This window comes from Trichocoleus desertorum AS-A10 (assembly GCF_039962155.1).
Taxonomy (GTDB): Bacteria; Cyanobacteriota; Cyanobacteriia; order FACHB-46; family FACHB-46; genus Trichocoleus.
In genome coordinates this window covers 1-57502 of sequence record NZ_JAMPKN010000012.1, presented here as the reverse complement: position 1 = coordinate 57502, position 57502 = coordinate 1, and the positions used below count along the sequence as shown (strand labels likewise).

Sequence of the window (57502 nt, the reverse complement as noted above, 5' to 3'; positions counted from 1 at the left end):
CCAAGACTCACAGCATGTCTCGTTGGTTCCAATTCTGGCTCTCTCTCAGTGTCCTCACGATCACCATTGCCGAAAATCTTGCGCTCCCTAGTTACCAAGCGATCGCTCAACTGCCTCCAGTCGCAGCCTGCAATTTGGCATCGCCACAGGACAATGAAGTCTTAACCCTTCTGGATCAAGCCCGTATTGAGTTAGATAACAGAAATACAGAAGCTGCAACTCGCTACTTGCAAGCAGCCTTCCCTAATGCCCTCCAACTGAGCAATGCTGGTAAAGCAGAACTAATTCAGCAATGGCTTTTAGATCCCTACGAAGGACATTCGGTTTCACGGTTACAGCGGTTGATGCAGCAAGCGGAGACCCAAAAGTCATCGGCTTCCATGCGACCTCTGCTAGACCAGCTCTTGCAGCTCACCAATCGCCTCACCGCCAGCCATAGTTTTGTCAAAACCAGAGGCCTAGCCGCGATCGCCCATCATTATGTAAACCTGGGTCAGCCTCAACAGGCAAAATTGGCACTCAGCCAAGCACAGCAGGCAGCTCGCTCGATTCAAGGTCCCATTTTTACAGCCCAAGCCCTTACGGATGTGGCAGCAGGCTATGCGGCGCTGAGTTCGAGCAGTGCTGCCAGTAAAAACCAAGCCCAAACGGCTCAGGCAGTCTTAGCTCAAGTTGAGCAAGCGATAAAGCAGATTCCACCCAACACGTCTGAGTCTCTGCAAGCCGCACTTTGGCCTCGGTTAGCTGCTATCTACGCTCAGATCGGCGACTATGCGAAAGCCAATCAAACCGTTGCTAGATTGCCTAAGAATTCTGAGTCCCAATCCTTTGCTCAGCGTGGCGTGGTAGAAGCTTACATTGCCGCTCAAAACCTCAGCACCGCCGAACAACTGACTCAAGCGATCGCCACGCCTGTTCAGAAAGGATTGGCTTTGGGAAAACTCGCTGTTGGTTATAGCCAAGCGAAGCAACCTCAAAAAGCCACTCAACTGCTACGCCAAGCGGTGCAACTCGCACAATCTCCCACGGCAGGACTTGATGCCATTACTCAAGACGCTCTGCTAAAAGCGATCGTGGAATCCTATTTGCAAGTAGGACAGCGAGATGAAGCTTTCCAGTTAGCCAAAACTGCGCTGAAAGGGTCTCAGACTGAAGCTATTAGAGCGGTGGCGATCGCCTATGCTCAGGCTGGGCAAAACAATTCAGTGCGCCAATTGTTATCTGAGCGACTCCGCACCATTGAAGCGATGCCACCAAGCTGGGATCGGCAGTTGGTGTCACCGAGCTTGCTGCAACTGGTGATGGATACACAACAGTTTGAATGGGTTCGTCAGGAATGGCCTCGCCTTGCCGCCCTGGATTACGGTCTACAAGATGATCGGGTAGTAAAAATGGCCACTGCTTACGCCCAGTCAGGACAGCACCATCAAGCGCTTCAGTGGGCGAAGGAGCTTCCCATCAGCGATCGCCCTTTATTACAGGTTAAGCTGATGACCGCGATCGCCCGTGAGGCTCACCGTCAAGGTGAAACCCAATGGGCGAATGAATTGCTCCAGCAAACTTTACAAAGCCTCGACCCATTGCTGCGAGCTTATGACGAGCGAATTAAACGCGAAGGAGGCGATCTCCTCGAACGCGATCGCTTTAAACCCCAATCTTTGGCCCTCGTGGCCCTTGTCTATGCTCAGAGCAACCAAGCAGAACCCACTCGCAGATTGCTCCAGCAAGTCAGCCAACTGGATGTTAATATGAGCGATCCAGCGATCGCACCTCCAGACCCCAATCCCTTCGCCCTCTTTATGGCAACCGAGCAATATGTCGGCGCTTTACAATTGGCTCAAGCGACTAAAAACCCAGAAATTCGGATTGCCCGATTACAAAGCAGCGCTACCGCCTTACTGAAGCAGAATCGGTTTGATTTGGTGTTGCCAGTGGTAGATCAAATCACCGCTGCCGATCGCAAAACTCAAATGCTGCTGGCGATCGCCCAACGCTACGGTGAACTTCAACAAGTAGACAAAGCCTTGCCGATTCTGGCGCAAGCCTTCCGTGTCGCCCAAAGCATTTCTGGAGAGGAATCTCGGGTGGATCGCTTCGGAACCGATGGTGCAACTGTCATGGAGGCATCCGATGACCGGGGCAGCCTGATAGAAGCGATCGCAGTGCAGTATGCTCGCTTCCAGCAACCCACCCAAGCCCTGAAAGTTGCCAACACTTTGCAAGCCAAAGAAACTCGTGAGCAAGCCCTTCAAGCCGTAAAGTGTGCTTTTAGTCTCAAGGTTTGATCCAACTTGTAACCATCGTGCTGTATCAACTTTGCCCCACAACTGCTTAGAAATCGAGTTAGAGCGATCGCGAAGCTACAAACAGCAGAGTGCGCTCAAATTCCAGTGCTGCGCCTCAGACCAGAAGTTGATATTGCCCAGACTGCCTAATCTCAGCAATCAGTCGTTAGCTGGAAAATTGATGGACTTAAGAATTGCTTAAATCTCCCTATGTATCAATACTTTCATCCGTTTAAGTGTTCACAATAAAGGTGAAGTAATGGGACGAAGGGATCTACGTGAACGGGGACGAGTTTATTGAACAGATTCACGATGTGCAGCAACGAGTAGCAGAACTCCAAGAGGATGCGACCCAACTGCCATCGCTGCAAAAAAGCCGATTGACAGAATCCCTGGAGAGGCTGACCGCAGCTTTAAGAGATTTACAAGTTGCTGAGGAAGCCATTCGGCTGCTACTGTCTGCTGTACAGCAATCGCGCGACTCCATCATCATTACCACGGCCCATGTCGATCCGCCAGGGCCAGAAATCGTTTACGTTAATCCCGCCTTCAGTGAGATGACTGGTTATGCGAGCGAGGAAGTGCTTGGCAAAACTCCCCGGTTACTCCAAGGCCCTGATACCGATCGTCAGCTGCTTCAAGACTTACGCCAGCATTTGATTGATGGAGAACCTTTTCACGGTGAGGCAATCAACTACCGAAAGGATGGAACCGAATATTATGTGGAGTGGAACCTCACGCCGATTCGGGATGTGCAGCAAACCATTACCCACTTCGTCGCAATTCAACGAGATATTAGCGATCGCAAACGCTTAGAGCAAGAACGAGAGCATTTATTACAGCAAGAGCAAGCTGCGCGGAATGAAGCAGAAGCAGCGAATCGGACCAAGGATGAATTTTTGGCGATGCTCTCTCATGAACTGAGAACTCCCCTGACACCCATTTTGGGTTGGGCTAAGATGTTGAGAACTAAGCAGCTGTCAGAAGCCAAGCGACAAGAGGCGTTAGATGCGATCGAGCAAAGTGCGAAACGCCAATCTCAAGTCGTAGACGACCTGCTCGATCTCTCTCGGATTGTCCAAGGTAAATTAACTCTCAATCTCACTTCAGTATCATTGGCAACCCCCATTACTGCGGCGTTAGAAACGGTGCGTTTGTCTGCGGAAGCAAAATCTATTCGAGTAGAGACAAAGCTAGACCCAACGGTTGAGCCAGCCATTGGTGATACGGGCAGACTGCAACAAGTGTTTTGGAATCTGCTTTCAAATGCCATTAAATTCACCCCTTACAAAGGTCACATTCAGTTAGAACTGAAGCAAGTTGAGCAATATGCTCAAATCACGATTACCGATAGTGGGCAGGGAATTCATCCAGAGTTCTTACCGTTCGTATTTAATCGGTTTCGTCAGCAAGACAGTTCAATTACACGGCAATTTGGTGGCTTGGGGCTGGGCTTGTCCATCTCGCGGCAGTTGGTAGAAGCGCATGGGGGCACCATTACAGTCAACAGCGCTGGAGAAGGCAAAGGGGCAACTTTTACAGTGCGGCTTCCCCTCATACCGCACACTTCCCCAACGGAGGCTCCTAACTCATCACCCGACCGATCGCCGAGTTTGGCAGGCACCCAGGTTTTGGTTATAGATGACGAACCTTTTACGCTAAAGTTCATCACTTTTGCCCTAGAAGAGGCAGGTGCAGCCGTTACTGCTGTCACTTCTGGGCAAGCAGCGCTGCAAGCTCTGAGCCAATCTAATTTTGATGTATTACTGAGTGATATTGGGATGCAGGAGATGGATGGCTATGCTTTAATTCGGCAGATTCGTTCTTCTCGGCCAAATCGAGATCTGCCAGCGATCGCCCTCACTGCTTATGCGACTGAAGACAACTGCCAAAAAGTATTGTCGGCTGGCTTTCAACAACATTTAGCTAAACCCGTTGAGCCAGAAGCTTTAATTGCAGCGATCGCACTAGCCTTAGAACAAACGTCAACTCTATCGCGGAATAGTTAAGACTGTCTTGAGAATATCTTTGGAGGGAATCTCGAAGCGATCGCCTGAGGTAGGATACTTGGCGACTGAAGAAGTATGATCTCCCAAGGTTAGAATTAGCAGTAGACGGTTAACACCATGAGAAGTACCTATGTTCGGCCATGACATCATTGTGATTGGTACATCGGCGGGTGGGCTGAAGGCACTAAGCAAAATTGTGGGTAACCTACCTGCTGACCTCAATGCTGTCATCTTTATTGTTCAACATATTGCCCCAGATAAGCCTAGTTTGCTGCCAAGCATCCTAGAAGATGTTTGTGATTTTCCAGTTACGCATCCCCAAGATGGGGAGAAGTTTCAAAAAGGGCGAATTTATATTGCCCCACCTGATCATCATTTGTTGGTGTATCAAGGGCAAATGCGAGTGGTGCGAGGGCCGCAAGAGAATCGATTTAGACCCGCGATCGATGCCTTATTCCGCTCAGCCGCACGTGCCTATGGCCCTAGAGTTGTAGGTGTGGTGCTCACAGGCTATCTGGATGATGGCACTGTAGGTCTCCAAGCAGTTAAAAAGCGGGGCGGAGTTGCTATAGTGCAAGATCCTCACGAGGCACAGTATTCTAGCATGCCTAACAGCGCCTTGAGGTATGCCTCAGTAGACCACTGCCTATGCTTGGCGGAGATTGCAGAGTTATTGGTGTCTTTGACGAAGGAACCCGCAGCGGAGGAGAAAACGTACCCAATCACTCAAGAAATAGAGTTTGAATCTAATATTGCTGAACAGCAGATGAATACGCAGCAGTTTCTAGAGAATGTTGAGAAGATTGGCCAGCGTACAACCTATAGCTGTCCTGAGTGTAACGGCAGTATTTGGCAAATTGGTGATGGGGATTTACTGCGGTTTCGCTGCCATATAGGGCATGCTTTTACAGCGAATATCTTTCTGTCTGAGCAGACTAAGAATATAGAGAATACTTTATGGTCGGCTGTGCGAGCTTTGGAGGAGAAAGTGACGCTCTCACGCCAAATGGCTCAACGGATGAAAAATATCAATCTGTCTACCGTAGCAACAAAATACGAAAATAACGCGCAAAAAATAGATGAAGAGGTGTCAGCGCTGCGGAACTTGATTCTTACGGGCTTTGCCACAAAACAAAATATATTCTTCAAAGATGAGGAGTTAGAGGAGGGGCTGTAACCTTGCGATCGCCCTCTATCCTTCAGGCCTCTCCCTAAATCCCTCTCCGTTTGGAAAGGGGTTATGAATTCTTATCTAACCCTCGCGCTAGAGATACTTTGTTGGTTGGAGATGTCTAATAGGAGAGCATAAAAGGAAAGTTGACGATCGCCAAGCTAGCCGAATCGATTGAAACTTATGTTGTTAATTGGCACCAGTGGTTGGGTCTATAAACATTGGATGGGATTGTTCTACCCAGCGCAGATGCCTGGTGAGCAGCAGTTACCTTTCTATGCAGAGCAATTTCCTAGCGTAGAAGTCAATTTCTCCTTTTATCGCTTACCAGAGCGATCGGTGTTTGAGCATTGGCGGGTGCAAACTCCGGATAAGTTTCTATTTGCCGTTAAAGGTAGCCGCTATCTCACTCACATGAAGAAGCTGAAAGATCCTGAAGAGCCCTTAGAGCGACTAATGGAGCGAGCTAGCGGTCTGCAAGAAAAGCTGGGGCCGATTTTGTTCCAGTTTCCTCACACTTGGCATCTCAATCTCGATCGCCTGCAACCATTTTTAGACTTGCTCCAGAATTATCCGCAACAGCATTACACATTAGAGTTTCGCCATACTAGTTGGCTGATTCCAGAAGTTTACCAACGATTAGAGAAGGCAGGAGTAGCGCTGTGTCTCCCTGTTAGCCCCGCCGTTCCCTTAGACATTTGCCTCACCGCTCCCTGGACCTACATTCGGATGCACTCTGGTCAGGAAGGTACAGGCTACAGCGATGCGGAATTGCTAACTTGGGCGGCCCAAATTCGTTCGTTCTTGGCGCAGGACATTAATGTCTATGTCTATTTCAATAATGATCCAGAAGGCCACGCCATCCGCGATGCCCTACGTCTCAAAACATTGATTGATTCCGATGCCAAACAATAAGCGATCGCCCTACGTACCTAGTCCCCTTTCTGCGCGGGAAGGGGACTAGGGGGTTAGGTTTATGTTCTCTGGCAAAGATACCGATCAATCGCGTCATCTAGAGATGGCAGCAAGATTCCCCGTTCGCTACTGAGGGCGCTGTAAACGGGTCGAGAAGCAGCCCAGCCTAAATCTTTGGTAGGCCGAGCCTCAATCACTGCGGTATCCAATCCAGCGAGATTTGCCACAGTTTGGGCTAACTCGGACCAAGCGATCGCCCCTGAGTTCGCCAAGTGCCAGATGCCACATTCCCCATCAATCAGGAGATCCAGCGTGTTATTGACGAGATCGGGGACATAGGTGGGGGATACTACTGCATCTTCCGCTGCGATAAAGGGCTGACCGGAGGCCAGAGTTCGCAGGGCGATCGCGAGAAAGTTATGTTCATCCCAAGGACCGAAAAAGGCGCTGGTACGAATCACTAAGGAACAGGGATGGTTAGCAAGTACCCGTTGTTCGGCGATCGCTTTGCTGTGTCCATATACATTTAGAGGTGCCACTTCACAGCTTTCGACATAAGGTTCCGCTCGGTTGCCGTCGAACACCAAATCCGAAGAGAAGGTGACGAAGGCAGCTCCATGATTCGCACAAGTCTCCGCTAAAATTGCCGCTCCATCTGTATTAATGAACCGACATAGGTCTGGTTCTCGCTCCGCATCATCAACTCGGACGTAGCCTGCCGTATTCACCACCGCCCAAGGTTTTAGCTCTGCGATGACGTGATCAACAGAATCTGGATTGGTGATGTCCATATCCTGACGAGACAGCAACTGGTAAGGAATGCCACGGACTTCACAAAGGCGGGCAAAAGCCTTGCCTAGCGTTCCAGTTGCACCCGTGATCAAAAGCGGTGGCGTTGAGGCAGCAGAAGTTTGGGCACCTCCCAACGCTTGGCTTCTAGTACTTGGCTTCCAATGCTTGGCTTCTGACTCGTGCCTATTGGTTTTTGATTCCTGATTTTTACCTTCTAGCTGCTGATCTCCTGGTTCTCCTGTGTAGTTCACAGGTGGATACAGCAACCGTTCTGGGCGTTGCCACCAACCGGGAACAGTGAGCAAAGGATGATGGAATTCGTTGCCTTCAGCTAACTGACGTAGCATCTGAGCTAAGGCAGTAGGCCGAGGCTGAGGCGATCTGAGGTCAAATACACCGGGTTCGTAGTAGCCGTCTGATCGCGTTAGCAGGCTATTCCAGTCATAAGCCCCTAGCAGCGACCAGGCGGTAACGGCTCGAATATCTACACCGTCAATTCGAAGTTGTTGAGCTGCTTCCCAGATTTCCTTGAGCCAGCGCAACTGTTCTTCTCTGGTGCAACCCAAATGTACCTCTGTCACCGCGATCGGTAACTGGTAGCGCTCCCAAACCTCTTTGAGTAGGGTCTGGGCATCGCAAATTCCTTCTACGCAGACCCGGACCGCTTCTACATCGGCATACTGATGCTTGCCGTTGCCTCCGTGGGTATGACCAGGATAACGCTCTAGCCGCTCATCTAAAAAGCGATCGCTCGTGAGATAGCGGTTAATGCCCATAATGTCCGGTGGGCAAGGATGGTCCAAAAACCAAGTGAGTTCGGCTTCGCCAATCCCAACTAGCTCTCGCAGATACTCCCAAAGGGGATGCTCGCGATCGACTCGACCGCAGAGTAGATCAAGACTGAGCCAGCGACGATTGTTCTCGAATTCTGCCTGGTAAGCCAGCAAAGGAGTGCTGAATATCTTGCCTAAATCTTCGGTTTGTACCAGTTGGGCGCTCGGATTAATTTGCCGAATCGCTTGCATCGAAAGCACAACAGCGCGGCATTGATTGAGTAATGCCTGGATAAAAGCCAACCCATCCCGCTTGTGAGGATACCAGTGGCCGTAGAGAGCACTGAAGCGAGCTGTGGTCAGAGGTTCATTAACCGGAGTGTAATGAGTAATCCAGGGATAGCGAGTTGCTACCGCATGAGCAAATTCCGCTAGCTTTTCCGGAAAAGCGGGATCAAGCAAGTTGGTATCTCTGGGACCGCTACCATGATGCACAAGCCCCAGAATGGGTCGAATGCCCAAATCATCCAATCGTTCTAATCGCTGGTCTAACCAAGACCAATCTGCTTGCGCTAATCCATTGGGAGCAATTCGTTCCCAGAGGGCAGGATAGCGGATGGCTGTAATGCCTAAAGAATCGAATAGATCTAGATCTTCGATACGATTAAGGTGACCGTTACGTTCTAGTTGATCAAAGTATTGGTCGCCGATACGATTTACGGTGCATTCAATACCAGCCCACAATTCCAGGTTAGCGGCTGAATTTGCGCTATTGGCTACTGAGTTACTAGACGCAACATTAACTGGAGAAGACTGCTCCTCACTCCTCGTATTGGCTATCATGCTTGTTTATTCTGGGTCATGCTAAAAAGTGCATTAAAGGTCAATTAGCAGGTGGATCTTTCGTTGATGACTGATGAAAGATCCACCGCTAAAGTAGGCGTTCTAGTCTGCCTTAGTAGATAAGGATTTGCTGGAACCATTCTTCTCTATGTTTTTAGCAGGAGATGAATTGGCAGCATGGGTAAGAGAAGTTTGATCCAAGTTGATTTCGGATCTGCGATCGCTGCTAGGAGATTTAGCCGATACGCGAGCGGCAACGCTTGCCTCTTCGGGGTGCCAACTGGGTCGCTCTGTGATTTTGGCGTAGACGGATAGGGCTTGAGCGACTACTTGATCCATGTTGTAGTACTTGTAGGTAGCCAATCGTCCGACAAAATGTACTCCAGGTGTTGAGTCGGCTAGTGCTTTGTACTGCTTGTAAAGTTCAGCATTCTCAGGGCGAGGCACGGGGTAGTAAGGATCTCCCTCAGCCTTGGGATATTCATACACTAGGCTGGTCTTGGTATGCTCCTGACCCGTGAGATATTTGAACTCAGTAACACGGGTGTAGAGATGTTCGTTGGGATAGTTAACCACTGCTGCGGGCTGATGCACGGATTCATTCAGCGTTTCATGCTTGAAGTCGAGCGATCGGTAAGGTAGCTTCCCGTAGCGATAATCGAAGAACTCATCCACGGGGCCAGAGTAGATCATTTCCTTGAAAGGAATCATCTTTTGGATTTCTCGGTAGTCCACATTCAACATCACTTTGATGTTGGGGTGAGACAGCATGTTTTCAAACATGCGAGTGAAGCCGTGCAATGGCATCGCTTGGTAGGTATCGGTAAAGTAGCGATCGTCTCTATTGGTACGAGTCGGAACGCGAGCTGTGACCGACTTATCGAGTTCCGAGGGATCGATGCCCCATTGCTTGATCGTGTAGTTGCGGAAGAACTTCTCGTACAGTTCCCGTCCTACTTTGCTAACTACTACATCTTCGGAGGTGCGGATAGATTCTTTAGGTTCCGCAACTGAGGCAAAGAAATCATTCAGTTCAAAGGAAGTGAGATTTAAGCCATACAGCTTATTGATAGTGTCCAAGTTAATGGGCATGGGCACCAATTGACCATCGACACTAGCTAGAACTCGGTGTTCGTAACGCCGCCACTCGGTGAAGTTGGACAGATACTCAAAGACATCACGCGAGTTGGTGTGAAAGATGTGAGGGCCATACTTGTGTACTAAAATGCCCGCATCGTTGTAATGGTCGTAAGCATTGCCACCAATATGATTGCGGCGATCGCAAACCAATACCTTTTTGCCTAACTGGCTTGCCAAGCGCTCCGCCAGAACGCTACCTGAGAATCCTGCACCCACAATTAGGTAGTCGAACATTGAAATACCTCTCTTTTAGTAAATGGTTGGAGCTTTCGTTGCCATCTTTGGCATCGCTGAAAGCTCTAGTTTCGGTGTCTGAGCCATTCGTCTTCACAGTGCCTGTGGGCACCTATGACTCATCACCGCAGGTTTGTAAATGTCTGTATTTGTCTTATGTCTTAAATCGCTGGCATCTAGTCATCTAAAGCTTGAAGACTAGTGACGAACTGGGTTGGCTAGACACTCGAAACAGATTCTGAGAGAACGGCTGTCGGCTTGGGCGTTGACTCGACCTGCTTACTCGCGATCGCCGACTCAATCAGTTGCAACATCGCCGCCCAAGTTTTATCCCAAGAAGTCTGGGCCAAGAAGGCGTCCACTTGATGCCGCCATTCTATATCTTGCTGAGCCTGTTGCATGGCTGCTTCGGCGGCTGTCACGAACTCAGATGCCGTATCAGCGATATGAACTAAGCCTTGCTCTGCGTAAGGCCGCACCACATCTCGAATTGAGGTGGAAACCACAGGCTTGCCAGCAGCGAGATATTCTGGAGTTTTGGTCGGGCTGATGAAGCGCGTCGATTCATTCAGCGCAAAAGGCAACAAGGCGACATCCCATCCTGCCAGATATTGCGGTAGCTCTGGATAGGATTTGCCACCTAGATAGTGAATGTTCGGGTGGCGGGGCAGAGTCTCTGGGTCGATTTTGACCACAGGACCAATAATCACCAAATGCCAATCAGGTCTGGCTTGAGCAATGCCATCTATTAGGTCCAGGTTCATCCGTTCGTCTATAACACCATAGAAACCTAGACGAGGATGAGGAATAGCTGCTTGGTCGGCTGGATCTGTGGCGATCGCTCTGGCTTGGGCAAAGTGTTCTGCTTCAATGCTGCTAGGGAAGGCGTAGGCATGAGGATGCTGATGGCGTTTCGCTTCGTACAGGCTTTGGCCACCTGTAAATACCAAATCAGCTCGTTGGAATAGTTGGTCTTCAAACTCTCTGAGTTCCGGGGGGGCTCCCTTAAAGGCAGCTAGTTCATCCATACAGTCATAAACGACTGCTGCGGCCTGCAAATGACTGGTGAACGCCAAGGCCATCGGCGTGTAGTACCAGAGAATCGGGTTGGCGATCGCATACTCAGCAAACAGATCATCTATCAAGCTCTGTTGCATGGCAGTGACCATCTCTGCTTTCAAGCCACTGGGGAGATGGGGCACAACTACTGACACGCCACATTCCCGTTTGCCGACTTCCAGCCACCAATCATCTCCTGCTTCAAAGATGGGTTCCTCAACAAAAAAGACTCTACGTCCCTGAGCACAACGACTTAAAAGATGTTGCGGTCGCTGATAAACAAAATCCCACCGTAAGTGGGACAAACAAACCAAATCAGATGTACCTGGGAAGAACCATTCAACATCTGAAAGAGAAAAGCTAGCAGTCTGCGATTCTGATGTTGATGTATCTTGCAAAGATAACTTTCTTATAGGTCTCATCTTAGTACTATTACTGATTGATGCGGGGTCAGGTGGAGTCATGATTCAACCTAGTTTTATTTAGGTGGAAAGCTCTAATCTTAATTCACAATAATTCCTTATTACTTTTAAAAGCTTCTATTCAACGGTAGATGTGAAATCTATCTTCAGACAGAGATAAGTATTAAAATAACTTGTAGCTTCGAGGCTTTGTAGGCGCTAAAGTGATTTAATATCAGTGTTTTTGGCTTTTTATCTAGTTTTGTTGCAATATCTACAATTAGGGACACCCAGATTTACGTCATTAGTAGGATATGAAGCTTTTGAGAAATCTGAGTTAATTGCCAAATTGGATGCCAAGTTAAATGTCAATTACTAGATTGATGCAAGTAATTAGATTTGGCTTTGAATTTTATATTGACTCATCTTCAATCTAAGGATTTGCATGTTATTGATTGATATAAAAATTTTATTTTAGAATTAAGACAAATTAAGTTTTTAATTCTGAAGCATTTCTTAAATAGAAATACCCAAAGAAATCCACATCCTATCTATCAAGGCACACCAATCTCATGATTTTAGTAACCGGGGGAGCAGGGTATATTGGCTCCCATGCTGTTATGGAATTACAACGAGCAGGTTATGAGGTGATGGTTTTAGATAACCTCTCTTATGGCCATCGGGAAATTGTTGAGGAAGTCTTACGAGTAAAACTAGTCGTAGGGGATATTAGCGATCGCGCCCTACTCGATCAACTATTCTCTACCTATCCTATTACCGCAGTTATGCACTTTGCGGCCTACATTGCTGTAGGTGAGTCTGTTACAGATCCCGCTAAGTATTACCGCAACAACGTTACAGGCACTCTAACGCTCTTGGAAGCGATGACCGCAGCGTCTATAAAGCAGTTTGTGTTTTCTTCAACTTGTGCGCTGTATGGCATTCCTAAGTTTGTGCCAATCACAGAAGAGCATCCGCAAGACCCGATCAGCCCCTATGCCACTACAAAGCAGACCGTGGAGCACATTCTGTCGGATTTTGATGTAGCTTATGGTCTGAAGTCAGTTCGCTTCCGCTATTTCAACGCAGCTGGAGCGCATCCCAATGGTCAACTCGGTGAGGACCATGCGCCTGAAACCCACTTAATTCCTCTTGTGTTGATGGCTGCCTTAGGTAAATTACCCGCCATCCAGATTCTAGGGACCGATTACCCTACACCAGATGGCACTTGCGTCCGTGACTACATTCACGTCAGCGACCTGGCTCAAGCTCACGTTCAAGGATTGCAGTATCTGGAAAACGGTGGGGCCAGTGACGTGTTCAACTTGGGTAATGGCCTAGGATTCTCAGTCCGCGAAGTGATTGAAGCCGCTCGCGAAGTCACTGGCCGAGAAATTCCTGTAGTAGAGCGCGATCGCCGCCCTGGAGACCCTCCGGTTTTAGTGGGTAGCAGCGACAAAGCCAGAAATGTGTTGGGTTGGAAACCCGAATACGCTGACTTGAAACAAATTTTGACTCACGCTTGGCAATGGCACCAACAACGGCATGGTCAGCATACGCCTGTGCCACAGTAGCCACAATGTGAAGCTTATGAAGCTTTGAAAGCAAGCTCAAGTCCTAGCAAGGCCTAACCCCCAGCCCCTCTCCGATGTGGAGAGGGGCTGGGGGTTATATAGGGCTCCCCTGCCCTATCAGGGAAGAGGCTGGGGGTTAGGTCTCACAGTTTTTAAGATTCTGGAACAGAAGGATATCTCACAGTCAGCACTGTAGAGTCTTCCTCTGCCAGCCAACCATGAGAGAGACCGGGCAACCACAGGGCGTAATCCCCTTCTTGAGCCAGCACTACCTCGCGATCGGGGAACTGCAAGCGAAAGCGACCCTTGATCAAAATTGAAAGCGTCGTCGCTTGGTGATTGACCCCCCATTCTTGCCTACTGTCCCCAGCGGAGTGAGTCCCCCACTTAACCTCCACAGCCGACGTAGCGCGGGGATCATCGGCTGGCGTCACAAAGTACCCCATAAACCAACCGCGACGGGTTTTTCCTTCGGTGTAACTATTGCCAACAATAATTTGTGGTGAATCAGCCATTTTTTTAAGAATTTTCAATAACAATTTGGTGAATTATAGCTTTGAGAATCGTCAAGTTTTGTGTTGATAGTTAGTAGTGATTGTCACACTATTTATTCAGATTCAATTCAAAAACGTACTATAAGTATTCTTAATTTCTTGCTAGAAGGATTTTCGTTTGGTAATCAAAGGTAGTTTTGAACCTGAATTCAGGCTTCTATCTCAGGAATGATTGTAATTAGGTATGATTTAAATAGGTAGTTTGACTAGACCTTGATAAAAGCGGTTTATGTCAGGGAATGCAGTAATTCGCTCGGACACAAGAGTAGGGTTACTGTTGATGGATTTTCACTGCTCTGAAGTTCCCCTAATTAAAAATTCCTTTCCGAAGAAATAAAGGCTCGAAAAATTTTTAGTTTCGAAGCTGATAAATAGATAAATCAGGGGTAGCAAAGGGCATTCTTCGTTAAGTAGCTAGGGTTCAAGTTTGATGAAATTACTCGGCAGAAGCCTCGAAATCAATGCCCCCTCTGATTCCAGCGCGATCGCGATGTTTCGCCAGCTTGAAACGGGGTATCCTCGTCCACAGTTACAGCGAGCTAACTGGCTCAACCTCAATGGAGCCTGGAAATTTGCCTTCAATAATGAAAGCAACTGGGTCCAGCCCACCGATGTCGCCGAGTGGACCCACACAATTGAAGTTCCCTTCGCGCCAGAATCACAACGCAGTGGTATCGGTGACACAGGGTTTCATCCCAACTGCTGGTACGAGCGCGACTTTGAATTAAGCCCAACTCAAAGCGCTCATCCTGCTCGTGTGTTGCTACATTTTGGTGCGGTTGATTACCACGCTCGCGTTTGGGTCAACGGTCAGTTCATTGGAGAACACGAAGGGGGGCACACTTCCTTCAGTTTTGATATCACCCCAGCTTTGCGCCCTGAAGGCCCTCAGCGAGTCACCGTTTGGGCACAAGATGACCCCCAAGACCTCGCCAAGCCCAGAGGTAAGCAAGATTGGTTGCTAGAGGCTCACAGCATTTGGTATCCCCGTACCAGTGGCATTTGGCAGACTGTCTGGATCGAGACGGTACCAGAAACCTACTTAGAAAAGATTCGCTGGACTCCTCACTTTGAGCGCTGGGAAATTGGGTTTGAAGCGCTGATTGCTGGCAACACCTGCGATGATTTGCGCCTCAGTGTCCGGTTGACAGTAGATAGCCGCTTACTCGTGAACGATGTTTACGAAGTGATCAATGGTGAAATTCATCGGCGGATTGCCCTGTCTGACCCTGGCATTGATGATTACCGCAACGCTCTACTTTGGAGCCCCGAAAAACCAACTCTGATTGATGCTCAGGTACAGCTCTGGCGTCACGGTGAGTTGTTAGATGAAGTCAAGTCCTACACGGCGATGCGGACTGTCTCAATTCAGCGCGATCGCTTTATGCTCAACGGGCATCCTTACTATCTCCGTCTGGTGCTAGATCAGGGCTACTGGACTGATACACTCATGACGCCGCCCTCCGATGAAGCATTGCGTCAAGACATTGAGCTGACCAAGCTCATGGGCTTTAACGGCGTCCGCAAGCACCAAAAAGTTGAAGATCCTCGCTTCCTTTACTGGGCCGATGCGATGGGCTTACTAGTTTGGGAAGAAATGCCTAGTGCCTATCGCTTTACGCCCAAAGCTGTGGAGCGGATCACTAAAGAGTGGACAGAAGTGATTGAGCGGGATGCTAGCCACCCTTGCATTGTGGCTTGGGTTCCTTTCAACGAATCTTGGGGTGTGCCTAACCTCACTGAAACTCGGGCGCATCAGCACTATGTCCAGGCACTTTATTACTTGACCAAAACCTTAGACCCCAGTCGCCCGGTGATTGGCAATGATGGCTGGGAAAGCACTACCACTGATATTCTGGCGATTCACGATTACGACAACAACCCGCAAAGATTAGCCAAGCGCTATGGCCCAGAAATCAAGATTTCTGATTTGCTGCACAATCAGCGACCCGGAGGACGTGTCTTAACGCTGGACTGCTATCCTCATCAAGGCCAGCCGATTATGCTGACCGAGTTTGGTGGCATTGCTTATACCCGTCCCGCTGATACGGAAGCTTACAAAGCTTGGGGTTATGCCCGCTCATCAGACACCTCGGAACTGCAACAGCAATACAGCGCTTTGCTTTCAACTGTGAATCGGGTTCAGATGTTTAGTGGCTTCTGCTATACCCAGTTGACAGATACATTCCAGGAAGCCAATGGTCTTCTGTACGCCGATCGCACACCGAAGTTTCCGCTAGAGGCGATCGCATCTGCAACTCTAGGTAGGGACAATCCAGAAGTGGAGAGATCTATACTGCCACCATCAGTTACAACCCCGTGGTCCAGTGCAGAAAATGTACCTCCAGGAACTCCTCAAGCCGGATGGTCGCAAGCTCACCCTGTACAGCAGATGCCCCATTGCAGCGGGCATCCAGGCTCCCAGTCCTGGTAACGAGCCGATTCAGGCAAATCCTCACCTCCGTTGGCATCCGTTGCGGGGTGAGTGGGTGGCTTATGCCAGCCATCGCCAGGGGCGAACTTTTATGCCACCCCCTGAGTACAACCCACTCGCCCCCACAACAAATCCTGAATTCCCCACAGAACTTCCGCAAGGCCAGTACGACATTGCGGTGTTTGAAAATCGTTTTCCATCACTGGCAGTCCAGGCCCACGATCCACCGCATCTTATTGTGGATACCCTGCCTGCTAATGGCGCTTGTGAAGTGGTGGTCTTTACCCAAGACCCCAGTAAATCACTTTCTAATTTAGAACTAGATCACCTCGATTTGCTGCTGCAAGTTTGGGGCGATCGCACACGAGCTTTGGGCGATCAAGCTCAAATTCAATACGTGCTCCCCTTCGAGAATAAAGGGGTTGAAGTTGGCGTGACGCTGCACCACCCACACGGGCAGATCTACGCTTATCCTTTTGTGCCCCCGGTGCCCGCTCGGATGCTAGAACAGCAGCAAGCTTATTACCAGCAGCATCAGCGGGGCCTCCTACAAGATTTAATTCAGCAAGAGATTACCGACGATCAGCGGATTCTTTATCGAGACGAGTGGGCGATCGCCTTTGTGCCGATCTGTGCCCGCTATCCCTATGAGGTGTGGGTGGCTCCAATTCAACCTGTGCCGACTTTGGGCGAGCTGACTCAGGAACAACGGAGAAGTTTAGCGAAGGCGCTGAAGACCGTTACTCTAAAATTCGACGGTTTGTGGAATCGACCTTTTCCTTACTTAATGGCTTGGTACCAAGCTCCCACTGACGGTCAACCCCACCCAGAATCGCATCTACACGCGGAGTTTTATCCTCCTTACCGCACTGCTGATCGGCTTAAATATCTGGCGGGTACAGAACTGGCGGCTGGGATGTTTGCCAATGATGCCCTTCCAGAGGAAAAGGCTAAAGATCTCCAAGCCGTGGTGGTGAATTTGGCAGAGTCAGCCTACGCCTAGACTGACAGTGTTGGGTAATTTGCCTTAGTCCTGCCAAGGGCTGATGTTGTAGATGCAAGTTGCAGCTATCTCAGTAATTAAAGAACCTCAATAACCCATCAACCATGGTCATGCAACCAGGAACGGAAATTTCTGAGAAGCTTACGAGCATTCGAGATACTTTAGAGGAAACTGGAGCGGCTGGAGTTCGCTTACGTGGCACGGATTGGTTTGCTTGGGCAACGGGAGGTGCGTCTAACACCGTGTTGTTAGCGGCTGAGTCTGGGGTGGCCGAAGTTTTGGTGACTCCCGATGGGGCTTGGGTGCTCACGGATGAAATTGAAGCCCAGCGTTTTCGAGATGAGGAGTTAACAGGCGATCGCGGTGAATTTTATCAGTTACAGGTCAACCCTTGGTCAGAATCGACCAAGCGCGAAGCTTTTGTAGCGGAGGTGACTGGAGAGGGGAAAGTTCTGAGCGATCGGCCTGTGAGTCTATTGCCTCATAACCCTGAAGTGCTTTTACCTACTGCTTTGGTGCAGCAGAAACGCACTCTTCTACCTAGTGAACTCGATCGCTACCGTCAAGTAGGACGTTTAGCTAGCGAAGCGATGACCGAGGCACTTACTCAAGCCAAACCTGACTGGACTGAACACCAACTGGCAGGAGTAGGAGCCGCCGCCCTATGGAAGCGAGGGTTACATCCCGCTCTAACTTTGGCTGCTGGAGAACGCCGTCTGCCGCTCTATCGCCATCCTACTGCTAGCGCCGCACCGATTGGTCAAGTGGCAATGATGGTCTTTTGTGCTCGTGGTTTTGGACTCTATGCCAACCTGACTCGGTTTATTTGCTTCGGTTCTCTAGCAGCCGAGCAAAAGGAAGTGCATCGGCAGGTTCGAGAGATTGAGGCGGCTGCTTTAGAGCAGTGCCGTAGAGGTACGCCCCTCAATCAGGTTTATACCAGCTTGCAACAGGCTTACGAACAGCAAGGGTATCCTCAAGCGATTTACGAGCATCATCAAGGGGGAACGACGGGTTATCTGGCGCGTGAGGTGGTGGCTAATCCATCTACCACTGATTGTCTCATGGCCAATATGGCGATCGCTTGGAATCCCAGTCTGCGGGGAGCCAAAATTGAAGATACTTTTGTGCTGCACCCAGATGGCAGTTTAGAGGATCTTACCTTTGACCCGAACTGGCCTAGTGTTGAGGTAGAAGGGCGATCGCGACCTGTTCCGTTAGAACTTTAAATTCTCAACTATAAGCTTTCATATGGACTTTCAACAGATCTTTAATGCTGTGCCCAAAGTTGAAGCGAGTGCGCCGGGACGAGTTAACCTGCTGGGCGAACATACCGACTACAACGATGGCTTTGTATTGCCAACCGCTATCCCGCAAAAAACCACTGTTTATCTTGGCCTGAGCCCTGACGATCAACATCACTTCTATTCGCAGGAGCTAGAAGAACAGATCGATGTGAAAGCCTCAGACTCTATTCCAGAGAGCTTTGCGAGTTATATCTTTGGCTGCATTGGTGTACTGGAGAAACAGGAAATCACGGTACCACCGCTCAATGTCTATGTCACCTCGTCTGTGCCAATGGGGTCAGGACTTTCGAGCAGTGCAGCTTTAGAAGTGGCGATGTTGCGGGGCTTGCGATCGCTGCTAGAGCTTGATCTTGATGATGTTCGCATTGCTCAACTAGGACAGAAAGCCGAGCGACAGTATGCAGGTGAGCAGTGCGGCATTATGGATCAGATGGCCTCTAGTCTCGCGGATACAGATCATCTCCTGTTTCTGGATACTCGCACCCTCGATCGCCAACTTCTCCCTTTTCCATCAGGGGCCGAGATTTTAGTGATCGACAGTGGTATCCCTCGCACCTTGGCAGGTAGTGGCTATAACCAACGTCGAGCAGAATGCGAAGAAGCGGCGAAACAGTTGGGAGTTAAGGCACTGAGGGATATCAGTGATGTCGAGGCGATCGCCCATCTCCCTGAACTCCTCAAGCGGCGATCGCGTCATGTGATTACAGAGGATAACCGAGTGCTAGAAGCTCGGGAGGGTGTATCAGCCGAGCGCTTTGGCGAACTGATGAACGATTCCCACGCGAGCTTAAGGGATGACTACGAAGTTTCGATCGCAGGGTTAGATCATCTAGTTGAAATTTTGCAGAAAACCCCTGGTGTATTTGGTGCCAGGCTGACAGGAGCAGGGTTTGGGGGCGCTTGTGTTGCCTTGACGGTGGCAGGGAAAGCTGGGGCGATCGCGCAACAAGTTTTGGAACAATATAATCGCGCAGAACAAATAGGTCGTGTTTTAGTTCCCTAGCCTGAATGGCTCTCAATCATTACATTAAGAATGGTACAAGGGCTTTCTTTAAGGCAAGCAGTGTGATAGTGAATACAGCATCCTGTAAAAGAGATCCTATCTTTGTCTAGACGACATTTGGGGAGGAGTACAGCATACTTTATAACAACAGCATTCGTGGTGTGAGGTGTATCGCTGATGAGAGCCTATGGATGATTGCCAACCCAGACTATTAAGATCAATCGTTTGATCAAATCTTTTAGTAAGAACTCAGAACTACAAACATAAATAAGTTGGTAAAACATTATGCAGCTCCAAATTGAACCGAATAAGTTTCCCTCCAAAAGCAGTCTTTGTCAGCTCTGCGGGCAATCGTTTGCCATGAAAGAAGCGCAAGTGATTGTCTGTAACGAACAAGGCAAGAGTCAAGGCCAGGTTTGTTCAAGTTGTATTGGCAGGGGATTTAACTGGATTCAGCAACAATTTGAACTGCTACAGTAAGCTTCAAATACAGAACTTTAACTTTTTCAGAACAGTATCCCAACTTAACTGAATACCATGCCGTTCAGCATGATGTTTACTCGGTTGGCGAATTCACATCCTACAATTTCCCTTTAGATCCTTTCAAATTAGGATTTAAGGGGAAATTGCTATGTGGATTGACTTAAGCCATTGCCACGCTTTTCCAAAGTTTGGATCCTTTGAAAATAGCTGTAAGCTAGTCGGTGAAAAGAGATCAGTCGTGGAGCCGAGAAAAATGGTAGAAGCAACAACCACAATCACTGGATTCCACGCTCACATCTACTATGGTCCTAAAACTCGTGATGTTGCAGCGCGGGTACGGGAGGGACTGGCTGCTTTTGAGGTGCGTTTGGGACGGTGGCACGATCGCCCGATTGGCCCTCATCCTCAAGCGATGTACCAGATAGCTTTCCTACCCGATCAGTTCGTAAGGGTTGTTCCTTGGCTGATGCTACATCGCGAGGGGTTGGATGTTTTGGTGCATCCGGAGACAGGCGATGATGTCTTGGACCACACAAACCATGCTCTATGGCTAGGCAATAAATTAGAACTGAATATTGAAATTCTGCGTCAAACTAGCAGCGCCTAAGCGCAGCCTCCAACTTCTAGATTGCTCAATTCCTGTAAAAACATAATTTCTATAGAAGCAACCGCTACCTTTGATCTACCTTTGGATAGGCGACTATAGCTTAATGGGCCAAAAACCTCAGTGTTTACATTGAATTATTAATTAAATAATCGCTTGGCGCTACACATTTGGTTAGTCAACTGTATTTAGACAGAGAATCCAATCAATTAAATTTATCAACTCAAGAACTATATATATTTGCTTCTATCTTCTTTAGAAACTAGCTTATAAATATAAACAATTCAGTATGACAAGTTGCTATGGATACACATCCTATCGCTAATGAGATTGATTGGAATCCGATTCTGCTACGCTTGCAAATGAAGGAATCACGGCCTACACCAGCTTACCCAGGAGATTTGAAGGCGGCATTACTGAATCACGCAGGTCTCTTTAATCACCCCAAGGGTGAAGCAGCATACCAAATGGCAGTAGAAATTGCTCGGCTTACGACCTGCTGCGATCCAGAAGTCGTTTATTGGTTCTCACGCATTGTATCGTTGATGGATGCTTAGGCAGTTAGCCTAACTGGTGACCCCATCTGTGTCTCATCAAGTTTAGAGATACAGATAGGGCAACGCTTACGATGATTGATGCCTCGTCTCAGGCTTGCTGATTAACGATAGGCGAGTTAATCAGGCCACAGCAGCGAATTCAGCTTTGACAGCGACGTAGGCCCAGTCAAGCCAGGGTAGGAGAGCTTCGATGTCGGAAGTTTCTACCGTGGCTCCGCCCCAGATCCGCAGTCCTGGAGGTGCAGCCCGATAGGGAGCAACATCATAAGCAACACCTTGCTTTTCTAAAGTTTTCGCCCATTTCTTGGCAAAAGTCGCTTGGTCTTCCGCACTGAGATTTGTGAACCAAGGGTCAGCTACTTTTAGGCAGATCGAGGTGCAAGAGCGAGTTTCTGGTTTTTCAGCCAAGAAGTCTACCCAATCGCGTTGCTCTACCCAACGAGCGATCGCGCTGAGGTTGGCTTCACTGCGCTGAATCAAACCAGATAAGCCACCCACACTCTCGACCCAATTCAAACTGTCGATCGCGTCTTCCACGCACAACATTGAAGGTGTGTTGATGGTGTCACCTTTGAAGATGCCTTCAATCAATTTACCTTTTTGGCTGAGCCGGAAAATTTTCGGGATTGGCCAGGTGGGTTGATAGCTTTCCAGGCGCTCGACAGCACGAGGAGAAAGAACAATTACGCCATGTTGGGCTTCACCACCCAAGACTTTCTGCCAGGAGTAAGTCAGGACATCGATTTTGTCCCAGGGGATGTCCATTGCGAATACTGCGGAGGTGGCATCGCAAATGGTCAAGCCTTGGCGATCGCTGGGAATCCAGTCACCGTTGGGCACTCTCACGCCTGAGGTGGTACCGTTCCAGAGGAACACTACATCGTGGCTAAAATCCACTTGGCCCAAGTCGGGCAGACTGCCGTAGGGAGCTTTGATTAGGTTGACATTTGGTAATTTCAGTTCATCTAAAACATCTTTTACCCATTCCTGACCAAAACTTTCCCACGCTAAAATATCGACAGGGCGCGGTCCTAGTAGTGACCATAGGGCCATTTCGACTGCACCTGTGTCGGAAGCAGGCACAATGCCCAACCGATAATCTGCGGGAACGCCCAAGATTTTTTTCGAGCGATCGATGACTTCTGCGAGTTTAGCTTTGCCGTCAGCAGAGCGATGGGAGCGACCCACACAAGCATTTTGCAAATTGGTCACACTCCAGCCAGGGCGCTTGGCACAAGGACCAGAGGAAAAATTGGGGGAGTTGGGTTTGGTGGTTGGAGGAGTAGGATGTTCTGACATGGGTGCTGAATGCAGCATTCATTAGGGTAGGTAGTCATTATATATATTTCTTTTGCACCTCCAACATCCGGTGTTGCACTGGCTTAGTCAAATCACAAAAACTTCTGACCTTCTACACTAGAAATCAGTGTTCAGTGAGGGGGATATAGGCTCAGTCATGAAAGAAATTACGCGGCGTCAGTTTATTACGACTGCTGCCTTGGCAACTGGCTTTGCCTTAGCAGTAGAACCTATTTCGGCCAAAGTTATTCGGACAGACGGCAAGGGATTGATTGCGGGTGCCGTAAAAATTCCGGTCAAAGACGGCAACATTCCCGCTTACAGAGCGATGCCTGCTAAAGGCCAAAATTTTCCTGTCGTTTTGGTAATCCAAGAAATCTTTGGCGTGCATGAGCATATTCAAGATGTCTGCCGTCGCTTTGCTCAGTTGGGATATGTGGCGATCGCTCCGGAATTATTTGTGCGGCAAGGCAATGTGCTGAAGCTAAGCAGTGTGGACGAGATCCGTAAGGTAGTGGCAAAAGTGCCAGATGCTCAAGTGCTGTCTGATCTCGATGCCACGGTGAATTGGGCAGTGAAGTCGGCTAAGGGCAATGGTAAGCGTTTGGGGATTACAGGCTTTTGCTGGGGCGGGCGCATGACTTGGCTGTATGCCGCACATAATCCGCAAGTGAAAGCAGGCGTGGCTTGGTATGGCCGCTTAGTCGGCGATCGCAGCCCTCTTACACCCAGACATGCGGTTGATATTGCGCCCCAACTGAAGACCCCAGTTTTAGGACTTTATGGTGGAGAGGATACAGGAATTTCTCTAGAGACAGTGGAGGAGATGCGCGATCGCCTGAAATTGGGTCGCAGCAAATCCCAAATCATTGTCTATCCTGATGCACCTCATGCCTTTTTTGCCGATTATCGCCCCTCTTATCGCGATAGAGACGCGGAGGATGGCTGGAAACGGCTTCAGGCTTGGTTTAAGCGATATGGTGTGTAATTTTCCCGAGCAATATTAGGAGACAGCATCATGATTGAGCTTTATTACTGGACGACTCCAAACGGACACAAAATCACTTTGTTTCTAGAGGAAACAAATCTGCCCTATGAGTTGGTACCGATTAACATTGGTGCAGGCGATCAGTTCAAGCCCGAATTTCTCCAGATTGCTCCCAACAACCGGATTCCCGCGATCGTCGATCGTGAACCTGTGGGAGGTGGTGATCCGATTTCTGTGTTTGAGTCTGGAGCCATCCTGCTGTATTTAGCAGAAAAAACTGGCCAGTTCCTTCCTGCCGATCTCCGAGGTCGGGTTGAGACCTTACAGTGGTTGTTTTGGCAAATGGGCGGGCTAGGGCCAATGGCAGGGCAGAACCACCACTTTAACCAATATGCGCCAGAGAAAATTCCCTATGCGATTAATCGCTATGTAAATGAAACTGCTCGTTTGTACGCGGTGTTAAACAAGCAGTTGAGCGATCGCGAATTTGTTGCAGGAGAATATTCGATCGCGGATATGGCGATTTATCCCTGGATCGTGCCCTACGAAATGCAAGGCCAAAAGCTGGAAGATTTTCCGCAGGTGCAACGCTGGTTTGAAGCGATTAAAGCGCGCCCAGCTACGATCCGAGCCTATGAAAAAGCGGCAGCTTTCAAAGACCAAGCACTCAATATTGAGCGATCGCGGGATCTATTGTTTAATCAGTCTGCCAATACAGTGCAATAGATTTTCTAGCCTGTGATCCCATAATCTTCATCTCCGCTCTTTAGACAGAGGGTTGCTTAGATAGCAGTCGTTACTCTGCTTATGGGGCGGTCGTTTTTTATGACTTTAGATTCAAACGGTCAAGCTGGTTCAATTTACTCTTCACATCTAGGTTTAAGCGCCATGAAAGGACTCAACTACTTTAATAAAGCTACTACTCTTGTGGGAGCAGCAGCCCTCACATCACTGATCGGTTTTCCAGTGCTGGCGCAGATGACTCCTCAGCCTAGCACCCCAGCTAATCGGCCTGCTCAAAGCACAACAAATCAACAACGGGGCGCTGCGACTGCACCCACCGCTTTAGACCGCGAATTTGTCCTGATGGCAGCTCGCGGGAATAATGCTGAGATTCAAACCTCTCAACTAGCCTTGCAAAAGTCATCTAATCAGATGGTGAGAACCTACGCGCAGCAGATGATCCGGGAGCATACTCAGGCAAACCAACGCCTGTCTCAAGTGGCAGCCCAACATCGGATCACGCTACCCACTGATCCTGGCCCCCTTAATGCGGCGATCGCCCAGCAACTGGCTCAGCTCTCTGACGCAAACTTCGATCGCGCCTATATGGGCACCCAAGAAAATCTGCACATGCAAGCGATCGCTTTGTACCGGACAGAAATTCAGCAAGGAAAAGCGGCTGATGTGAAACAGTATGCCTCAGCCCTGCTGCCCAACATCAACAATCACTATCAAATGGCCAGTCGTGCCATGACTGCAAATAGCCCGGGAAACACAGGACGACCTCTCCAGTAATCGACCCACCTACTTTTAACTGGGAGAAGCTGAGGAATGCCTTGGCTTCTCGTTTTTGTGTCACCTGATCTCGCTGTGTCATAGAGGCTTCCAACCAACTTTGCAATCCCGCAGACCCTTTCATTCCCTAGACAGAACGCGACAGTTCTAGAGCAAGCTCTTTAGCCAGAGGTCGGCAATCTTTTCGCTGCTTAGGATGAATGTAATCGTTAGCAGTTCGTCTGCGGGTAGGGCTTCAGCCATGCTAGAAAAATCGATCGCCGAACTAGCTGATGCAGTACGCCAATGCGCCCACCCTCTCACAGGTTCTCCTTCAGATTATGACCCGTTGATGGATCTAGTTGGGAATGCTCGGTTTGTCTTAATTGGCGAGGCGACACATGGCACCCATGAGTTCTATGAGCAGCGGGCTGAAATTACCAAGCGGTTGATTCAAGAAAAAAGCTTTGCAGCAGTTGCAGTAGAAGCTGACTGGCCTGATGCTTACCGAGTTAACCGCTTTGTCCAAGGCGCGAGTGAGGATGCCACCAGTAACGAAGCACTGGGTAACTTTCATCGCTTCCCGACTTGGATGTGGCGAAATACAGACGTGCTGAATTTCGTTAACTGGCTGCATCAATATAATGCAGCTTCGCCGCCAGAAAGAACTAAAGTTGGTTTCTATGGTCTCGATCTTTACAGCCTCTACAGTTCCATCGAAGCAGTACTGAAGTATCTTGACCAAATTGACCCAGAAGCAGGGCAGCGAGCGCGTTCTCGCTATGCTTGTTTCGAGCATTTCGAGGAGGATTCTCAGAGTTACGGATATGCGACTAGCTCTGGCATGGCAGAATCTTGTGAAGGTGGAGCGGTAGATCAACTTCTAGAGTTGCAAAGACAGGCGAGTGAGTATACGCGAAGAGATGGCCCCTTAGCAGAGGATGAATTCTTCTATGCGGAGCAGAATGCTCGACTGGTCAAGAATGCCGAGGAGTACTACCGCTCTATGTTCCGAGGGAGAGTGTCTTCTTGGAATTTGCGCGATCGCCATATGGCAGAAACGCTTGATCACTTATCGGCCCATCTAGAAAAACAGCAGCAACCCGCCAAGATCGTGGTTTGGGCACATAACTCTCATTTAGGCGATGCTAGAGCTACCGATATGGGGGAATCGGGTGAATGGAATGTCGGTCAACTGGTGAGAGAGCGTTACGGTGAAGATGCCGTGTTGGTTGGCTTCAGCACATATACTGGCACCGTCACAGCAGCGACCGATTGGGATGGCCCTGCTGAACTCAAGCAAGTGCGACCTGCACTGCCCAATAGCTACGAAGCGCTCTTCCACAAAACTGGACTACCCCGCTTTTGGTTGAATCTCCGCCAAGATAATCCGGCGATCGCTCAGCTACGAAAACCCCGCTTAGAGAGGGCAATCGGCGTGATTTACCGTCCTCACTCCGAGCGGCTAAGCCACTATTTCCACACCCAGTTACCCAGCCAGTTTGATGCCATCATTCATATTGATGACACCAGTGCGGTTGAACCGCTAGACCGCGATGAGCCTGTCGAGGATAATGAATTGCCCGACACTTATCCCTCAGCGCTCTAGTTCTAACCTTGACTTTGGAGAGCTTGCAGCTTGGCTCGAACTGTTTCAATTCGTTTGCGGTTCACACCTAAATCCGATTTGCCCAAGCGAGAGGCCGATCGCACGTGAATCACTTGCTGAACTTCATCCAGGTAAAATTCCACATCATCCACATACCCCATCAAAGCGCTTTTGAATTCTGCGTACAAGTAGTTAGGCCTTTCCGTAACAATGGTTGTACGCTCTAGATTTTGGATCACCGTTTTGAGGTCAGCGATCGCTTGGGTTGCTGTAGAGGTGTAGGTCAAAGGGGCAATCTGACAAGTTGGGCTTGTACTTTGGCTATTGACACAGTTGGGGGTATTTGGGCAGGGTGCTAAGCTACCATTTTGAACGCCAAGATTAGTGGGCCGTTTGCCAGCAAACACAGTTCTTCCTCCAATGCATTAACCAAGACCTTTGTGAGCTTACCATCCCTAGCCCTTGCCTCTGCTAAACTTCCCAACAGGTACCCATGATTTGCGCATAATTTGATGGAGGAGATTTGGTTATGGCTGATCCATTAACCCCTAGTATTAGCGATCGCATTTGCAAACATATGAACGAAGACCATGCCGAGGCGATCGTGCTTTACGCCAAAGCCTATGCTGGAGCGACCAGTGCCACTGCGGCGGAAATGGTTTCGATTGATGCCCAAGGAATGAACTTGATGGCTCAGGTTGAGGGAGCGGCAACCCCACTTCGAGTTGAGTTTGATCACGAACTGCAAGATTCGGAGGATGCTCACCAAACTTTGATTGCCATGGTGAGACAAGCTCGGACCCAGCCCCAGTAGCACGTCCGCCAGCCACCGCAGTCCTAAGCTGCAACACATTAAGATTGAAGAGAAGACTTTAGTACAGATGTACGTTTATGGTTCAGTATACGCTAGCGCAAAGCCCTGAAATTATTCTGACTGTCTCTGGCAAAGATTCTGCTAAAGCCCGTGAAAAGGCAATGGATCAGCTGATGGAGCTGATGGATTCAGGCAAGTTACCGACCGATTTGGCAGAAGGATTTGGCCCTCAACAATTTATTGAAGTGAAAGAACCAAGCTCAACGGTCTCTGCCGACGAAGATGCTGTCACCCAGGCAGTACAAATTCTCAGCAACTTGGCGACGCTCAAGCTGAAGGTGCAAGAATTGCGTTCTGAAGCAGTCAAAGTGCGAGAGCAGGTCGATATTCTGTTCACAGATGAGTCGGTGAGCGAGGAGGCGATCGCCAACCTCAAAGAAGGCTTCAAAACCTTGAAGACTTTTGCTCAAACCAACCTCCGTTACCGAGAAGCTAGAGCCCAAGCAGAAGAGGCGCGGACTGTACTGGACCAAGCACTCCAATCGCCGGACTCTAAAGCTTCACCGGACCCTAAAGCAGATAAACCAAGTGACGCCAAAGCGAGTGACAAAACTACTGACACCAAGGCCGAGAAATCTGGCAAATAGTGTGCTCAGATTGTTCCCTGCGCTTTAGCCGCTCCGGGTAGTTGCCACCAAGCTAGCTGCGGATACTCATGGTGCTCCTCGTGATAGCCAAAGTGATAGCAGGTAATGAAAGACCAGAAAACTGGAAGGGGGTTACTTTGAGCCCGATGGTGATTTTTGTATCCTCCTTCTGGTTCTCGGTGCGGCAGGTAGGTGCCAAAGAAAAACAGTTGTACCGAGCTGGAGATCGAAGGAATGACCCAGAACAGCGTCATGTTTTCTGCTGGCAAAGCCAGCGTTAAGCGAATGGTGTGAAAGAGCGCAATTAACGCTAATATTCTGACCCAGCTCCAGTGGGATTTCATGAACTGAAAGTACCAAGCAAAAAAATTCTGGTGCTTGCCATTGTGAGAGTCTGGGTCTCGTTCGCTCACTGGATGCTGATGGTGTTGCCAATGTTTTTGCTTTAGCTTCTCGAAAGAAAACAGGGCATAGCAAGATAAAGCGATCGCTCCCATCCCATCATTAATCTTGGAGTTTTTGGGATAGACCGCTCCATGCATCGCATCATGCGCGACGATGAATAACCCTGTGTAGAGAAACATTTGCCAAACCATCAGCGGCAGTTTCCACAACAAGGGCCACGCGGAGATATCTAAGCTCAACAAGCAAGCTAAACTCGTCGCCCAAAGGCTTAACATGCCTATTGCAGTGATCAGGCTACGGTTTGCTTCTTTCGCGGGGTCAGCGATCGTTACCTCTTCTTTTAATGGGACAGCGGGTGGGGATACTTGCTCAGAGGAAATCAAATCTTCAGCTCCAGATAACGATTGACTTAAGTAGGCAGATACAAAGCTAAGCAGCCACCGCTCAGCGTAGGTAAACAATTTCTATGAAGAATATTTACTTTAATCCCGTCTGCCTCCTAAACCAAGGTTTTCTGGCAGAACTAATGCAAAAAGTGGAGTTGGATGTGTCGATTTTCCAACTTAACCATTCCAAGACTCTAGATGAATAGGACATTGGGCCATAGCAAAACCTTGTGGTCAGACTGGCAACTTAAGCTGAGTTAAGGCCACCAGTCTAACGACAAGGTTGGATGCTTATGACTTATTCAATGATTAACAGTCAGTTACTAACGAGCCAGTTACTAACGAGCCAGTGACTAACGAGCGATGTACTGGGGTAAGAAGTGAAGCACGTCACGCAATACACTGTAACCGTTCAAATCCCACAACAGATATGCCAAGAAACCAATCATGGCTAGACGACCGTTCCATAGCTCGGCTTGGGGATTCCAACCAAACAAAAAGGCGTTCCGATCTTTGCCGTTATAAGCGTTAGCAACAGTGGGTAGATCAGCAGAAGGACGAGATTCCATATTTACATTCCTCAACGAACTTGTTAACAAACTTGTTATGTCCCTATAGTATCGAGTTGCCTCTAAGCCGCAGTCTGCCTAGGGTGCGAAACTATAGGCCCTCCTTCTGACCGATGTAAAGAAACTTTAAGCTAAAACGGCTCTAACTAAAGATGAGTACAGGCCAGTACAAGCCCAAACTCTACAATTCGACAGAGGCTGAGTCGGCAAGGGCAGGTGCGTTAAAATGGCTCAACTTTAAGGATTGGGGTTTAAGAATCGAGGGCTGATTTAGCCAAGATTTACTTTGCTGCACGCGATCGCTTGAGAGAGCCATGACAGAAAACACCACCGCAGAAGCTCAACGGCTAGAAGCAACTCGTCAAAGACAGGCGCATTGGCGCAGATGGGGGCCGTATCTCAGCGATCGCCAGTGGGGAACTGTGCGGGAAGACTATAGCGCTAGCGGGGCAGCCTGGGACTATTTCACCCATGACCAAGCGCGATCGCGGGCTTACCGTTGGGGAGAAGATGGCATCGCAGGCATTTCGGATAATCATCAACGGCTTTGTTTTGCGATCGCCCTCTGGAATGGCAATGCCGCAATTCTCAAAGAACGGCTGTTTGGCTTGACTGGGAAAGAAGGCAATCACGGTGAGGACGTTAAAGAATACTATTTCTACCTCGACAACACGCCGACGCACTCTTACATGAAATGCCTCTATAAATATCCACACCAGGCATTTCCTTACGAGCAATTGGTGGCCGAGAATGCTTGTCGAGGTCGCGATCAATTAGAGTTTGAGCTCTTGGAGACAGGCATTTTTGACGAAGAACGCTATTTTGATGTCTTGGTTGAATATGCTAAAGCGGCTCCAGAAGACATTCTGATTCGCATCACCATTACGAATCGCGGGCCAGAAGCTCAAACCTTACGTTTATTGCCGACGCTGTGGTTTCGTAACACTTGGTCTTGGAGTTGGGAAGGGAGGGACAAGCTTGCTTGTCCCTCCCTTCCCAACTCCGACAAGCCCTTACTGTCTAAAGCGAAATCTAAGGACAAGGACAATTACAGCGTCATTGCCGCCTCCCATTCCAGCTTGGGTGACTACTGGTTGTATTGCGACCCACCGACAGAGCTGCTATTTACCGAAAATGAAACCAATACAGAGCGTGTCTTTGGGACGCCTAACGTTTCGGCTTATCTCAAGGATGGCATCAACAACTATGTAGTTCAGGGTGAGCAAACTGCTGTCAATCCTGAATTGGTTGGCACCAAAGCCGCAGCACACTATATCTTGCAGGTACAGGCAGGCAAGACGCAAACTATTCAACTCAGATTAAATCAAGTGGCTCCAGCGCTTGTCACCGCTTCTCCCTTGGGAGCTGAGTTTGAGCGGGTTTTTAGCGATCGCCAGCGGGAAGCCAATGAATTTTACCAACGGGTTTGCTGTTTCACGCGATCGCCCGATTTGCAAAACATCCAGCGTCAAGCTTTTGCGGGCCTATTGTGGAGCAAGCAGTTTTACTACTACGTGGTAGATGAATGGTTGAAAAACGCGCCTGCTGAGCCATCCGTATCCCCGGAGCGGCTGAAAGGGAGAAATTCTGAGTGGATTCATTTATTTAATGATGACATTCTCTCGATGCCCGACAAGTGGGAGTATCCCTGGTTTGCGGCTTGGGATCTGGCCTTTCATGTGATTCCCATTGCCATGATTGATCCAGAACTGGCTAAATACCAGCTGGATCGCCTGACGCGAGAATGGTACATGCATCCCAATGGCCAACTGCCTGCTTATGAATGGGCGTTTGGGGATGTGAACCCTCCTGTTCATGCGTGGGCAGCGTGGCGAATCTACAAGATTGAACAGAAACTATACGGTCGGGCCGATAGTGTTTTTTTGGAGCGGGTATTCCAAAAGCTATTGCTCAACTTTACTTGGTGGGTGAACCGCAAAGATGCAGCGGGCAATAATGTTTTTCAAGGCGGCTTTCTAGGTCTGGATAATATCGGTGTGTTCGATCGCAGTTCCGAACTGCCTACCGGAGGTCGCATTGACCAATCCGATGGCACCAGTTGGATGGGCATGTATAGCTTGCATATGCTAGCGATCGCCTTAGAGCTATCAAAATCCAATCCCATTTACGAAGATATTGCCAGTAAGTTCTTTGAGCACTTCCTCTATATTGCGGAGGCTATGAACCGCATGGGCCGAGAAGAAGCCTCCCTCTGGGATGAGGCAGATGGCTTCTATTATGATGTGCTGCATTTTCCAGATGGACATCAAGTGCGCTTAAAAGTTCGCTCCGTTGTCGGCCTGATTCCTCTCTTTGCGGTAGAGCCGATCGAAGCAGAGCTTCTAGAACAATTTCCTGGCTTTTGGAAGCGCACAGAATGCTTCATTCGTAATCGTCCCGATCTGACTCAGAACATTGCTTGTATGAAACGCCAAGGGGTAGGCGATCGCAGGCTTTTGGCGATCGTTTATCGCGATAAACTGCGGCGGATTCTAGAGAAAATGCTAGACGAAAAGGAATTCCTCAGTCCCTATGGCATTCGGGCTCTGTCCCGTTATCACGCCGAGCATCCTTACATTTTTGAAGCGCAAGGTCAGGAACACCGCGTTGATTATGAGCCAGCGGAATCCACTAGTGCCTTGTTTGGGGGCAATTCTAACTGGCGTGGCCCGATTTGGTTTCCCATCAACTTCTTGCTAATCGAATCGCTGCAAAAGTTTCATCATTACTTAGGTGATGACTTTAAAGTGGAATGCCCGACAGGTTCTGGGCAATGGATGAACTTGTGGGAAGTCGCCAGCGAAATCTCCCAACGACTCATAAAGATTTTTACCCAAGATGCCGCCGGTCGTCGTCCCGTCTATGGAGACACAGAAAAATTTCAAACCCACCCACACTGGCAAGATTTGATTTTGTTCTACGAATACTTCCACGGCGACAATGGTGCTGGAATCGGTGCGAGTCACCAAACTGGCTGGACTGCTTTGATCGCTAAATTAATCCAGCAGGTGGAGGAGCACGAAGATAGGGCATAGCCTTCAAGCTAGAGGTGGTTCCTGCAACTCCGCCCGATACTCAGGCTTGAGCAATAAGCTCCACTGAGGATTGTAAGGATGCACTTTGGTCGTAGGCTGCTCGGCTTGCCAGAGCGGTCGCGCTTCGTTGGCCCACTGAAAAATGCTTCCTTCCAAGTCATAAACCTGCGTGAAGCCTGCTTGCGCCAACTGAGCCGCAACTTTTGCACTGCGATACCCGATCGAGCAGTAGACAACTAGGGGCGTATCCTGATCAATCTGGCCTAGAGCAGCGAAGTCAGGCGCGATCGGATCGATTTGCTGAGCAGTTGCCAAATGGCTGACAGCATACTCAGTTTTAGTTCGAGCATCTAATAGGAGCGGTTGCAATCGGACAGGATTGCTGAGCCATTGAGCGAGTTCTGCGGTCGTGATCCACCGAACCTGCGGAAATTGCATTGCAATCAAGCGCCTGATTAGCTTGAAGATGAGCGATCGCCCCATGCCCATGATTTAGATTCTGGCCTCTGGCAACACCAGCATGGCATCCCCAAATGAATAGAAACGATACTGTTCCGCGATCGCCTCTTGGTACAACGCCATCAAGCGCGGACGACTTACCAACGCACTCACCAGCATCAGCAAACTGGAGCAAGGCAAATGGAAATTGGTAATTAATCCCTCCACCACACGCCATTGATAACCAGGGTAAATAAATAGATTCACCTTGCCTTGGTAGGGCTGCAATTCACCAAACTGGTTGCCATTTTTCTCAGTTTGCTGCGCCACTCCTTCCAAAGTGCGGACGACCGTCGTACCCACAGCAATCACGCGCCCCCCTTGGGCTTTGGTCTGCTGAATTTTGGCGACTGTCTCGGCTGGAACTTCTACCCACTCACTATGCATGGCATGCTGGGTAATATCCTCCGCTTCGACGGGCCGAAAGGTGCCGACTCCCACATGTAAGGTAACGAAGGCTTGGTCAATGCCTTGAGCTTGTAACTTAGCCAACAACTCAGGGGTAAAGTGCAAGCCTGCGGTTGGGGCTGCCACAGCTCCAGGTTGCGCAGCATAAACCGTTTGGTAGCGTTCTGGCTCTGCTTCGGATTGGGTAATGTAGGGTGGCAAAGGTACTTGGCCGAGTTCCTGTAGTCGCGTCTGCAATAACTCCCCATCGGGCACCTCGAACTGCAAAATCCTCCCTCCCGTGGGCGCATCCGTCGCTAAGACCGTGGCTTTTAAGCTCGGTGGCTCAGTTGGGTCTGGACCAAACTCAATTGCCGCTCCGGGTTTCAGCCGCCGACCGGGTTTGACTAGAGCCAGCCAGCAATTAGGTTGGGGTTGGGGTTCTAGGAGCAAAACTTCGATCGCGGCACCCCCTGGCTTACGACCGTACAACCTGGCGGGAATCACACGGGTATTGTTGAGCACTAGTAAATCTCCCGATCGGAGGAGATCTGGCAAGTCCCGAAAGATGCGGTGGCTATGCTGAGTTGGGGAGTCGAGGACGAGCAACCGTGCCTGATCCCTTGGCTCTACGGGGTTTTGAGCAATCCTTTCTTCTGGTAGCTCGTAGTCATAGGCGCTCAGTAATTGGTCGGAGGTAGGCTCGGACGCGATCGCCGGAGTGACAGGCTGATCTGAGGAACTGAAATCGTGAGGTTTGGCCGTGAAGTTCATACCAGCGTAGGGCTGCGACAAGCAATGAAGTGCAAAACTTATAACAACATTGGGTGGAACCCCCCATAGGAGGTCGGGGGCTTCTCCCCTATTGGCTTCAGCAAATCCCCGTAAGAATAGAAATGTAGCATTCGCTGGGTCCGAAGAAACATGGAATATCTCTACTACCTTGGCAATGCCAGCCTCACCCTAAGAGTCGTCGAACACCTACATGGCACCACGCTAATGCCTGTTCGATTCATGACTGTAATTCATCAGATTGATGGCTGGGTCGTCAAGGTCAAGATGAATCGCTACTTGAGCCCCCAAGAAGATGGAGATTTCCGAGCTTTCTTGAATGAGCTAGGCATTCCTTACGAGCCAGAAATTCGTATTCAGATGGCTTTGTGGAGCCTGGAAACGGGTCAGTCTGCCATTGATGTGATGCGGCGCTATCAAGTAGCGGTGGTTTCTCACGGTAGCCCCGATCGCGGTGAAATTGAAGAATTCCGTAAGCAGTTTGTTCTAGGACTGGGCTATTGTCCTGAGACGCTAGCTTAGGCTGCAACGCTTGGCAAATTCTGGCTGGTTATCATCTTCCAGCAAGTGTTGAAGTAGCCTGACAACGGCAAATTAAGTGAAAGCTGCTTGGATATAATCTTTTAAGCTTAGTTGATAACCTCCGATCGCAATAGGCTGCCCTTGGGCGATCGCTGCTTGATTCTGGTTAATCACATAATTCATTGCTAACATCGCAGCCTGAACTTGATCGACACCAAGCTTTTCAGGTTGCGATCGCGCTTTTGAGGCAGGTTGCACTGCTACTAGGGCCACATCGAAGCGGCAAGGTAGTTCTGCAAGTTCTGGATAATTGGACAAAAATAATTCTGCTGTCTGCCAAAGTTTGGCTTGCTTTTGGGCCGTGATCGCTAGCAAGCCGTCCGCATCCCAATTGTTGCCGCTACGAGTTTTAACTTCCACAAATACAAGCGTGGCTGAGGGCGATCGCATCTGGTTAGGTGCTATAGGTCTAGGTGCTATAGCCCTAGGTACTATGGGCTGTTGGGCAATCAGGTCAATTTCGCCCCAACGACAATGCCAGCGTTGATGTAGCAGTCCCCAACCTTGAGCTTGCAACCATTCTGAAATAAAGGCTTCTCCTAGCAACCCGATTTCGCTCTTAGATTGAGACGGGCTGCGCGATCGCGAGGGTTCAGGCTTGCCAGAATTCATGCATTTTACTCAGATTTCCTCGCAGGACGAAATAGTCAGACTTTAACCTTCGTTACGAGTCTAGTGCTTTTTCCCCAAGGAGACCGACAGCTTCGGGTAGGATCAGGGATGGGACCGCTCAGGTCAGTCTAGGCTGCGCTTAGCGCTAGCCTATAGATTGATGTGGCTCCCAGACTCACTGATTCGTCACAGTCACTTAGTAAAGTACGCGAGATGGACAGAAGGTACGGTTTCCCATTGATTCAGCAGCCAATTCAGAAACCAGTGAAAACAGCCTGGTATCAACGCCTAGCCACTGCTTGTTTCAGCTTATGCTGGATGACTCTGGCGGGGTTGCTGGTTTGGGGGGCGATCGCGACTCCTGCTTTGGCTGAGGACTATAACAAAGCTTTCTTGGTGGGGGCCGACTTTTCAGGCCGTGTTTTAATAGACTCCAGCTTTACTAAGGCCAATATGCGCGGCATCAATCTCAGTCAGAGTGATTTGCGCGGAGTGAGCTTTTTTGGGGCTAATCTGGAAGCTGCCAATTTGGCAGGGGCAAACCTCAGCAACGCCACGCTAGATACGGCTCGCCTGTCCGACGCAAATTTAACCAATGCGATTCTGGAAGGAGCCTTTGCCTTCAACGCCAAGTTTGAAGGAGCCGTGATTGACGGCGCAGACTTCACCGACGTGGAGTTCCGACAAGATGCCCAAACTTTGCTCTGCAAGGTGGCGAAGGGCACTAACCCAGCGACAGGACGCAACACCCGCGACACGCTCTATTGCGACTAACCCAACTGCGGCACTTCTAGTAGATCGGCTGGGGTGATGCAGCGCTGGCGATCGAGTTCTTGCAGATAGCGTCGTTCGTCGTAAAACAGCTTTTGAAATCGCAAGGCTTCGGCATCGAAGGCCGCATCTAGGCTTTGTTCTAGAGAATCTAAGATTTGTAATTGATTAGGGTCAGCCAAGATCGCTTGCGTGGCTTCTTCCCACATCTTCAGCAAATGACGGCAGCGTTTCTCGCACATGATCCGCTCTAGGCTAGCAGTGGCAGTGCGAATCGCTAGACTCGGACGGAGAATATCTAACTTTGCTGTCTCATCGAGTTGCAGAATGTGCAGAACTCGCTTAATTTCCTCTGGCGACTCAGTGCAGCGGTCTTGCAGGGCCGTGAGTAAGTCAACTTCTGTGGGCTCTTCCCAACTGGCGTAAGACTGAGGCAGTTCGGCCTGAGGCGCTTGATTTTCTGTTTCTTCAATGTCTAGGATCTGCCGCCACAGAAAGCGGTGATGAGACAAGCTAAACTCCAGCTCACGCTCTTTGAGGGCGTTGTGCACTTCTGGACGATGAGCGGGGCAATGAACGTAGATACGGAGCAGTTGGGCTTCTGCTGCTTCTCGCAAGCTGTAATCGGTGGGTTTTTCCCATTTTTGCGATCGCCCGTGCCAACGCTGCCCCCGAACTTGGGTGCGGAGGTTTTCTTCCAGTTGCAGCGCAAACCTAGCATCGCCTTGGCTCAAAAACCCCGCACACTGATGAATATAGTGGGTTCGTAAAGGGGTATTGGGTAAATTGCCCAGGAGCTTGACGATCGCCTGAATCGACTGCTGAAACTGGTCAGCTTGCTTCAAGTCTTGGCCGAGGAGTGCTTGCTGAATCTGCCAATCTAACCAGAGGGGCGCTCTTTCCAGCAGGCTGAGGTAATGCTCTGAAGAGTGTGTGTGCAAGAACTCATCTGGGTCTTTGCCTTCTGGGATATTCAGCACTCGCAACTGCACCTGACCTTGATAAGCTAAGTCAGCCACTTCCCCGATCGCCCGTTCTGCCGCTTTCACCCCCGCCGCATCGGCGTCAAAGTTGAACACAACTTGCTTTGACTCGCTATAGCGCAGTAATTGTTTGACTTGGGCCACACTCAAGGCAGTACCCAAGGAGGCTACGGCATTGGTAATCCCGGCGGCATGCAGGGCAATTACGTCAAAATAACCTTCTACGACCACTGCTTGGTCTTGCTTGGCGATCGCGGCGCGGGCCTTGTCTAACCCAAACAGAGTTTTGCCTTTGTCAAACAGGTCGGTGTCGGGGGAGTTGAGGTACTTAGGTTGCTCATCGCTCAGGGTGCGGCCCCCAAACCCAATCACACGACCTTGAATATCCAGAATCGGGATCATCAAGCGATCGCGGAAACGGTCGTAGTAACCACCCCCAGATTTGCGCGGCAAAATCAACCCAGCTTGGTCTACCAACTCCACTGGGTAGTGTTTCTGTTCCACCAAATAGCCATACAGCGTTTCCCAACCCGCTGGAGCGTAACCGAGTTGAAACTGCTGAATCGTTTCTTGGCTCAGGTGCCGAGAGTTTTGTAGGTAATCTAAAGCGACTTTTCCTTGGGGTTGTCGCAGTGCGTGCTCGTAAAATTTGGCCGTCAGCGACAAAATCTCATACAACTGCTCCCGCACCGAAAGCTGCCGTTGCAATTCTTGGCGCTGTTCTGGAGCTAAGGTTTTGACATTGACTTGGTAGCGGCGAGCCAGATCCAACACGACATCACTGAAGGAGTTTTTACCCAACTCCATCAGAAACTTGATCGTGTTGCCGCCTGCTCCACAGCTAAAGCAGTAGTAAAACTGCTTGCTGGGACTGACGCTGAAGCTCGGAGACTTGTCATCGTGGAACGGGCAGAGCCCGACAAAGTCTTTGCCCTGTTTCCGCAGCACGACATGCTCAGAAACTATATCGACAATGTCAGCTTTTTGCTTGACTTGCTCAATAGTGTCAGGATGCAGCCGAGGAATGTCCATTGACGCTGTGCCGAAAAGTAGAACTCACTTACTATTGTCACCGCTCTCTCAGTTTCAGCCAAGCCGTTGTGCTTTGAGAAAAGCCGTGCTGTGACTTCATTTGCCTAAACCCGTTGGTACAAAAGGCTGAAGTTCGAGTATTATCACGGTGATCTCGCCTGGAAGCTGTATTCTGGCTTTGGGTTGGGCATAATCAATTCGTTAAGGGTAATTTCATTTATTTAGAGTCATGGGTAGAGGGCCATTCTAGAGGTCAAGCTACAGCAGTTTTATTAAACAAAAACTAAATATCAATAATTTTTAGCTCTAGAGGAAACAGCGCAGATGGGACGAATCTTTATTTCGGCAGGTCATGGTGGAAACGAGAACGGCAGAATCGATCCAGGCGCGATCGCAGGCGGCACCACAGAAGCCAGAGAATTGATTCTGCTGCGGGATTTGATCGTTGCCGAACTGCGATCGCGGGCGTTTGAAGTTTTGGCCGTACCCGATGACCTCAGCCTAGCGGGGACGATCGCCTGGATCAACAGTCGCGGGCGCGTGGGTGACGTAGCCCTAGAAATTCACGCTGATGCTTTTTCTGACCCCTCTGTGCGGGGAGCCAGTGTTTTCTATATTGCCAATAACGACGAGCGCAAAGCTCACTCGGAGCTGTTGTTGCTGGCACTGCTGCGTCGGGTGCCCCAACTGCCGAGCCGAGGAGCTAGACCCGACACTGCTACCGGAGTGGGTAGCCTAGCTTTTTGTCGCCAAATCATTCCTGCTTCTCTGTTAATGGAAGTGGGTTTCTTGACCAATCCAGACGATCGCTTTTTGATTCAAAACCGTCGCCGCGATATTGCCTTAGGTTTGGCTGATGGTTTAGCAGCCTGGAGCCGAGCGGTAAGTGGGACAACTCCTACGCCCACCCCCACACCAACCCCTACTCCTACGCCAACCCCCACGCCCACACCTTTACCCACGGGCACCTATACTCCCGCCAACATCAATATTAATGGCTCTATTTATGGTGAGCAGGGCATTGTGGTCAATGGCAATGCTTACATTCCAATCGACTTGGCCGATCGCCTGCGGGTGGATTTGACCAAAGCCCCTAATATCCGCCGGATCAACTACCGCAACATTGTCTATATCCGAGCGGTCGATCTGCGGGAGGTTAATATTTCTGTGGGTTGGGATAGCGTCAGCCGGACAGTGATTTTGCGATCGATCCTTTCAATTTGTCCCGGTCAACTCGATCGCATCATTAGCAACGGCAACACATCGGAAGTCCAGCTAATGATGTTCCTCAAATCTAACAATGAGAATGCTTTAGCTCAGTTTCCCGACTTACCGAAGCTGTACCGAGAAGAAGCCAGCGTGGAAGGCGTAAATTATGATATTGCTTTCTGCCAAATGTGTGTGGAGACTGGCTTTCTACGCTTTGGTAGTGAAATCAAACCTTCGCAGAACAACTTTGCTGGCTTGGGAACAGTTGGTGGTGCTGAGGTAGGTGCATCTTTCCCCAGCGCTCGCATTGGAGTTCGGGCGCATGTGCAGCACCTCAAAGCCTATGCCAGCACCGAGCCTTTAGTTCAGGATGTGGTTGACCCGCGCTTCCGCTTTGTCACTCGCGGTATTGCCCCTTTGGTGGATCAACTGAGTGGTCGCTGGACTGCTGACTTACAATACGGCACTAAAATTACCGCTACCCTAAGAAGGCTCTACGAAACCGCTGGCTTACTGTAAGGCTCGTTGGATTTAGAGTTGCGATCGCGCTCAACTGTTTCTAACTCAAGATATCGACTTTGCAACACTCGAGACTGAGCGGCCAATACCTGAGATTGAGTTCGCAACCTTTGAAACTGTGCTTTTAGCGCTAGAGATCGGGCTTTAAGGCGGTCGTGGTCATCCTTAAATGCGATCGCTTGTTTGGATAAAGGGTAGGTGTTATCTGTGCCAGAAATACGAGGTTGCGGAGATGGACATCTCCGCAACCTTCCCAGATCCCTAGAGCTACCATCTCGGTCATAAATTAGTTGAAGCAACTTGGCCAAAGCCTCTCTGATAGGCTCATCCTCATTGAAAATTTTTTTCGCGATCGCTCGATTATCGGAGACTTGATCGGAGTTTAAGGCCTGACATAGTTCTTGATTCGTACGTTGCAATTCCTGATAGCAGGATTTCAACTCCTTAGCCTGGCTCCACAACTGCTGATACAGAGCCTTCTTTTGTGCTTTCAGTTGTGTTGCTTCTGCTTCTATCTGCTTGACCTTTTCCTCAGTTTGTTGAATAAAAAGGTTTAGATAGTCCTCAAAGTTGGACTCTCTACTATTTAAAAACTCATCTTGCAGCTGCTGAATTTGGGCTTTTAGTTCCCTCACCGCCATTAAAATGTCAACTTGGATTTGGCCCTTAGTGGGTTGTGTTTGGTTATCCATACTTCTAGCGATCGGTAGATTTAAACTAGCAAAAGAATACTGATGCTCACAAATTTAGAACTCATTACAAAAACTTGATTCGTCCTTTTGGGCGAATCAAGTTTTTGTGTTTATGGCTACCAGCATTTTCTACTTAGTAGCTGAACTCTTCAGACGAGTTGAAATATTTTTAGTTGATTCCACTAAAATCACACCTACTGTCCCGCTGGATATTGGTTAACAAACTGATCAAAGGTCAATGGCGATCGCGCAACTTGCCCAACCATCGTTAATCTCTCCCTAGGTTTATGGGACTCCTGGCAAATTGGATTTGATGAGTTGAAGTCTACTGGAGGGGTTCTGTCACCCAAGTAGATTCAGCTTCTGTATCCGATTTGCTAAGCTGAGCTAGCTTCCAATTTTTCTGGTCGGGTTGCTGTTGCAGGTAGACCTCGAACGGATTTTTTTCTTGAGTGACTTGGCGGCTGGGAAACTTCAAGGTGAGGTCGTAAGTTCCTTGCAGATGGTAAGCGGGTAAGCCTTGAATCTTTAGGGAGTCTTGCTGGTCGATCGCGACTTGCTTCACTTCCACTTTGGGGGGCTTTTTGAGTCGGAGTTGTTGGGCGAGGGTTTGCTGAGTTTGGCCGACTTGAAGAGCGATCGCTTGTTGAACGACTCGGTCACTCAGCCCCGGAATGCCGTTGCCACAAGCCGTTAATAGTCCCACCAGAACTACTGCCAAAATCGCTCGGATCATAAACTCCACTCTCCTCTGAGTTCTAATTACAGCAAATCACACTCAATATAGTAATTTTGTAGCTGCATTTTTAAGCAAAACATCCCTATGTCTAATAAAACCCTTGATTTAACAGACCAACTGTATAACTATCTGTTGTCCAACTCTTTGCGGGAACCGCAGCTTTTAGCGCAACTACGACAGGAGACCGCTGAACATCCGATGGCTCAGATGCAGATTGCTCCAGAGCAAGGGCAGTTTATGGCGCTGTTGGTGCAGCTACTGGGGGCTAAGAAAACGCTGGAAGTAGGAGTATTTACAGGTTACAGTTCCTTAGCGGTGGCGCTGGCTTTACCCGCTGATGGCAAAATCATCGCTTGCGACGTGAGCGAAGAATATACCGCGATCGCCCGTCGTTATTGGCAAGCCGCAGGCGTGGCTGACAAAATTGAGTTGCGGATTGGTCCAGCCGTGGACACACTAGACCAGCTTTTAGCAGCGGGTCAGGCAGAAAGCTTTGATTTTGCCTTTATTGACGCTGACAAGAGCAATTACTGGAACTATTACGAGCGATCGCTGCAACTCGTGCGTCCAGGTGGGTTGATCGCGATCGATAACGTGCTTTGGTCTGGACGGGTGGCAGACCCGCAAGTGCAAGACAACCGCACCGAGTCGATTCGCGTCTTCAATGCCAAGCTGCACCAAGACCAACGCATCACGCTCAGCCTGGTTCCGATCGCGGATGGCTTAACCTTGGCTCTAAAGCGGTAGCTGAACCAGCGTTAACTAAACAAGAACCAAACACCTGCCCACGCGACCAAAACACCCAGAATGGCCTGTCTGCTGACCACCTCACCCATTGCGATCGCGATCGGCAAAATGAACAGGGGACTGGTGGAACTGAGAGCTTGGGCTACCCCAACTGCCGTAAATTTGAGCGAAGTTTGTTGCAGCCAGATTCCCAAATAGGTGCTGAAAAAAGAAGTAATGGCAATCGCCCCTAACCAAGACAAACCCTGACGGCGATCGCGCTCAAATTCTAGGGTCTGCATCACCAATCCTGCTTGCCGTCGCACTAGTAGCCACACCAGCATCACCAACACCCCGGCGGCTAAACGGACTAGGGTGCTCCACAAGGGGCTGATAGTGCTCTGAGTTAAAGCAGCACGAGATAGCACCGCCCCTCCTGCTTGGCCCAAGGCTGCTAGTAAACCGTAACCAACTCCTAGTAGAGGATGCGTTGGTTTGCCTGTCGCTGAATTGGCTGTTTCGGTAGGCGATCGCTCACTCACCACCCAAGTCACACCGACAATGGTAAGAAAAATCCCCAACCAATTGCTCAGTTTTAGGGTTTCTTGCAAAAACAGTAAGGCGAGGAAAGCGGAGAGCGGGGGTGCTAAAGCCTCCAGTAGCAGAGTTCGCCTTGGCCCCAGTAAATTCAGTGCGGCAAAGTAATAAGTGTCGCCAAAGCCAATCCCTACCACTCCACTCAGGATCAATAGCCCCAAAGCGGTAACGTTAATGTCGAGTAGACTACTGCCTTGAAGCCAGAGGGTAATGGCGAGGAAAGCGATCGCGATCACGCCTTTCACAGAGTTCAAAACCAATGGAGGCACCCGCTGCCCAATGCGAGTGTAGATGACAGACGCGATCGCCCACAAAAATGCCGCACTCAGCGCGGCTAGTTCGCCCTTAAACTGGGTGAGCCAAATTAGCATGGGATTCGTGGAGCTGATGAATCCCTATAATCTCCCAACTTTGAGGTCTTGGAGAATTTCGTTAGCGGCTTGGATGCCAGAGAGAGCGGCTCCTTCCATAAAGCCCTGCCATTCGTAAAAAGAGTTGGCATGTTCTCCGGCGAAATGGAGATTACCGACGGGTTTGCCTTCGTTGCCCGCAATGCTGGTAAATTGTCCGGGCGTGTAGCAGGTGTAGCTGCCTTTGGTCAATGGGTTAGAGGGCCAAGGCTCTAAGTGAACGCGGTATTGACCATTGATTTTAGTGGCGACTGCTTTTGACCCCGGATACACTCGATTGAGATCCGTAAGGAAACGATCGGCCTCGATTTGCACATTACTAACTTTGAGACGCAGAGCGCGATCGCCACTGGAGTAGTCGGTGAGAATTGCCTGAGTACTGGTGGCTTTAGCAGGGTTGGTTTCCCAGGTGGATTGGTGGTTGGGCAGGTCGGAGTAAGAGCTGCCGTTGCTGGCAGGGAGCCAAGGCCGCCCGTTGAAGCCGAGCATCATCTTGGCATTGTTGCCATAACCCAGCTGTTGGATGGCTTGAACCTTCCAGGCAGGCAGACCCAGGCTTGGATCCAACTCGACTTGACGTAGTGTCGTGAAGGGAATGGACAAAACTACCGCATTATAAGTAGCGGTTGTGGTGCGGGAGCCACTCTGGAAGGTGAGTTCAATCTGATTGGTGCCCGTTTTTCGCACCCGCAGCAGTTTCATGCCCAGTTTGACTGGACTTTGTAGGCGATCGCGCAACCCTTGCGTGATTTTGTCATTCCCCTCGACTACGTGATAGCGTTCATCACTAAAGACACCAAAAGGCGTGAATTTAGAGCGGCGATCGGCATGGATAAACAGGAGGAAGTTTAAACAGCTTTGTTGAGCGATCGGTAGGCCATATTCCGCTTCATAGGCGGCTTTGATCGCTGCCTTCACCACATTACCCGCTTGGCGGCTGTCCAGATAGGCTTGTAAGCTGGTGCGATCGAGTCTCACATCTGCCTCGGTGTGGCTATCAGCACTAGGCTCACCGGAGAGCGTCCGTAAGTCTGCTTGCATAGCCGACACCAAAGCTCGGAACTCATCCACTACGACTGATTCTGGGTAGCGCTGACCGTTGAAATAGTAGAAAACTTCTCCTGGTTGTTTGTTGACATCTTCCAGCGTCAAACCGAATTCGCGCGCATAGCCGATCAGGGTTTTGTGCAAGTTATCAATAAACTCACCTCCCCGCTCCGCTACCTGCCCAGGAAAGAAGTTGTTACTCAAAGAATAGCAACGGCCCCCGACGCGATCGCTGGCTTCATGGAGGGTGGCAAGAATGCCATTACGTTGGAGTTCGTAGGCACAAGTCAATCCCGCAAATCCTGCCCCTACAATTCCCACAGTGGCACTTGATTTTGGTTTGGGTGCAGCACTGACCTGACCCATGTGACCCACGATCGCGCCTGCAATTCCCAAACCACCTAACGCTAACAACTCCCGACGACGCAACCGTTGGCGATCGGCAGCTTCCTCAATCGCGGCGAGCCACTCTAAACCTTGGCTAGTCGAAATCTGCTGCCGATCGCAAAATAAAGCAACCCGGATAGCCCGCGCCAAATTGTCGAAGAGAGGGGAGTGACTCATAAGCTTCCTTAACAGCAGTTTTCTTAATAGCGAGTGAGGAAAATAGTCCCTAACTGGAGTTTGTTAGATCTGCTACACGTTAGCCAAAAACTGAACCGACTGTCATCCTAAAGGAGCCATAATTCTCCTGCTAAGAATCCCGTGAGATTATTTTTGCTCGTATGGCTTAGCGCCTTTTTGCTTTAATAAAGCGGCAATCTCTGGCTGGTTTGTGGCAATCGCGTGATCCAGAACGGAGTAATAGCCATATCTCAACCGATGAGGTTCCACAAAAGTTTCGCGACTCGCTGCATCAACTCTTGCCCCCTGTGCTAGTAGAAGTTTCACGATCGGTAATGAGCCTCGCCGCACTGCAAACATCAACGGAGTCCGCCCTAAGTGATGGGTAGGATTGACATTGACTTTTTCAGACAGCAGTCGTTGCACGATCGCCGGATTACCCCGCCAAGCGGCATAGTGCAGTGCATTCTCTCCATAGGCATTAGCTGCTTTTGCATTCGCACCTTGTTGCAGTAACAGTTCCACCAGTTCTTTATTGCCGTGTCCTGCGGCGACCATCAGCACTGTTGTCCCATTAGCGCGATCGCGGTCGTTTGGATTGGCTCCTCCTTTAAGAATTAAGCGGATTGTTTCCATACCCTGATCGCTGACTTGAGGAAACCGATCTATGTGGCTAGTCCAATCTAGAAAGTTAATGTATGAGTTGCTGAATAAGGCTTCTTGCAAAATAGAATCTGTATTCCCATCTTGCTGATTCGGGTCTGCACTGTGCTTCAACAACAATCGAACCAGCGGATCATTTCCTGTACGTACAGCTTGTCGCAGGGGTGAAACACCGTCATTAGCATTAGGGTCTGCGCCCCGCTTAAGCATGAGTTGAATCAGCTCTGGCTGATTGGTCTGAACAGCTCTCAGCATTAATTCAGAGCGCTCAATGTCTTGAGCCGATACAGACTTTAATAACCGTTTGGCTTGGGCAAAATCTTTGTTGAAGAAAGCAGCCTCTAACGCTTCTATTGGGGTCACAGTAGGCTGTAGTTTCAATTGTGAAATAGGTTTTGGTTGACCGGGTGGAGTAAAGGAGACTCGATAGCCACAAGCCGTGAGTAGAATCGCTAGGGCGATCGCTACACTATTCTTACCAAGACATCGATTTATCTTTTTTCCGGGAATTCTATCTGTCATAAACATCGTTCTCAGGCTGCATGAAAATTAGCCAGTCGCCTCAAGACCTGATCATTCATCATCGACAACCAGGGAGATGGATGATCGCGATCGCTTGTTTGGCAGTTGGTGTGGCAGCAGCCCTTAGAACCAGCATTATTTCAGAGATCTCCTGTCAACGAACTGCAACACTATCAAACTGTACTCTGACCTATGGCTCATTGAGCGGTCTCACCTCAGAAAGCGAGATTCAAGTCAAATCCGTTTATAAATCGCCCATCTGTGTACCTCCTCAGCTTGGCTGGACAGGCTGCCTTGACCAAGTAAATGTATTAGAAACTCAGCGGGGTAAAGTTTATGTTTTGGGAATGGAAGCCGATCTCCTAGCTGATGTTGTGAATCAATTTATCAGCCAATCCAATTCGTCTTCGTTACAGCTTGAAATCTATGGTTGGTCGTTGAATCATCCTTCCTATAATCTTGTATTTTTCATTCTGCCCTTTGTCATGTTTATTCTGCTGTCCGATTGTCTAAGACAAGAAAAAATTTACAGGTGCCAGTTTAATAAATCGAGCGGTTGGGTGACGATTGCCTGCATACAGATCTACGGCACAAAGGTAGTCACCACAGAATTCCCCATCGCAGACATTGAAACAGTTCATCTACGTCGATTTATCACCAATTGCCTGCTCCTAAAACTGAAATCAGGCAAACAGGTGCGAGTTGCGGAATTTCTTTGGATACCCGTTCAGACAAAGCGATCGCTCGAAAAAGGCCGCCAGGTAATCACGGAGTTCCTTCAGTGAGAATTTTGAAACAAACCTATCAAGAACTTGTGCTCTGCCATCGGCAAACAGGTCGCTGGTTGGTTGCAGGTGGCTGGCTGTTGCTCCTCTGCTTAGGAGCGATCGTCGGGTTTAGTTTTAAGCCAGAAATTGTTTGTCCAGGTGGCACCCAAACTCCAAGTTGTAGATTAACGTACCGCTCATTTACAGGTTTAGCACTAGAGCGAGACATTCAACTAAAAGCGGCTCGCTCCGAAAGCATCTGTGGGTTTAGCCGCACGCAAAAATCGAGTTGTAACGGTTTCACCGTAATCTTGACGACTGATGCAGGAGACATCTCTTTTCCAGATGACTATCTCCGCTTTCAAAAGAAAAGAGCGAATCAATTTATTCAAAATCCCAGCAAGATCTCATTTCAGATTCAGTCAGGAGTTTTGCCCGTCATAGATCGGCCATTTCTCTTTGTGCTTGGGTGCATGGTTATTGCTGTAATATTGCGGGCGGTAAATACGTCACTGGCAAAAGAAGAAATTTATACTGTGAGATTTAATAAGACGAAAGATTGGTCTACGGTGACGCGCAGACAGCGCTCTGGTAAACCCCCAATTGCAGTGACTGAGTTTCCAATCTCGGCGATCGCATCTGTGAATGTAGGTCGAGATTACCTTGTTCTAACGCTAAAATCTGGGCGAGAAGTTCGGCTTGCTGCTGCAATTTGGGGCAAAAAAACTATGGTAGAGCCTATCGGTGGATCTCCAGTAGAAGTGAATCAAGCTTTTAACGAAACTCAGAAGGAGATCTCCGCCTTTCTGCAAATTTGAGCAGAAGTAACCGATCTCCCGAATTGTGCCTAAAGCTCTAAAGCCACTCAAAGATAACGGGCAACTTGGACTGTGATTTCATTTAGCGGCTTTTGGGGCAATCGATTCGCCTTCAAGACACGGCTAAAGTTGACTGATGCTCCAGCTTGTAATGCCCCAGGAATTTCCAGCGGCACAATCCCTTTGTAGAGAACCTCCTGACTTTGCTGATCTACCAGTTTGTATTCCACTAAAACCAGAGGGATAGGCTGACTATTGCGATTCGTCACGCTACCTGACACGGCAACCAAGCCATTGGCTGTAGGCTCAACCCGCAAATTGGAGAACATCAGTGGTGTCAGTCCAGATACGGCAGGCGATCGCGAGCAAACTGAGCCATTTAAGTCAATCACTGCTCCTGCGGAGTTCAGCATCCAGCAGCCTTCATACTCTTGAGCGATCGCTGGTTGGCCAAAGCAGCCGATTTCTACTAACAGCAAAGCTAAAACAAGTAACAAACGTAAAAAAGTCAGCATGGCAGGATTTCAATAGTCGCGATCGCAGCCCACTACTACGGTGGCAACTTTAATCTAACCTGGGTCGCAACTGAGCTTGCGAATGGAGAGATTCTGCGCTGCTAAATGGAATGCGGCATAGGATTCAAGAGCATATTCGAGTAAATGAAAGAAAAGTAGCATTTCTGGGTATTTTAGTAGCAGTAAGTTGCCCCCTTCGACAGGTTCGCTAGTTTAAGACCCATAGGGAGACACTTCCAGCTATGCCAGAGACAGATTCATCAATTGTTGATTTGACTGACATTCAAGGAATTGTTGCTCAAGCCAGTGAGCTATTTAACCTCATTGACTCTGACAACGCTTTTGGTAGCATTACCTTTCCATCTATCCTGGACCGTGCCAGCAGCATTTCTCAGTTCGTACGCTCTCTAGCAGCAGGGCAAAAAGATACAACAGGTGCATCATTTGAGGAGCAGCTTGAATCTGCTGAAACCATTCTGACAGCACTTCAGTCTAGTCTAGGTGGCATAGTTGACCTTAGCAAACTTGCTGATTTGCTCAAAGACATAGACAGCGCTAACTCGAAGATCAACATTCCCATCGAGAACGCTGGCTTTGAAGACCCAGCTCAGGAAGACTTTACCTTTACCGTTGAGCCACCGCCTGGTTGGGACGTTTACGACCCCAATGACATTATTCCTGATGTAACAACTGACGACTCTTCGGCAACGGGTGTCTTTAACCCCTCCCTCAACAATTATCCTGGTGGCGTTCCAGAGGGAGATAATGTTGGCTATAGCTTCTTAGTTGATCCTGTGGGGAGTGGAGAGGCAGGTTTAAGCCAAACTCTCGATACGCTGCTTGCTCCCAACACTCGTTATACTCTTTCGGTTGCGGTTGGTAATCCCACAGGTGATGATCCAGTTCCAGGAATTTCCTTCCCAGGCTTCTCAGGCTACCGCGTTGAGTTGCTAGCAGGTGGGCAAGTTTTGGCAGTGGATGACAATTCTCTGCATATTCCAGAAGGAGAATTCAAAACTTCCAAGATTACTTACACCTCTTCTGCCACTGATACGGTGATCGGTCAATCCTTAGAAATTCGCCTGATCAACTTGTTGCAGGGACCAGGGATTGAGGTTGATTTTGACGATGTGCAATTGACGGCCAAAGCGCTTCCTGTAGGCAGTAAAAGCTCCCACAACTTGAGCGAGGAACATGGCAGCCTCCTCAATCCGCTGCATCCGTCCTCTAACTTGACCCTCCCTTTAGGAGCCGTTGATAGTTCTAGTTTGCTTGGCTAATTCTGCTTGAGATGAGCGATCGCATCTCTATTTGCCAGAGAGTTAGAGATACCTGTAGGGGCGAACCACCGTTCGCCCTCATAAGCCCTAGAGCCGTAGTTGATCTAGCAATGTCTTGACTTGGTAGGGGGAGACGAGAGTATTGGCACATAAAATCCCTGATGCCGCTACAGCAGGCACGCCAATTCCAGGACTCGTGCTGTCTCCTACCCGATATAAGCCTGCGATCGGAGTTTGGGGTCCAGGAAACATGCCTTGTCCAGCGGCGATCGCGGGGCCATAGGTGCCTTGGTAACGGCGCAAGTAATGGGCATGGGTGAGAGGAGTACCAATCAGTTCAACCACAATGCGATCGCGCAGATCTGGAATGACCCGTTCGAGGGCACGAAAGAGAGTTTGAGCTTTCTCTTTTTTGCGCTCCTCGTAGTTTTCATCTCGCTGCCAGCCTGTAAAGGGTTCTAATGTGTAGGCATGAACCACATGATGACCCGCTGGAGCCAGATCAGCATCCCACACGGATGGAATAGAAATCATGCAGGTGTTCCCCGGAACGGTGATATCTTGCTCAGAGCTATGCACCACCACATGATGTCCGGTGAGAGCTTCTAAACCATTGGCTCGGATACCGAGGTGTAAGTGCATGAAGCTTTCTACTGCTGGTGTGGCGATCGCTTCCTCACAATAGGCCGTAGGCAAATCCTCCAGCTTGAGTAGCTTGGTGTAGGTATCCCAAAGCGTGGCGTTAGAAATCACAACTGGAGCTTTGACGCTTTCACCGTTACGCAGTTGCACTCCTACGGCTTTGCCGTTCTCAACCAAGATTTGCTCCACGTGAGTTTTGAGCCGCAGTTTGCCGCCCCAACGCTCTAAGCCTCGAATTAGCGCTTGGACGATCGCCCCGCTGCCACCCACAGGGTAATCAATCACCGATCGCGATCGCTCTCCCAGCATAAATGCCACCTCTGGGGCGATCGTGCCTGCTGCTTTCAGTCCTGACAGCAAAAAACACTCCAAATCAATTAACCGCTGCACCCAAGGATCTCGCACCGTTTGATCCATAATTTTGCCGACTGAACTTTGAATCATGCCTAGCTGCGGCAACAGCTTGATCAAAGCGGGAAGGTAACGGGTGGCTAGGATGGGTCCAATTTGCCAATCAGCTCGCAGGGCGATCGCTGGAATGCCCCGCAAGGCTTCGTAGAGAGCTAACAATCTGCGTTCAAATTGGGCAAGTTCTTGAGCGCCTTGAGGAGTAATGTGGGCCACAGCGGCTCGATAGCGTTCAGGATTGCAATACGCCGGAAATGTGCCTTCGGGGAAGTGGTAGTGACCCAGCGGATCATAAGCGATCGCCTCTACCCTCTCTTCCAAGACATCCAAAACTTGGCGTAGCGGGTTCAAACTGTTGGGGTCGCTCAAGCCTGCATAAAATGATGGGCCAGCATCAAAATGAAAGCCTTGATAGGTAAAGCTCTGAGCCGCTCCCCCTGGCAGATTATGGCTTTCGCAGACCAGCACTCGCTTGCCATAGCGTGCCAAAAGAGCCGCAGCAGTCAGGCCACCAATCCCGCTGCCAATCACAATCACATCAAAATCTTGAGCTTCAGAACCTTGCATGTAATTTTCTTGAGAGAACAGACATCAACCAGTAGGGAGACGAGCTAAGCGCGATCGCTAGGCTAAGGTTAGTCACCGTAGCACTCTGACAGAGATTTGATGATTGGGGAATCGGGAAATTTTGCGACCACCCATCAAAGCTTCTGTGAGCAATTACTAGCAAGAGAACGCATATAGGACCCAACTTGCTATGAACATATTATCGACTGAAGAATTAAAAACCTTAGTAGAACAAACCCAAGGTGTGTGTGTTTCGCTATACATGCCGATGGTTCGCCTCGGCTCTGAAACTCAGCAAAACCCAATTCGCTTTAAAAACTTGATTCGGCAAGCAGAAGAACAACTGGTTAACCAGGGTATGCGCTCTACCGAAGCTGTAAATCTGCTAAAACCCGCTCATGACCTTGATCATGAGGACTTCTGGCAGCACCAAAGCGACGGATTGGCTATTTTTATCGCCAATGGTGTGTTTCGGTACTATCGTCTACCGACTAGCTTTAATGAGTTGGTAGTCGTCACCGATCGCTTCCACATCAAACCCCTACTGCCATTCTTAACGGGCGATGGAAAATTTTATCTGTTGACTCTGAGTCAAGAAGATGAAGTGAAATTCTTTGAAGGCAGCCGTTTCAGCCTTCAAGAGCTTGAGGTAGAAAATATGCCCAAAACCTTGAATGAAGCGCTGCATTATGATGGGCCAGATCAGGGGATTGAGCAGCGAATCGCGACTTCTCGGGGCGGCACCAACAACTCATTCCAGCAACCGGGTACTTTCCATGGTCAGGGCAACGATGGGGCAAAGCAAAATGATATTCTGCAATTTTTCCATCGCTTAGATGAAAGCTTGCATGACACATTGCGGAATCAAAAAGCACCCTTGGTTTTAGCAGGGGTGGAATATCTCCTGCCGCTCTATCACGCAGCTAATACCTACCCTCACTTGCTGGAAGAAGGGATTAACGGCAACCAAAAAATCTCCCAGCCAGAAGATCTCCATGACGCCGCTTGGCAGATTGTAGAACCTCTCTTCCAGCAAGCCCAACAGCAAGCAGTGGAGCACTACCGAGAGCTGAACGGCACTGGCAAGAATTCTCACGATTTGAAAGAGGCAGTTTCTGCGGCTTACTATGGGCGGGTGGAACAACTATTTGTTGCAGTGGGTGTGCAACAGTGGGGGACCTTTGATCCTGATGCCAACCAGATCCAAGTTCACACTGATGCTCAACCTGGAGATGAAGATTTGTTAGATTCTGCGGCAATCCAGACTCTCCTAAATGGTGGGATAGTCTACGCCGTTGAACCAGATCAAGTCCCTGAAGAAGCACCTTTAGCCGCTGTCTTCCGCTATTAATTAGCAGAAACTCACGAGCTTTAGAACGAACTACAATCTGCCTCTAGAATTTGTCAGTCTCCCAGAGAAGCCTTAACATGAGGAGTCTTGGGAGACAGATGATAAAACCGCAGATGATCGTTACAGCTATCGTCATAAACAAATTAACCATAGGCACCTGTGGGCAAAAATCCTAAGAGTCGCTTTAGGCGTGGATCTGCTTCTTCATAGCAATGACTAGGCATCTGGTAATTCATGAATGACCCATACTTGTGTCCGATTAAGCGCTTGGCATAAGTCACTTGTGTAATGTAGCGAGTCACCGCCGAAGAGTTCCGCGAGCCACGGTGCCAAACCTGATTATTGAAGCACACCGCCGATCCCATCGCTCCTAAGCAATGCTGGATAGAATCTTCATGGCCCGTAATATCACCATTACAAAACCTACCAAATAGATGAGAACCGGGAATGACTTGAGTAGGTCCGTTTTCTGGAGAAAGCACATCTGTCAGGTAATAATTGATGGTGAATGCCAAAACATTCAAACGGATGTTAGTTAAGGGTTTGCCATCTAGAGAAAGCATATGCGGCGTATCATCTTGATGCCACACATTGTTTCCTAAACCATCTGTTCCAGCAGGGATTTTGAACGAGTTGTTGTGAATGACATGGACAGTATTGGCATTGGGAATACCATCACTGATTGCATAACCTGGCCCATTTGCCCCACCGATGAGATGTTCAGCAAAGGTTGCGATTGGTTCCAGAGCAAATAGATCGAGGTTAGCTTTGGATTGCTCAAACATCCGCATCACAATCGTTCTAGAACATTGATAGTTGTCTCCCTCAGCTTGTTTCAGAGCCGTATCCAAATCATTCCTCAGTAACCTACATTGCTCTGGCGATAGGACATTGGGAATGACTAGAAAGCCATTGGCATGAAAATAATCAATCCACTGCTCTAGCTGCGCTGCGGTGGGCTGTCCCATTGTTAAATATTCCGCCATTGCCTTAAACCTTCCCACAAAGTCTGATTTTGCTCATTGGTGCCGATTGTGATCCGCAGCTTATCCTTTAGGCCAGATTGATGGAAATAACGTATCCAAATGTCTTGTTCCTTTAGCGCTAGAAAAATCTGCTCAGCGTTTTTCTCAGGCGGCTCTACCAATAAGAAATTAGTTTGAGAATTCCACACCCAGAAACCTAAGTGCTGTAAATCCTGAGCAAGCTTGGTTCGGGATGCTTTGACTTTGGCGACACAAGCATCTTTATAGGTTTGGTCTCGCATCGCTGCCGCACCCACTAGGGCAGCGATCGCGTCAATGTTGTAGCTATCTTTCACCTTCAGTAATCCCTGCAACAGTTGAGGCTGAGCAATGCCAAAGCCAAGCCGCAGCCCTGCTAAAGAGTATCCCTTAGAAAGGGTACGGAGGATAATCACATTCTCAAACTCCTGCACTAGGGGCAAGGCCGTCTCTTCAGCAAAGTCTACGTAGGCTTCGTCAATCACCAATACTCCGGTTAGTCTAGCGGCTAACTCCCGCAGCTCAGCGATCGCCACTCCATACCCAAAGGGGCTATTAGGTGCAGTAATGAAGGTTACGGCTCCATTAGCTGCGACCAGTGACTCAATCGGCAAATGCCCATCTGCTGGATCAGCAACTTCAACGCGATCGGCGGGTTGGATCTCCGTCAACAAGGGATACAGCATGTAAGTGGGCGTGGGGTAAACCACTTGGCGTTTGCCCTCAGCGCAAGCTCGCACAACTACATGCAGCAGTTCGTCACAGCCGTTACCTACAATGATCCAGTCAAGGGGAATCTGGAGTACTGCTGCGATCGCTTGCCGCAACTCATTGGCATTAGCATCCGGGTAACGCCGCAAGTATTCCAGATCTAGATTTTGTAGAACAGCACGAATGGTGGGGGAAGGAGGATAAGGATTTTCGTTGCTATTAAGCTTGATGCTGGGGCTGCCAGGTTTAAGGTAGTGGCTAGGGGTATGGCCTGTCATGGCCTCAACATTCGGGCGGAAATAACTAGACATGGCTGGGCAGCATTTAGACTGGTTGCAAATAGGACACCCTCAAGTTTAGATATTCCAGTTGCCCAACTGTCTGCCAATGAAGCTGCCAATGAAAAACCCCTGGGCGTCTTTCCGTGTTTCGACTCCAGGGGTTCTTCAGTTCTGACTTTGCTCCTCACACATTTATATCATCGTGCTAAATCGGTAGAAGCGGTATCTGCCTTATGACAGATTTCAAACTGGCTCACTACCCAGTTCTTTCTAAAGTCGTCCTATCAATCGCTCAGCTCGCCTGGAGCAGGACAGACAAAGCTGACAAGCTGCTGGGTTTGAGGATGGGTAAAGGCTAGTTGATAAGCATGAAGATGATAGCCACAATCTCCGGGTACGGGTAATTCCTCGGACTCTGTTGAGGCTGGATATTGTGGGACACCTCCCACACCGTAAAGCGGATCGCCTACCAGCGGATAGCCGACAGACGCAAGGTGAATCCGGATTTGGTGAGGTCGTCCAGTCTGAATAGTTACTTCCAGCAGCGTGCTGGCGGCGTTGCGTTTAATCACTCGACAGTCACTACGAGCAAATAGTCCATCTGGCGTGGCCCCATAGATGTACCCTAAAACCGGGTGTGGAGTTTTGCCGATGGGTTGGGTAATAGTGAAGCGAGGCTCCAGATTTGGAGCAGGGCCAATCAAAGCTCGATAAACTTTATGAATTTGGCGATCGCGCATTTGCTGGCTCAAATTAGCTCTAGCCAAAGGCGATCGCGCAATTAGCATTAAACCTGAGGTGCCTCGGCCCAAACGATGAATGGGAACGGGTTCTGTTTGGCGATAGCGCTGTTGTAGTTGCCACAGCAAGGTATGTTCCAAAAAGCCACCGCCTGGTAACACGGGCAGACCAGAAGGCTTTGCGACAATCAGCAAATCTGAATCTTCGTGCAGCACCTCAAAATTCAGCGGCACCTCAGGTTCTTCCCAAGGGGGGCGGTGATAGGCCAAAGATTGTCCGGGTCGTAACTGGGTATTAGCTTCAACCTGTTTGCCATCTAGCAGAACTTGCCCAGCGGCAATCCGTTCCTGCCATTCTGCTTGACTTGAGTGGCGATAGTGTTGGGTGTAGTACTGCAAAACGCTCAAGCCAGCTTTGGCGCGACTCACTTGTTCTCGATAAACCCAACCCCGATTCATATCGTTTGGTCTGATGCCTCCATAAACCAGTCCAACTTAGACTGTACGTCTGACTGTAACAGGCATCAATTACTAGGCATTATTAAGTATTAGTAGGCATTGGAGCGATCGCAAATGAAATTAACCGATTTGCAGCGAACCGTTTCTCCCACAGACAGTAGACTGCTGACAAGATAGACAGGTAACGTTGGACTCAGCAGTCTAGTCAAGGCAGGGTAGAGCAATGGTGCGATTACAGTTGTGGCAGTGGGTCGTATTAGCACTTCCGATCGTCAGCATTGTTGGTTTTCTGCTCATCGCCGCAGGCGTGCAAATCCACGAATGGCATCTGAACTGGATTTGGGCTGTATTTACCCTCGGTTTGGTCGCTTGGCGGTGGCTGCTGGTGCAGTGGACTCGACCTGCGATCGCCCAGCTAGAAGCAGTGATGGCGGAAATGAGCGCGGAACTAGAATCTTCCTCAGATGTAGCTACTCAGTTGCCTGGAGGTAAAGAAACTGCCAGTACAGCAGAATCAGCTTTCCAAGAAGTTCTGCAAGCTGCCCAAAGCGATCGCCCCATTTGGGAAGATTGGCAAACCTTCTGGAACCGATGTCAGGATTTGGTGGCCGCGATCGCTCACATCTACTACCCAGATGTAAAATATCCCCTACTCAACATCTACGTGCCCCAAGCCTACAGCTTAATTCGGGGTACGGTGGATGACCTCGATCAGTGGATGCAGAAGCTCTCACCAGCGTTGAATCAGGTAACGGTGGGCCAAGCTTACCAGGCTTACGAGGTGTATCGAAAACTGGAACCTTCGGCTCGTAAGCTATGGCAAGTTTTAGGCTGGGCCCAATGGTTTTTGAATCCTGCTGCTGCCTTGGCGAAACAGGCCAGCCAACGCTCTAATAACCAAGCTACCCAGGAACTCCTAGTGAATTTGAGTCAGATGCTCCGGGAAGCAGCGCTGCGAAACTTATGTCGGCAGGCGATCGCGCTTTACAGTGGCGACACCTTACCCACTGCAACCTTCTCTACCGCCCCTCCTACTCTCCCGCAAGCCAAAACCCAAACCCTCCGTGACATCCTCTCCCAAACTGAATCGCCGGAAGTGGTGGCACAAAAACCCGTCAATATGTTGTTGGTCGGGCGCACCGGAGCGGGCAAGAGTAGCTTGATCAATACGCTATTTCAAGCTGAGCTAGCCGAAGTAGATGTTTTGCCCAGCACTGATCAAATTCAGAACTACCATTGGCAAGCCCAAACAGGTGAAACTCTAACGCTGTGGGATACACCAGGATATGAGCAGATTAATCGGGCTGAGTTACGCGAGCAAGTGCTGGACTATGCCACGACAGCGGATCTACTCCTGCTGATTACGCCTGCTCTCGATCCAGCTTTGCAAATGGATGTGGACTTCCTGAAGGAGATCAAAACAGAGATCGCAGATTTACCTGTGATTGTGATTGTCTCCCAAGTCGATCGCCTACGTCCAATGCGTGAGTGGACACCACCCTATGACTGGCAATGGGGAGAACGCCCTAAGGAGAAGGCGATCCGAGAAGCCACGCAGTATCGCTCTGAGTTATTAGGAGAGTTTTGCGATCGGGTGCTTCCAGTTGTAACTAAAGATAGCAAAACCAATAGAAATCCTTGGAATGTTGATGCGCTCTCAATGGGATTGGTGGAAGCGATCGCTCCTGCAAAGCAACTGCGTTTGGCTCGTTTTCTGCGCGATCGCGAAGCTCGTACAGTGGCAGCAGCCAAAATTATTGACCAGTACACCTTCCAAATGGCAACGACTCAAGGACTCACCGCGTTACTCAAAAGTCCAGTCCTCCAGTTTGTCTCCACCATGACCACCGGATCTCCTGCCCTAGCCCAGTTGCTCATGCAAAAGATTCCAGTTGAGCAGTTGCCTGTAGTAATCGGTAAGTTACAGATGGCTTATGATTTATTCTCGCTATTGGGCACAGGAGACGCCAAAACTCGCAATTTTGACTTGCTCACCCTCTGGCCTTTGCTCCTAGACAATCCTGCGTCTCCGGAGCGAAACGCTTGGGCTTTTGGTCACGCCTTAGTGGAGTACTGGGCCCAGCATCTCACTGTAGAACAGCTCCGAGAGCGCCTTGAATTCTATCTGCAACAGATTTGAACTGGCTGCATCAATGATTAAGGGGGGGTGAAGCGAAGCGCAATGCACCCCTCTACAATCCTACTTCTGGAGGGGGTCTGGGGG

General features: G+C 49.4%; 52 protein-coding genes. 30 read left to right on the top strand and 22 right to left on the bottom strand.

What is annotated here, in order from left to right:
- Window positions 1-14: 14 nt before the first annotated feature.
- The 4 genes from NDA01_RS16665 to NDA01_RS16650 all read left to right on the top strand — a co-directional run bounded on the left by NDA01_RS16665 (window position 15) and on the right by NDA01_RS16650 (window position 6380).
- A complete protein-coding gene (locus NDA01_RS16665) occupies window positions 15-2285 on the top strand; it encodes a hypothetical protein (protein ID WP_348228815.1) in 2271 nt (756 codons plus the stop codon).
- Window positions 2286-2563: 278 nt separating this feature from the next.
- Window positions 2564-4294 (top strand): ATP-binding response regulator, encoded by a 1731-nt coding sequence (locus NDA01_RS16660; protein ID WP_348228814.1) that lies wholly within the window; start codon window positions 2564-2566, stop codon window positions 4292-4294.
- 130 nt (window positions 4295-4424) lie between these two features.
- Window positions 4425-5471 (top strand): chemotaxis protein CheB, encoded by a 1047-nt coding sequence (locus NDA01_RS16655; protein ID WP_348228813.1) that lies wholly within the window; start codon window positions 4425-4427, stop codon window positions 5469-5471.
- 177 nt (window positions 5472-5648) lie between these two features.
- Complete coding sequence (locus NDA01_RS16650; RefSeq protein ID WP_348228812.1) at window positions 5649-6380, top strand: DUF72 domain-containing protein; 732 nt, start codon at window positions 5649-5651, stop codon at window positions 6378-6380.
- Between the two features lie 59 nt (window positions 6381-6439).
- Here the strand turns inward: NDA01_RS16650 and NDA01_RS16645 are convergent, their stop codons facing one another.
- Window positions 6440-8788 (bottom strand): family 1 glycosylhydrolase, encoded by a 2349-nt coding sequence (locus NDA01_RS16645; protein ID WP_348228811.1) that lies wholly within the window; start codon window positions 8786-8788, stop codon window positions 6440-6442.
- Between the two features lie 102 nt (window positions 8789-8890).
- The gene (gene glf / locus NDA01_RS16640; protein WP_348228810.1) at window positions 8891-10162 is read right to left on the bottom strand and encodes a UDP-galactopyranose mutase; all 1272 of its coding nucleotides are present in this window, start codon (window positions 10160-10162) and stop codon (window positions 8891-8893) included.
- On the opposite strand from glf, the gene NDA01_RS16635 reads away from it, so the two are divergent.
- On the top strand, window positions 10162-10350 hold the full coding sequence (locus NDA01_RS16635) for a hypothetical protein (protein ID WP_348228809.1): 189 nt from the start codon (window positions 10162-10164) through the stop codon (window positions 10348-10350). The genes glf and NDA01_RS16635 overlap by 1 nt on opposite strands.
- Window positions 10351-10380: 30 nt before the next feature.
- Here NDA01_RS16635 and NDA01_RS16630 read toward each other — a convergent pair whose 3' ends face one another.
- On the bottom strand, window positions 10381-11526 hold the full coding sequence (locus NDA01_RS16630) for a glycosyltransferase family 1 protein (RefSeq protein WP_431193427.1): 1146 nt from the start codon (window positions 11524-11526) through the stop codon (window positions 10381-10383).
- Window positions 11527-12194: 668 nt separating this feature from the next.
- On the opposite strand from NDA01_RS16630, the gene galE reads away from it, so the two are divergent.
- Window positions 12195-13196 carry a UDP-glucose 4-epimerase GalE gene (galE, locus tag NDA01_RS16625; RefSeq protein WP_348228808.1) on the top strand — a complete coding sequence of 334 codons (1002 nt, stop codon included), beginning with the start codon at window positions 12195-12197 and terminating at the stop codon, window positions 13194-13196.
- 152 nt (window positions 13197-13348) lie between these two features.
- Here the strand turns inward: galE and NDA01_RS16620 are convergent, their stop codons facing one another.
- Window positions 13349-13711 (bottom strand): signal peptidase I, encoded by a 363-nt coding sequence (locus tag NDA01_RS16620; RefSeq protein WP_190441650.1) that lies wholly within the window; start codon window positions 13709-13711, stop codon window positions 13349-13351.
- Between the two features lie 469 nt (window positions 13712-14180).
- Here NDA01_RS16620 and NDA01_RS16615 point away from each other — a divergent pair, with 469 nt between their 5' ends.
- The 7 genes from NDA01_RS16615 (at window position 14181) to NDA01_RS16585 (ending at window position 21141) form a co-directional block, all read left to right on the top strand.
- Window positions 14181-16184: a glycoside hydrolase family 2 protein gene (locus NDA01_RS16615; RefSeq protein WP_190441653.1), complete on the top strand. Its 2004-nt coding sequence runs from the start codon at window positions 14181-14183 to the stop codon at window positions 16182-16184.
- Entirely contained in the window at window positions 16087-17187 is a 1101-nt protein-coding gene (galT, locus tag NDA01_RS16610; protein ID WP_348228807.1) for a galactose-1-phosphate uridylyltransferase, read from the top strand. Before NDA01_RS16615 ends, galT begins: the two co-directional genes overlap by 98 nt.
- Before the next feature lie 104 nt (window positions 17188-17291).
- Window positions 17292-18416, top strand: coding sequence for a M24 family metallopeptidase (locus NDA01_RS16605; protein ID WP_348228806.1), 1125 nt, complete (start codon window positions 17292-17294; stop codon window positions 18414-18416).
- A gap of 22 nt (window positions 18417-18438) precedes the next feature.
- The gene (gene galK, locus NDA01_RS16600) at window positions 18439-19497 is read left to right on the top strand and encodes a galactokinase (protein ID WP_348228805.1); all 1059 of its coding nucleotides are present in this window, start codon (window positions 18439-18441) and stop codon (window positions 19495-19497) included.
- 285 nt (window positions 19498-19782) lie between these two features.
- Window positions 19783-19977 carry a hypothetical protein gene (locus NDA01_RS16595; protein ID WP_190441661.1) on the top strand — a complete coding sequence of 65 codons (195 nt, stop codon included), beginning with the start codon at window positions 19783-19785 and terminating at the stop codon, window positions 19975-19977.
- 256 nt (window positions 19978-20233) lie between these two features.
- Window positions 20234-20587, top strand: a complete 354-nt coding sequence (locus tag NDA01_RS16590) for a DOPA 4,5-dioxygenase family protein (protein ID WP_190441663.1) — start codon at window positions 20234-20236, stop codon at window positions 20585-20587.
- A gap of 299 nt (window positions 20588-20886) precedes the next feature.
- Complete coding sequence (locus NDA01_RS16585; RefSeq protein ID WP_190441665.1) at window positions 20887-21141, top strand: hypothetical protein; 255 nt, start codon at window positions 20887-20889, stop codon at window positions 21139-21141.
- 120 nt (window positions 21142-21261) lie between these two features.
- Here NDA01_RS16585 and NDA01_RS16580 read toward each other — a convergent pair whose 3' ends face one another.
- Entirely contained in the window at window positions 21262-22440 is a 1179-nt protein-coding gene (locus NDA01_RS16580) for a phosphoserine transaminase (RefSeq protein ID WP_348228804.1), read from the bottom strand.
- A gap of 157 nt (window positions 22441-22597) precedes the next feature.
- Here NDA01_RS16580 and NDA01_RS16575 point away from each other — a divergent pair, with 157 nt between their 5' ends.
- The 4 genes from NDA01_RS16575 (at window position 22598) to NDA01_RS16560 (ending at window position 26534) form a co-directional block, all read left to right on the top strand.
- Entirely contained in the window at window positions 22598-23428 is an 831-nt protein-coding gene (locus NDA01_RS16575) for a dienelactone hydrolase family protein (RefSeq protein WP_348228803.1), read from the top strand.
- A gap of 30 nt (window positions 23429-23458) precedes the next feature.
- Window positions 23459-24154: a glutathione S-transferase N-terminal domain-containing protein gene (locus NDA01_RS16570; protein WP_348228802.1), complete on the top strand. Its 696-nt coding sequence runs from the start codon at window positions 23459-23461 to the stop codon at window positions 24152-24154.
- Window positions 24155-24253: 99 nt separating this feature from the next.
- Window positions 24254-24946: a DUF4142 domain-containing protein gene (locus tag NDA01_RS16565; RefSeq protein ID WP_348228801.1), complete on the top strand. Its 693-nt coding sequence runs from the start codon at window positions 24254-24256 to the stop codon at window positions 24944-24946.
- 196 nt (window positions 24947-25142) lie between these two features.
- Window positions 25143-26534, top strand: coding sequence for an erythromycin esterase family protein (locus NDA01_RS16560; protein WP_431193426.1), 1392 nt, complete (start codon window positions 25143-25145; stop codon window positions 26532-26534).
- A 2-nt stretch (window positions 26535-26536) separates the two neighbouring features.
- Here NDA01_RS16560 and NDA01_RS16555 read toward each other — a convergent pair whose 3' ends face one another.
- Entirely contained in the window at window positions 26537-26941 is a 405-nt protein-coding gene (locus tag NDA01_RS16555) for a DUF1499 domain-containing protein (RefSeq protein ID WP_190441677.1), read from the bottom strand.
- 122 nt (window positions 26942-27063) lie between these two features.
- Here NDA01_RS16555 and NDA01_RS16550 point away from each other — a divergent pair, with 122 nt between their 5' ends.
- Entirely contained in the window at window positions 27064-27348 is a 285-nt protein-coding gene (locus NDA01_RS16550) for a DUF2470 domain-containing protein (protein ID WP_190554786.1), read from the top strand.
- A gap of 77 nt (window positions 27349-27425) precedes the next feature.
- A complete protein-coding gene (locus NDA01_RS16545) occupies window positions 27426-27995 on the top strand; it encodes a hypothetical protein (protein WP_348228800.1) in 570 nt (189 codons plus the stop codon).
- Between the two features lie 5 nt (window positions 27996-28000).
- Here NDA01_RS16545 and crtW read toward each other — a convergent pair whose 3' ends face one another.
- Window positions 28001-28783, bottom strand: coding sequence for a beta-carotene ketolase CrtW (crtW, locus tag NDA01_RS16540; RefSeq protein ID WP_348228799.1), 783 nt, complete (start codon window positions 28781-28783; stop codon window positions 28001-28003).
- Between the two features lie 83 nt (window positions 28784-28866).
- Here crtW and NDA01_RS16535 point away from each other — a divergent pair, with 83 nt between their 5' ends.
- A complete protein-coding gene (locus tag NDA01_RS16535) occupies window positions 28867-28992 on the top strand; it encodes a hypothetical protein (RefSeq protein ID WP_255525062.1) in 126 nt (41 codons plus the stop codon).
- 147 nt (window positions 28993-29139) lie between these two features.
- Here NDA01_RS16535 and NDA01_RS16530 read toward each other — a convergent pair whose 3' ends face one another.
- Window positions 29140-29355 (bottom strand): chlorophyll a/b-binding protein, encoded by a 216-nt coding sequence (locus NDA01_RS16530; protein ID WP_190441681.1) that lies wholly within the window; start codon window positions 29353-29355, stop codon window positions 29140-29142.
- 314 nt (window positions 29356-29669) lie between these two features.
- On the opposite strand from NDA01_RS16530, the gene NDA01_RS16525 reads away from it, so the two are divergent.
- Window positions 29670-32390 (top strand): MGH1-like glycoside hydrolase domain-containing protein, encoded by a 2721-nt coding sequence (locus NDA01_RS16525; RefSeq protein ID WP_348228798.1) that lies wholly within the window; start codon window positions 29670-29672, stop codon window positions 32388-32390.
- A gap of 3 nt (window positions 32391-32393) precedes the next feature.
- On the opposite strand, the gene NDA01_RS16520 is transcribed toward NDA01_RS16525, so the two are convergent.
- Together NDA01_RS16520 and queA are read right to left on the bottom strand one after the other, a co-directional pair.
- Window positions 32394-32828, bottom strand: a complete 435-nt coding sequence (locus tag NDA01_RS16520; protein WP_348228797.1) for a rhodanese-like domain-containing protein — start codon at window positions 32826-32828, stop codon at window positions 32394-32396.
- Window positions 32829-32882: 54 nt separating this feature from the next.
- Window positions 32883-34049 (bottom strand): tRNA preQ1(34) S-adenosylmethionine ribosyltransferase-isomerase QueA, encoded by a 1167-nt coding sequence (gene queA / locus NDA01_RS16515; RefSeq protein WP_348228796.1) that lies wholly within the window; start codon window positions 34047-34049, stop codon window positions 32883-32885.
- A 150-nt stretch (window positions 34050-34199) separates the two neighbouring features.
- Between queA and NDA01_RS16510 the strand changes: the two genes are divergently transcribed.
- Window positions 34200-34589 carry a hypothetical protein gene (locus NDA01_RS16510; protein ID WP_190441687.1) on the top strand — a complete coding sequence of 130 codons (390 nt, stop codon included), beginning with the start codon at window positions 34200-34202 and terminating at the stop codon, window positions 34587-34589.
- Between the two features lie 72 nt (window positions 34590-34661).
- Here the strand turns inward: NDA01_RS16510 and NDA01_RS16505 are convergent, their stop codons facing one another.
- Window positions 34662-35261: a YraN family protein gene (locus tag NDA01_RS16505; RefSeq protein ID WP_348228795.1), complete on the bottom strand. Its 600-nt coding sequence runs from the start codon at window positions 35259-35261 to the stop codon at window positions 34662-34664.
- Between the two features lie 264 nt (window positions 35262-35525).
- Here NDA01_RS16505 and NDA01_RS16500 point away from each other — a divergent pair, with 264 nt between their 5' ends.
- Window positions 35526-36035 (top strand): pentapeptide repeat-containing protein, encoded by a 510-nt coding sequence (locus NDA01_RS16500; RefSeq protein ID WP_431193425.1) that lies wholly within the window; start codon window positions 35526-35528, stop codon window positions 36033-36035.
- On the opposite strand, the gene dnaG is transcribed toward NDA01_RS16500, so the two are convergent.
- Window positions 36032-38047 carry a DNA primase gene (gene dnaG / locus NDA01_RS16495; protein ID WP_348228794.1) on the bottom strand — a complete coding sequence of 672 codons (2016 nt, stop codon included), beginning with the start codon at window positions 38045-38047 and terminating at the stop codon, window positions 36032-36034. The two genes, NDA01_RS16500 and dnaG, sit on opposite strands and share 4 nt — an antisense overlap.
- Window positions 38048-38371: 324 nt before the next feature.
- Between dnaG and tftA the strand changes: the two genes are divergently transcribed.
- Window positions 38372-39775: a hormogonium tapered terminus morphoprotein TftA gene (tftA, locus tag NDA01_RS16490; RefSeq protein ID WP_190441692.1), complete on the top strand. Its 1404-nt coding sequence runs from the start codon at window positions 38372-38374 to the stop codon at window positions 39773-39775.
- On the opposite strand, the gene NDA01_RS16485 is transcribed toward tftA, so the two are convergent.
- Both NDA01_RS16485 and NDA01_RS16480 read right to left on the bottom strand, forming a co-directional pair.
- Window positions 39751-40467, bottom strand: a complete 717-nt coding sequence (locus NDA01_RS16485) for a hypothetical protein (RefSeq protein ID WP_348228793.1) — start codon at window positions 40465-40467, stop codon at window positions 39751-39753. The two genes, tftA and NDA01_RS16485, sit on opposite strands and share 25 nt — an antisense overlap.
- Before the next feature lie 325 nt (window positions 40468-40792).
- The gene (locus NDA01_RS16480; RefSeq protein WP_348228792.1) at window positions 40793-41203 is read right to left on the bottom strand and encodes a hypothetical protein; all 411 of its coding nucleotides are present in this window, start codon (window positions 41201-41203) and stop codon (window positions 40793-40795) included.
- An 87-nt stretch (window positions 41204-41290) separates the two neighbouring features.
- On the opposite strand from NDA01_RS16480, the gene NDA01_RS16475 reads away from it, so the two are divergent.
- Window positions 41291-41953: a class I SAM-dependent methyltransferase gene (locus NDA01_RS16475; RefSeq protein WP_348228791.1), complete on the top strand. Its 663-nt coding sequence runs from the start codon at window positions 41291-41293 to the stop codon at window positions 41951-41953.
- Between the two features lie 11 nt (window positions 41954-41964).
- Here the strand turns inward: NDA01_RS16475 and NDA01_RS16470 are convergent, their stop codons facing one another.
- The 3 genes from NDA01_RS16470 to NDA01_RS16460 all read right to left on the bottom strand — a co-directional run bounded on the left by NDA01_RS16470 (window position 41965) and on the right by NDA01_RS16460 (window position 45735).
- Window positions 41965-42900, bottom strand: a complete 936-nt coding sequence (locus NDA01_RS16470; RefSeq protein ID WP_348228790.1) for a DMT family transporter — start codon at window positions 42898-42900, stop codon at window positions 41965-41967.
- 24 nt (window positions 42901-42924) lie between these two features.
- Window positions 42925-44550, bottom strand: coding sequence for a flavin monoamine oxidase family protein (locus tag NDA01_RS16465; protein WP_348228789.1), 1626 nt, complete (start codon window positions 44548-44550; stop codon window positions 42925-42927).
- Between the two features lie 147 nt (window positions 44551-44697).
- Window positions 44698-45735: an ankyrin repeat domain-containing protein gene (locus NDA01_RS16460; protein ID WP_348228788.1), complete on the bottom strand. Its 1038-nt coding sequence runs from the start codon at window positions 45733-45735 to the stop codon at window positions 44698-44700.
- A gap of 20 nt (window positions 45736-45755) precedes the next feature.
- Here NDA01_RS16460 and NDA01_RS16455 point away from each other — a divergent pair, with 20 nt between their 5' ends.
- The gene (locus tag NDA01_RS16455) at window positions 45756-46520 is read left to right on the top strand and encodes a hypothetical protein (protein ID WP_348228787.1); all 765 of its coding nucleotides are present in this window, start codon (window positions 45756-45758) and stop codon (window positions 46518-46520) included.
- Window positions 46517-47320, top strand: coding sequence for a hypothetical protein (locus NDA01_RS16450; protein WP_348228786.1), 804 nt, complete (start codon window positions 46517-46519; stop codon window positions 47318-47320). The genes NDA01_RS16455 and NDA01_RS16450 overlap by 4 nt, the downstream gene beginning before the upstream one ends.
- A gap of 47 nt (window positions 47321-47367) precedes the next feature.
- On the opposite strand, the gene NDA01_RS16445 is transcribed toward NDA01_RS16450, so the two are convergent.
- Complete coding sequence (locus tag NDA01_RS16445) at window positions 47368-47835, bottom strand: DUF3426 domain-containing protein (RefSeq protein ID WP_348228785.1); 468 nt, start codon at window positions 47833-47835, stop codon at window positions 47368-47370.
- 242 nt (window positions 47836-48077) lie between these two features.
- On the opposite strand from NDA01_RS16445, the gene NDA01_RS16440 reads away from it, so the two are divergent.
- Complete coding sequence (locus NDA01_RS16440; RefSeq protein WP_348228784.1) at window positions 48078-49115, top strand: hypothetical protein; 1038 nt, start codon at window positions 48078-48080, stop codon at window positions 49113-49115.
- 87 nt (window positions 49116-49202) lie between these two features.
- On the opposite strand, the gene NDA01_RS16435 is transcribed toward NDA01_RS16440, so the two are convergent.
- Complete coding sequence (locus NDA01_RS16435) at window positions 49203-50732, bottom strand: phytoene desaturase family protein (RefSeq protein ID WP_348228783.1); 1530 nt, start codon at window positions 50730-50732, stop codon at window positions 49203-49205.
- A 190-nt stretch (window positions 50733-50922) separates the two neighbouring features.
- On the opposite strand from NDA01_RS16435, the gene NDA01_RS16430 reads away from it, so the two are divergent.
- Entirely contained in the window at window positions 50923-52083 is a 1161-nt protein-coding gene (locus NDA01_RS16430) for a baeRF3 domain-containing protein (protein ID WP_348228782.1), read from the top strand.
- A 143-nt stretch (window positions 52084-52226) separates the two neighbouring features.
- Here the strand turns inward: NDA01_RS16430 and NDA01_RS16425 are convergent, their stop codons facing one another.
- The 3 genes from NDA01_RS16425 to NDA01_RS16415 all read right to left on the bottom strand — a co-directional run bounded on the left by NDA01_RS16425 (window position 52227) and on the right by NDA01_RS16415 (window position 55278).
- Window positions 52227-53069 (bottom strand): phytanoyl-CoA dioxygenase family protein, encoded by an 843-nt coding sequence (locus tag NDA01_RS16425; RefSeq protein WP_348228781.1) that lies wholly within the window; start codon window positions 53067-53069, stop codon window positions 52227-52229.
- The gene (gene hisC, locus NDA01_RS16420; protein WP_348228780.1) at window positions 53054-54109 is read right to left on the bottom strand and encodes a histidinol-phosphate transaminase; all 1056 of its coding nucleotides are present in this window, start codon (window positions 54107-54109) and stop codon (window positions 53054-53056) included. The genes NDA01_RS16425 and hisC overlap by 16 nt, the downstream gene beginning before the upstream one ends.
- A 254-nt stretch (window positions 54110-54363) precedes the next feature.
- The gene (locus NDA01_RS16415) at window positions 54364-55278 is read right to left on the bottom strand and encodes an RluA family pseudouridine synthase (RefSeq protein ID WP_348228779.1); all 915 of its coding nucleotides are present in this window, start codon (window positions 55276-55278) and stop codon (window positions 54364-54366) included.
- Window positions 55279-55501: 223 nt separating this feature from the next.
- On the opposite strand from NDA01_RS16415, the gene NDA01_RS16410 reads away from it, so the two are divergent.
- Window positions 55502-57418, top strand: a complete 1917-nt coding sequence (locus NDA01_RS16410) for a GTPase family protein (RefSeq protein WP_348228778.1) — start codon at window positions 55502-55504, stop codon at window positions 57416-57418.
- Window positions 57419-57502: the final 84 nt, after the last annotated feature.

Excerpts from the sequence above, each read along its gene's own strand:
- NDA01_RS16665 (WP_348228815.1), top strand. The coding sequence starts at position 15 with ATGTCTCGTTGGTTCCAATTCTGGCTCTCTCTCAGTGTCCTCACGATC.
- NDA01_RS16655 (WP_348228813.1), top strand. The coding sequence starts at position 4,425 with ATGTTCGGCCATGACATCATTGTGATTGGTACATCGGCGGGTGGGCTG.
- NDA01_RS16650 (WP_348228812.1), top strand. The coding sequence starts at position 5,649 with ATGTTGTTAATTGGCACCAGTGGTTGGGTCTATAAACATTGGATGGGA.
- NDA01_RS16645 (WP_348228811.1), bottom strand. The coding sequence starts at position 8,788 with ATGATAGCCAATACGAGGAGTGAGGAGCAGTCTTCTCCAGTTAATGTT.
- glf (WP_348228810.1), bottom strand. The coding sequence starts at position 10,162 with ATGTTCGACTACCTAATTGTGGGTGCAGGATTCTCAGGTAGCGTTCTG.
- galE (WP_348228808.1), top strand. The coding sequence starts at position 12,195 with ATGATTTTAGTAACCGGGGGAGCAGGGTATATTGGCTCCCATGCTGTT.
- NDA01_RS16620 (WP_190441650.1), bottom strand. The coding sequence starts at position 13,711 with ATGGCTGATTCACCACAAATTATTGTTGGCAATAGTTACACCGAAGGA.
- NDA01_RS16615 (WP_190441653.1), top strand. The coding sequence starts at position 14,181 with ATGAAATTACTCGGCAGAAGCCTCGAAATCAATGCCCCCTCTGATTCC.
- galT (WP_348228807.1), top strand. The coding sequence starts at position 16,087 with ATGTACCTCCAGGAACTCCTCAAGCCGGATGGTCGCAAGCTCACCCTG.
- NDA01_RS16605 (WP_348228806.1), top strand. The coding sequence starts at position 17,292 with ATGGTCATGCAACCAGGAACGGAAATTTCTGAGAAGCTTACGAGCATT.
- galK (WP_348228805.1), top strand. The coding sequence starts at position 18,439 with ATGGACTTTCAACAGATCTTTAATGCTGTGCCCAAAGTTGAAGCGAGT.
- NDA01_RS16595 (WP_190441661.1), top strand. The coding sequence starts at position 19,783 with ATGCAGCTCCAAATTGAACCGAATAAGTTTCCCTCCAAAAGCAGTCTT.
- NDA01_RS16590 (WP_190441663.1), top strand. The coding sequence starts at position 20,234 with ATGGTAGAAGCAACAACCACAATCACTGGATTCCACGCTCACATCTAC.
- NDA01_RS16585 (WP_190441665.1), top strand. The coding sequence starts at position 20,887 with ATGGATACACATCCTATCGCTAATGAGATTGATTGGAATCCGATTCTG.
- NDA01_RS16580 (WP_348228804.1), bottom strand. The coding sequence starts at position 22,440 with ATGTCAGAACATCCTACTCCTCCAACCACCAAACCCAACTCCCCCAAT.
- NDA01_RS16575 (WP_348228803.1), top strand. The coding sequence starts at position 22,598 with ATGAAAGAAATTACGCGGCGTCAGTTTATTACGACTGCTGCCTTGGCA.
- NDA01_RS16570 (WP_348228802.1), top strand. The coding sequence starts at position 23,459 with ATGATTGAGCTTTATTACTGGACGACTCCAAACGGACACAAAATCACT.
- NDA01_RS16565 (WP_348228801.1), top strand. The coding sequence starts at position 24,254 with ATGACTTTAGATTCAAACGGTCAAGCTGGTTCAATTTACTCTTCACAT.
- NDA01_RS16560 (WP_431193426.1), top strand. The coding sequence starts at position 25,143 with ATGAATGTAATCGTTAGCAGTTCGTCTGCGGGTAGGGCTTCAGCCATG.
- NDA01_RS16550 (WP_190554786.1), top strand. The coding sequence starts at position 27,064 with ATGGCTGATCCATTAACCCCTAGTATTAGCGATCGCATTTGCAAACAT.
- NDA01_RS16545 (WP_348228800.1), top strand. The coding sequence starts at position 27,426 with ATGGTTCAGTATACGCTAGCGCAAAGCCCTGAAATTATTCTGACTGTC.
- NDA01_RS16535 (WP_255525062.1), top strand. The coding sequence starts at position 28,867 with ATGAAGAATATTTACTTTAATCCCGTCTGCCTCCTAAACCAAGGTTTT.
- NDA01_RS16530 (WP_190441681.1), bottom strand. The coding sequence starts at position 29,355 with ATGGAATCTCGTCCTTCTGCTGATCTACCCACTGTTGCTAACGCTTAT.
- NDA01_RS16525 (WP_348228798.1), top strand. The coding sequence starts at position 29,670 with ATGACAGAAAACACCACCGCAGAAGCTCAACGGCTAGAAGCAACTCGT.
- NDA01_RS16520 (WP_348228797.1), bottom strand. The coding sequence starts at position 32,828 with ATGCAATTTCCGCAGGTTCGGTGGATCACGACCGCAGAACTCGCTCAA.
- queA (WP_348228796.1), bottom strand. The coding sequence starts at position 34,049 with ATGAACTTCACGGCCAAACCTCACGATTTCAGTTCCTCAGATCAGCCT.
- NDA01_RS16510 (WP_190441687.1), top strand. The coding sequence starts at position 34,200 with ATGGAATATCTCTACTACCTTGGCAATGCCAGCCTCACCCTAAGAGTC.
- NDA01_RS16505 (WP_348228795.1), bottom strand. The coding sequence starts at position 35,261 with ATGAATTCTGGCAAGCCTGAACCCTCGCGATCGCGCAGCCCGTCTCAA.
- dnaG (WP_348228794.1), bottom strand. The coding sequence starts at position 38,047 with ATGGACATTCCTCGGCTGCATCCTGACACTATTGAGCAAGTCAAGCAA.
- tftA (WP_190441692.1), top strand. The coding sequence starts at position 38,372 with ATGGGACGAATCTTTATTTCGGCAGGTCATGGTGGAAACGAGAACGGC.
- NDA01_RS16485 (WP_348228793.1), bottom strand. The coding sequence starts at position 40,467 with ATGGATAACCAAACACAACCCACTAAGGGCCAAATCCAAGTTGACATT.
- NDA01_RS16480 (WP_348228792.1), bottom strand. The coding sequence starts at position 41,203 with ATGATCCGAGCGATTTTGGCAGTAGTTCTGGTGGGACTATTAACGGCT.
- NDA01_RS16475 (WP_348228791.1), top strand. The coding sequence starts at position 41,291 with ATGTCTAATAAAACCCTTGATTTAACAGACCAACTGTATAACTATCTG.
- NDA01_RS16470 (WP_348228790.1), bottom strand. The coding sequence starts at position 42,900 with ATGCTAATTTGGCTCACCCAGTTTAAGGGCGAACTAGCCGCGCTGAGT.
- NDA01_RS16465 (WP_348228789.1), bottom strand. The coding sequence starts at position 44,550 with ATGAGTCACTCCCCTCTCTTCGACAATTTGGCGCGGGCTATCCGGGTT.
- NDA01_RS16460 (WP_348228788.1), bottom strand. The coding sequence starts at position 45,735 with ATGACAGATAGAATTCCCGGAAAAAAGATAAATCGATGTCTTGGTAAG.
- NDA01_RS16455 (WP_348228787.1), top strand. The coding sequence starts at position 45,756 with ATGAAAATTAGCCAGTCGCCTCAAGACCTGATCATTCATCATCGACAA.
- NDA01_RS16445 (WP_348228785.1), bottom strand. The coding sequence starts at position 47,835 with ATGCTGACTTTTTTACGTTTGTTACTTGTTTTAGCTTTGCTGTTAGTA.
- NDA01_RS16440 (WP_348228784.1), top strand. The coding sequence starts at position 48,078 with ATGCCAGAGACAGATTCATCAATTGTTGATTTGACTGACATTCAAGGA.
- NDA01_RS16435 (WP_348228783.1), bottom strand. The coding sequence starts at position 50,732 with ATGCAAGGTTCTGAAGCTCAAGATTTTGATGTGATTGTGATTGGCAGC.
- NDA01_RS16430 (WP_348228782.1), top strand. The coding sequence starts at position 50,923 with ATGAACATATTATCGACTGAAGAATTAAAAACCTTAGTAGAACAAACC.
- NDA01_RS16425 (WP_348228781.1), bottom strand. The coding sequence starts at position 53,069 with ATGGCGGAATATTTAACAATGGGACAGCCCACCGCAGCGCAGCTAGAG.
- hisC (WP_348228780.1), bottom strand. The coding sequence starts at position 54,109 with ATGTCTAGTTATTTCCGCCCGAATGTTGAGGCCATGACAGGCCATACC.
- NDA01_RS16415 (WP_348228779.1), bottom strand. The coding sequence starts at position 55,278 with ATGAATCGGGGTTGGGTTTATCGAGAACAAGTGAGTCGCGCCAAAGCT.
- NDA01_RS16410 (WP_348228778.1), top strand. The coding sequence starts at position 55,502 with ATGGTGCGATTACAGTTGTGGCAGTGGGTCGTATTAGCACTTCCGATC.